Source organism: Enterobacter ludwigii, from assembly GCF_001750725.1.
GTDB classification, from domain to species: Bacteria; Pseudomonadota; Gammaproteobacteria; order Enterobacterales; family Enterobacteriaceae; genus Enterobacter; species Enterobacter ludwigii.
The window spans coordinates 4,589,739-4,647,409 of record NZ_CP017279.1 but is presented as its reverse complement, the minus strand read 5'-3'; the positions used below and the strand labels follow the sequence as shown (position 1 = coordinate 4,647,409).

Sequence of the window (57,671 nt, the reverse complement as noted above, 5' to 3'; positions counted from 1 at the left end):
GCCAGCCCCGCGGTTCCTTTATCATTTTTTGCCAGCCCGACGGCGACCCCGACAGCAAAAAGCACCGAGAGGTTGGCGAACACAATCGAACCGGCACTGCTCATAATGGTAAAGATGGCCTGCAGCCACGCAACATCTAAAAACGGGTAGGCCGTGAGGGTATTGGGATTTGATAACGCGCCTCCAATCCCCAGCAACAAACCCGCCGCGGGCAAGACGGCGATGGGCAACATAAATGATTTGCCAAAGCGCTGCGCTTTCTCAAACCATCCGCCAGAAGAAGCCCCACTGAACATTTGCATCATTTTTTCATCCCCTCGTGTATAGATGAAAATTTTTACCACATTAATTATTGATAGTGAAAATTATCATCAATAACCAGGAGGACGATCATACTTTTTCGAAATGACTGGCATCTTTCCCCCGCTTTCCGCCACACTAGTCGACAGAAGAATGCATTAAGGATCTCGCATGTCAGACCATGAAAACCTGCTGCTGAAGCTACGCCAGGAGGCTTCCGGGTACAGCCCAACGCAACGAAAACTGGGTGAGTTTGTCCTCAACGATCCTGCCCGGGTGCTTTACCTGACGATCACTGAGCTGGCGCGCGAAAGTCATACCAGTGAGGCCAGCGTGACGCGTCTTTGCCGCACACTGGGCTGTAAGGGGTACACGGAATTCAAAATGGCGCTTGCGCTGGACATTCAGCAGGGTCAGCCAGAGCGTCAGGCCGGCGATGAAATTGATAGCGTAGTGGAAGAGTCTGTACAGGCTCTGCAGGATACCGCCAGACTGCTCGACAGAGCACTGCTGGAAAAGGCGGCACAGGCGCTGCATCAGGCGCAGTCAGTCCAGATTTATGGGGTCGCTGCCAGTGCGATCCTCGGCGAGTATCTGCATTATAAGCTGTTGCGCCTGGGCAAACCTGTGCAGCTCTTCAGCGATATGCACCGTGCAGCCATGAATGCGACCACCCTCTCTAAAGCGTCGCTGGTGGTAGCCATCTCCAGTTCAGGCTCAACACGGGATTTACTTCACGTCGTAAAACTTGCGCGCAAACGTGGCGTCCCCGTGCTGGCGCTCAGCAATACGCCGCGTAGCCCGCTGGCGTCCCTTAGCGATATGCTACTGGTTGCAGCCAAACCCGAGGGGCCGCTTAGCGCAGGCGCACTCAATGCCAAAGTGGGTGTTATGCTGCTGGTCGAGTTGCTTACCCACTCCCTTATTGCAATAGACGGTCATTACGGCGAGGTCAGCCAACAAACCGCCAGCGCAACGCTTCCTCTGTTGCTGTAAAAAACCTTCGCAGGCTATATATCAATAGCCTGCGAGTTCGTTATTTTAAGTGTACTTAAGCATTCGTTAAATTATTTACCGCATCAATGAATGATGTTACAAAGTATTTTTATAATTACATTTTGACTTAATATCCCCACGACACAGGAAGCACGTTTATAATATACAAATCAGTAAGTTAAAATAAATATCTTGATAAATTGAATTTTCTTCCCTCCTGCAATGTCCAATCTCATCCCCTGAATTCCTTACCTTAAAATAAGCTTAAGAAACGGTAAGGCTGGCCATTTTTTTATTTAAACGCCGTTTACTTTCGCCCGCCTACAATCCGCCTCATCAATCATAATGAGACGGTATCAATGAAAACCTTACTGATTACAGGCGTGACCGGATTTCTGGGTGGTGCAGTACTTGAAAAAATCCTGACCGGCGAGAGCGCCGTAAATTTACTTCTGCTTGCGCGCGCCAGCGACCCGCAAGGTGGGCTGGCGCGAGTACAGGAGAATATGCGTAAGTTCAACGTGCCTGAGCATGCACTGGCCTCGCTGAGCGTGGAGAATATCCTCATTGGCGATCTCAGCCAGCCGGAAGCCTTCCTGAACGATCCGCGTCTTGAACAGGTGACGCATGTCGTTAACTGCGCGGCCGTCGCGTCATTTGGCAACAATCCGCTTATCTGGAAGGTGAACGTCGAGGGCACCCTGGCGCTGGCGCGCCGCATGGAACGGGTGTCGACCCTACAGCGCTTCCTGCACGTTGGCACGGCGATGTCCTGCACGCCGGAGCAGGATTCGCTGGTCGCCGAAAGTGCAGAATTCAGAGAGAACGCCGAGCATCTGGTGGAATATACCTATTCGAAATCCACCATTGAACAGCTGATGCGCCAGCACTGTCCTGGCCTGCCGCTGCTCATCGCCCGCCCGTCTATCGTCGTCGGCCATACCCGTCACGGCTGCACGCCTTCAAGCAGTATTTTCTGGGTCTTTAGCATGGGGTTAATGCTGCAAAAATTCATGTGTTCGATGGAAGACAAAATCGATGTCGTTCCGGTGGACTATTGTGCCGACGCGCTGTTAATGCTGCTTACCAGTGATGCACGTTCAGGGGAAGTGGTACATATTTCTGCCGGGGAAGAGAACAGCGTTCGCTTTGCTGATATTGATAAGGCAATGGCGCAGGCGTTGGAGAAAGCCCCTGTCGGAGATCGATACGCTCAGGTAAGTTACGAAACGCTGGTCAGAATGCGCCGCGAACTGAAGGATATTTTTGGGCCGTGCAACGAGCGCCTGATGCTGAAAGCAATGCGTTTATACGGTGCTTTTGCCACACTCAACGTGCGCTTCAGCAATGATAAGCTGCTTAGCATGGGCATGCCTAAGCCACCCCGCTTTACGGACTATATTGCCCGCTGCGTGCAAACCACTCAGGGGCTGACCATTCCGGAACAAATGGCGGTCGATTTTAAATAGCCAAAAAAAATGCCAGTCTTACGACTGGCATTTTCATTTTAAGGCTTAGCGATTATGCCTGGCCTTTGATCTCTTTACGACCGTTGTATGGTGCTTTTTCGCCCAGTGCTTCTTCGATACGAATCAGCTGGTTGTATTTAGCAACACGGTCAGAACGGCTCATAGAACCGGTCTTGATCTGGCCAGCCGCGGTACCAACAGCCAGGTCAGCGATGGTAGCGTCTTCAGTTTCGCCAGAACGGTGAGAGATAACAGCGGTGTAGCCAGCGTCTTTCGCCATTTTGATCGCAGCCAGCGTTTCGGTCAGAGAACCGATCTGGTTGAATTTGATCAGGATGGAGTTAACGATGCCTTTCTCGATGCCTTCTTTCAGGATCTTGGTGTTGGTTACGAACAGGTCGTCACCCACCAGCTGGATTTTGTCGCCCAGTACTTTAGTCTGGTATGCGAAGCCATCCCAGTCAGACTCGTCCAGACCGTCTTCGATAGAAACGATTGGGTACTGTTTGGTCAGGTCTTCCAGGAAGTGAGTGAACTCTTCAGAGGTGAACGCTTTGTTGCCTTCGCCAGCCAGAACGTATTTACCGTCTTTGTAGAATTCAGACGCTGCACAGTCCATCGCCAGAGTGATGTCTTTGCCCAGCTCGTAGCCTGCTGCTTTAACCGCTTCAGCGATAACAGCCAGTGCTTCTGCGTTAGAACCCAGGTTTGGCGCATAGCCACCTTCGTCACCAACAGCAGTGTTCATACCTTTAGCTTTCAGAACTTTAGCCAGGTTGTGGAACACTTCAGAACCCATACGTACTGCTTCTTTCAGGGATTTCGCGCCAACTGGCTGAATCATAAATTCCTGAATATCAACGTTGTTGTCTGCGTGCTCACCACCGTTGATGATGTTCATCATCGGTACAGGCATGGAGTATTTGCCTGGAGTGCCGTTCAGTTCAGCGATGTGTTCGAACAGTGGCATACCTTTAGCAGCCGCTGCAGCTTTGGCGTTCGCCAGGGAAACGGCCAGGATTGCGTTAGCACCGAAGTTAGATTTGTTTTCAGTACCGTCCAGATCGATCATGATCTTGTCGATGCCAGCCTGGTCTTTAGCGTCTTTGCCAATGATTGCCTGAGCAATAGGGCCGTTTACGGCGCCAACAGCTTTCAGTACGCCTTTGCCCATGAAACGGGATTTGTCGCCATCGCGCAGTTCCAGCGCTTCGCGGGAACCAGTAGAAGCACCTGACGGAGCAGCTGCCATACCGACGAAACCACCTTCCAGGTGAACTTCGGCTTCAACGGTCGGGTTACCACGGGAGTCGATGATTTCACGACCGATGACTTTAACGATTTTGGACATTAGATTTTCCTCAGTACAAGTTAAACTAAAACTCCAGACAAACAACGCGTACCAGGGGTACGCGTTGCCGTTCTAACTTTTTTTACTTCGCCTGACGCTTCTGGTAATCGCTGGCGGCTTTCACAAAGCCTGCAAACAGCGGATGCCCGTCACGTGGCGTTGAAGTAAATTCCGGGTGGAACTGGCAGGCGACAAACCACGGATGGTTTGGCACTTCGATGATCTCGACTAACTGATCATCCCCGGAGCGGCCCGCAACACGCAGACCCGCAGCTTCAATTTGTTTCAACAACATGTTGTTGACTTCATAGCGGTGACGATGACGTTCGGTGATAACCGGCTCGCCATACAGCTTGCGAACGACGCTATCGTCGGACAGCTGGCAGGCCTGTGCGCCAAGACGCATCGTGCCACCCAGGTCGCTCTTCTCGGTACGGACTTCGACGTTACCTTCTTCGTCGCGCCATTCAGTGATAAGCGCCACGACAGGGTACTTACAGTCTGGCACAAATTCCGTAGAGTTCGCGTTTTCCATTCCCGCTACGTTGCGCGCAAATTCGATCAGCGCAACCTGCATACCCAGGCAGATACCGAGGTATGGAATATTGTTTTCACGCGCATAGCGTGCGGTGGCGATCTTGCCTTCTACACCACGGTAGCCGAAGCCGCCAGGGATAAGGATCGCATCCAGATCTTTCAGAATTTCAACGCCACGCGTTTCAACATCCTGCGAATCAATCAGCTTGATGTTAACGGAGACGCGGTTCTTCAGACCACCGTGTTTCAGCGCTTCGATAACTGACTTATAGGCATCTGGCAGTTCAATGTACTTGCCAACCATGCCGATAGTCACTTCGCCAGCCGGATTCGCTTCTTCGTAAATAACCTGTTCCCATTCAGACAGGTTAGCTTCCGGACAGTTCAAGCTGAATCGTTTACAAATATAATCGTCCAGGCCCTGTGATTTCAACAGGCCCGGGATTTTATAAATGGAATCGACATCTTTCATTGAAATAACGGCTTTTTCCGGCACGTTACAGAACAATGCAATTTTCGCGCGTTCGTTCGCCGGAACCGCGCGATCGGAACGGCAAACCAGGATGTCTGGCTGAATACCGATGGAGAGCAACTCTTTAACGGAGTGCTGAGTAGGTTTGGTTTTCACTTCACCTGCGGCTGCCATATAAGGCACCAGCGTCAGGTGCATGAACAGCGCGTTTTCACGGCCAATATCAACCGCCAGCTGACGAATCGCTTCCAGGAATGGCAGGGATTCGATATCACCCACGGTACCGCCGATTTCAACCAGCACCACGTCGTGGCCTTCGCCGCCCGCAATAATGCGTTCTTTGATAGCGTTAGTGATGTGTGGGATAACCTGAACGGTAGCACCAAGATAATCACCACGGCGCTCTTTACGCAGAACGTCGGAGTAGATGCGGCCTGTCGTGAAGTTGTTACGACGGGTCATTTTAGTGCGGATGAAACGCTCGTAGTGGCCAAGATCCAGATCGGTTTCAGCGCCGTCTTCAGTAACGAACACTTCCCCGTGTTGGATTGGACTCATGGTGCCCGGATCGACGTTGATGTACGGATCCAGTTTCATCATGGTCACATTGAGGCCACGGGCTTCAAGAATGGCTGCGAGGGAGGCTGCGGCAATGCCTTTACCCAGAGAGGATACGACCCCGCCGGTCACAAAAATATAGTTCGTTGTCATGCTGAACCTGAGAAGTTAGGGTGAAACGATGGAATAACCAGGACGGGAAAGTAGTATACCCGAACACGGCGAGCGCCACAAACTTTCATTCTCCGTCTCCTGTCCAGCCAATGACAAACATAAGGAGTGAGAAAATAGCCCCTTTTGGGTAAATGTTTTTGACGCAAATCAAGCGCTTGTCATTTAAAAAATCACACAAATTGCGCTTGATCGCAAAATTTCGTTAGAGATCAGTTTCCTGGCGTTTTACTTCTTGCCAGACTTCTTCCATCGCATCGAGGTCAATTCCGCTCATTTCCAGGCCACGCGAGGCCACAATCCGCTCAACTTCGCGAAAGCGTCGTTCGAACTTAATGTTGGCTTTTTGCAGGGCGGTTTCCGCTTTTACACCCAGATGGCGAGAAAGGTTGACGGTCGCGAACAGCAAATCGCCCATCTCTTCTTCAAGCTTTGCTTCATCTACCACAGCCTGTTGCGCTTCGTGCATCACTTCGTCGATCTCTTCATGCACTTTTTCCAGCACCGGGCCAAGAGACGTCCAGTCAAAGCCAACCGCGGAGCAGCGTTTCTGAATTTTATGCGCGCGCATCAGCGCAGGCAGGTTCAGGGGAATGTCATCCAGTGCCGAGTGCTGGGATTTCTCCGCGCGCTCGGCGCTTTTAATCTGTTCCCAGCGCGCCAGCACTTCCGCGCTATCGCCTGCGGTGGCATCGCTAAAGATATGCGGATGACGGCGTTCCAGTTTGTCGCTGATGGCAGCGCAGATGTCGTCGAAGTTAAAACGCCCCTCTTCCTGCGCCATTTGCGCATAGAACACCACCTGGAACAGCAGGTCACCCAGTTCGCCACGCAGGTCGTCAAAATCCTCGCGTGAAATGGCGTCCAGCACTTCATAGGTCTCTTCGAGGGTGTACGGGGCGATGGTGGCGAAAGTCTGCTCTTTGTCCCACGGGCAGCCGTTTTCCGGATCGCGCAGGCGTTTCATGATGCCAAGCAGGCGGTCAATTTGGGTCATAATTCTGTCCTGATTAAAAATAAATGCCGGGTAAAGGCTACGCCTTACCCGGCTTACAGAAAGGTGGGCTTACCCGCCGTGCAGACGACGTGCGTCAATCACATCCGGGACCTGGTTCAGTTTGCCAAGCACGCGGCCCAGCACCTGCAGGTTGTAGATTTCGATGGTCATATCGATGGTGGCAAGCTGCTCGCGCGTATCGCTGCGGCTGGCCACGCCCAGCACGTTGACCTTTTCGTTCGCGAGAATGGTCGTAATATCACGCAGCAGGCCGCTACGGTCGTTTGCGGTGACGCGAACCACCAGCGAGTACCCCGCCGAGTAGCTCTCGCCCCAGACCGCTTCCACAATACGTTCCGGTGCATGCGACTGCAGCTCAGCAAGCTGGTCGCAGTCTGAACGGTGAATGGAAATCCCGCGTCCCTGAGTGATAAAGCCAACGATATCATCACCCGGGATTGGCTGGCAGCAGCGGGCAATGTGGTGCATCAGATTACCCACCCCTTCCACCACAACGCGGCCATTGTCTTTGCTGCGCTGTTGTGGCGCATAGGTTTTCTGCTGCAGCTGCTTCAGCGCCGCCGCATCCTGCTCCGCCGCGCTTGGCTTGTTGAACTGCGCCTGCAGGAAGTTCACCATCTGATTAAGACGGATATCACCGCCGCCAATCGCCGCCAGCAGCTCATCCAGCTCGTTGAAGTTGTAGCGCGGCAGCAGGAATTTCTCGGCCTCTTTCAGGCTTATGCCGATATGTTCCAGCTCGTCGTCGAGGATCTGGCGACCGGCAAGAATGTTCTTGTCACGATCCTGCTTACGGAACCAGGCGTGAATTTTTGAGCGCCCGCGGCTGGTGGTAACATAGCCCAGGTTCGGGTTAAGCCAGTCACGGCTCGGGTTAGGCTGCTTCTGCGTGATGATTTCAATCTGGTCGCCCATCTGCAGCTGATAGGTAAACGGTACGATACGCCCGCCGATTTTCGCCCCGATGCAGCGGTGCCCCACATCACTGTGGATGTGATAGGCAAAGTCCAGCGGCGTGGAGCCTGCTGGCAGGTCGACCACGTCACCTTTCGGCGTAAAGACGTAGACCCGGTCGTCAAAGACCTGGCTTCGCACTTCATCCAGCATTTCGCCGGAATCCGCCATCTCTTCCTGCCACGCAATCAGCTTACGCAGCCAGGCAATGCGGTCTTCATGACCAGAGCGCACGCCACCTGACGTCCCCTCTTTGTATTTCCAGTGCGCCGCGACGCCAAGCTCAGCGTCCTCGTGCATCTGTTTGGTACGAATTTGAATCTCGACCGTTTTGCCGCCAGGCCCCAGCACCACGGTATGAATAGACTGATAGCCGTTAGGTTTCGGGTTCGCGACATAGTCATCGAATTCATCCGGAAGATGGCGGAAGTGAGTATGTACTATCCCTAACGCGGCGTAGCAATCCTGCAGACGCTCCGCAACGATGCGCACGGCGCGCACGTCAAACAGCTCATCAAAGGCGAGATGTTTCTTCTGCATTTTGCGCCAGATGCTGTAGATGTGCTTGGGTCGACCATAGACTTCGGCCCGCACGTTCTCTTCTTTCATCGACTGGCGCAATCCGCTGACGAACTCCTCAATATAGTGCTCGCGGTCAATGCGGCGCTCGTGCAGGAGTTTTGCAATCCGCTTATATTCTGCCGGGTGCAGGTAACGGAAGCAGTAATCCTCCAGCTCCCATTTCAGTTGACCAATCCCTAAGCGGTTCGCCAGCGGTGCATAGATGTTCGTACACTCTTTCGCGGCCAGTACGCGCTCGTCTTCCGGCGCATCTTTTACTTCGCGCAGGTGGGCAACGCGTTCAGCGAGCTTGATGACCACGCAGCGGAAATCGTCCACCATGGCCAGCAGCATCCGGCGAACGTTATCAACTTGCTCCGAGGAGACGGAATCGGTATGTGCGGCTTTGAGCTGGCGGATTGCCGCCATATCCCGTACGCCGTGGATCAACGCCACGACGGATTGCCCGACGCTGTCGCGCAGCACGTCTTCAGTGACGACATCCGCATCGGCAAGAGGGAACAAAAGCGCGGCCTGCAGCGTTTCGATATCCATGTTCAGCATGGATAAGATTTCAACCATCTCCACGCCGCGCCACAATAACAGTTCGGCGTCAGGATGCCCCAGAGTGGTGCGCTGACAGTAGGCCCAGGTTTCGGTTAAGCGTTCACACGACTGCTGGCTGGAAATCCCCAGACTTGCTATCCATTTTTGTGGGTCAAACTCCCCAGCTTTATTAAGATGTGCACTTCTTACCGCAACCATTGTCCTCTCCTTTAGGGACCAGGGCCTGTCGAAGTCGACAAGCCAAACTAATTAGATGTGCTCAAACAACACCATCGATTCCAGATGCCCAGTGTGCGGGAACATGTCCAGCATTGCCAGACGCTGAATCTGGTAACCCGCACGGATTAATGCCTCACTGTCTCGGGCAAGCGTTGCCGGGTTACAGGAAACATAGACCACGCGCCTGGGCGCGAGTTTAATTATATGTTGCATTACACCCGGTGCACCTGCGCGCGCCGGGTCGAGAAGAATTTTGTCAAACCCCTGCGTCGCCCACGGCTGCTGCGTCACATCTTCCTCAAGATTTTGGTGAAAGAATGTCACATTTTGCAAGCCGTTCTGTCGTGCGTTCTCCTGCCCTTTAGCCACCAGCGCCTCAACGCCTTCGACACCCACAACGCTTGCCGCCTGCCGGGCCAAAGGCAGCGTGAAATTGCCCATTCCGCAAAACAGGTCAAGTACCCGATCGCTCTTCTGCACATCGAGCCACATCAGCGCTTTCTCAATCATTTGCTGATTGACGCCATCATTTACCTGAATGAAATCGCGCGGACTGAACGTTAAGCGTAGCCCGTTTGACGCATACCAGGGCGCTTCACCTGTCAGTTGCTCAAGTATCTCGCTTTGGGGGGCAAGGAAAAGCGCCAGCTCGTGGGAATGCGAAAAGCGTTCCAGTTTTTCGCGATCTTTTTTCGACAGCGGCGCGGTGTGGCGCAGCACCATCAGCGGGCCATTGTTGGCCATGACCAGTTCGACGTGCCCGAGGTGACGAACGCCGTCCAGTCCGCAGAGGCAGGCGTGCACGTCAGGAAGCAATGCCTCAAGATGGGGCACCAAAATGGGGCACTGCCTGATATCGACGATATCGCTGGAGCTGGCTTTGCGAAACCCCATCTCCAGCCGCTCAGTTTTTGGCTGATAGCTCAGGCTCAAACGCGCGCGACGACGATAGCCCCAGGGCTGGTCGGCGATGATCTCGTTGACGTCGTGCTTAAGCAGGCGGGCCAGGGCGCTGCTTTTACTTTTTTGCTGTAATTCTGTGCTGACATGCTGTTGCTGGCAGCCACCGCAGACGCCAAAATGCGGGCAGCGAGGCTTCACGCGGTCCGGGCTATCGTTATGACGCTGCTTAACCTGCCCGCGTGCAAACTGGCGTTTATCTTCCGTCAGCGTAATTTCTGCTCGTTCTGTTGGCAGTAAACCTGTTATAAACAGTGTCTTACCATTATGACGCGCAACCCCCTGGCCAAAGGGATCGAGGTCAGTGGCTTCAACAGTTATGATCTGACGCGTCGTCACGCGTCGCTTTGCAGAGTAGAATTGCGCCATCGCCGAGATTTTTCTCACATAAACATAATTATCCTAATTGTCCCATAACGGAACGCCATGACCAACTACAGCCTGCGCGCGCGCATGATGATTTTGATCCTCGCCCCCACCGTTCTCATCGGTTTGCTGCTGAGTATCTTTTTTGTGGTGCACCGCTATAACGATTTGCAGCGGCAACTGGAAGATGCCGGTGCCAGCATTATCGAACCGCTGGCCGTCTCCAGTGAGTATGGGATGAACCTGCAAAACCGCGAATCGATAGGTCAGTTAATCAGCGTGCTGCACCGCCGTCATTCGGATATCGTGCGTGCCATCTCCGTTTACGACGAGCATAACCGCCTCTTTGTCACCTCGAATTTTCATCTGGATCCAGCGGCCCTGAAAATTCCTGACGGTACGCCCTTCCCGCGCCACCTCACCGTGCTGCGACGCGGCGATATCATGATCCTGCGCACCCCGATTATTTCGGAAAGCTATTCACCCGATGAATCCGCCCAATCTGACGCCAAATCCAGCGACAATATGCTCGGATATGTGGCGCTGGAGCTGGATCTCAAGTCGGTGCGTCTGCAGCAGTACAAAGAAATTTTCATCTCCGGCGTTATGATGCTGTTCTGTATCGGGATTGCACTTATCTTCGGCTGGCGCCTGATGCGTGACGTGACGGGGCCCATTCGCAACATGGTTAACACCGTCGACCGCATTCGCCGGGGTCAGCTCGACAGCCGGGTGGAAGGGTTTATGCTGGGCGAGCTCGATATGCTCAAAAACGGCATTAACTCGATGGCGATGTCGCTGGCAGCGTATCACGAAGAGATGCAGCACAACGTCGACCAGGCGACCTCTGACCTGCGCGAAACCCTGGAGCAGATGGAGATTCAGAACGTTGAGCTGGATCTGGCGAAAAAACGCGCGCAGGAAGCCGCACGTATCAAATCCGAGTTCCTCGCGAATATGTCCCACGAGCTGCGTACGCCGCTCAATGGCGTGATTGGCTTTACCCGTCTGACGCTAAAAAGCGAGCTGAACCCAACCCAGCGCGATCATCTGCACACCATTGAGCGCTCGGCCAACAACCTGCTGGCGATCATCAACGACGTGCTGGACTTCTCCAAGCTGGAAGCCGGCAAGCTGATCCTGGAGAGCATCCCGTTCCCGCTGCGCAGCACGCTCGATGAAGTGGTGACGCTGCTCGCACACTCGTCGCACGATAAAGGCCTGGAGCTGACGCTCAACATTAAAAATGACGTGCCGGATAACGTCATTGGCGACCCGCTGCGCCTGCAGCAGGTGATTACAAACCTTGTCGGTAACGCCATCAAATTCACCGAAAGCGGCAACATTGATATTCTGGTGGAAAAGCGCTCCATCAGTAATAACAAGGTTCAGATTGAAGTTCAGATCCGCGATACCGGCATCGGTATTCCGGAGCGGGATCAGTCCCGTCTGTTCCAGGCGTTTCGTCAGGCCGATGCAAGTATTTCCAGACGTCATGGCGGCACGGGGCTGGGTCTGGTTATCACACAGAAACTGGTTAAGGAGATGGGGGGAGATATCTCTTTCCACAGCCAGCCAAACCGGGGCTCCACGTTCTGGTTCCATATCAATCTGGACCTTAACCCGAACGTGCTGACCGACGGTCCGGTAACCAATTGCCTGAAAGGAATGCGCCTTGCCTACGTTGAGCCGAACACCGCAGCGGCGCAGTGTACGCTTGATATCTTAAGCACCACGCCGCTGGAGGTGATCTACAGTCCTACCTTCTCAGCGCTTGCCGTGGAGCATTACGACATCCTGCTGTTGGGGGTCCCGGTCACCTTTACCGGCGAGCTCACTATGCAACAGGAACGGCTGGCGAAAGCCGCATCGATGACCGACTACCTGCTGCTGGCCCTGCCGTGTCATGCCCAGATCAATGCGGAAGAGTTAAAAAATGACGGGGCCGCCGCCTGCCTGCTTAAGCCACTTACCGCGACCCGCCTGCTGCCAGCACTGACGGAATACTGTCGTCTGAGCCAGCACGTCCTGCCGCTGATTGACGATGAACAAAAATTGCCGATGAGCGTTATGGCGGTGGATGATAATCCGGCCAACCTGAAGCTGATTGGCGTGTTGCTTGAAGATCAGGTTCAGCACGTAGAGCTGTGTACCAGCGGTGCGCAGGCGGTTGAGCATGCGAAACAGATGCAGTTCGATTTAATTCTGATGGATATTCAGATGCCCGGCATGGATGGCATTCGTGCCTGCGAGCTGATCCGTCAGCTCCCGCATCAGCAGCAAACGCCGGTGATTGCGGTCACCGCTCATGCGATGGCCGGCCAGAAAGAGAAGCTGCTGAGCGCCGGAATGAATGATTATCTGGCCAAACCTATTGACGAAGAGAAGCTGCATAGCCTGCTGTTACGCTATAAGCCGGGGCATATCGGCGGAACGTACACGGTATCGTCCGAACCGGTGGAAATCAGCGTCAATCAAAACGCCACCTTTGACTGGCAGCTTGCGCTGCGCCAGGCGGCGGGTAAGCCTGATTTGGCCCGCGATATGCTGCAAATGCTGGTCGCGTTTCTGCCGGAAATTCGTAATAAGGTCGAAGAGCAGCTGGTGGGTGAAAACCCGGAAGATCTGCTGGAAGCCATTCATAAGCTGCACGGTAGCTGCGGCTACAGCGGTGTGCCGCGGCTGAAGAATCTCTGCCAGCTGCTGGAGCAACAGCTTCGCGCGGGCACGCCGGAAACAGATCTTGAACCGGAATTTCTGGAGCTGCTGGATGAGATGGATAATGTGACGCGGGAAGCCATGAAGGTGTTAGGCAACTAGCGTTGCCCTCTCCCGCCGGGAGAGGGCAAACAGGATTGCCCGCCGTTCAGAGCCTGAACGCCTGCCCCACTTTCAGCACTGCAGCGATATTGCGTGCGGCCATCCGCACATTGTCGCTGGCATTTTCCAGCGCGTCCTCCAGCGAACAGATGGTATAAATCACGCTGAATACCGCGTCGATGCCGTGATTATGTACCACCCCGACATCCGCCGTCAGGCTACCCGCAATACCGATGACCGGTTTATTAAAGCGTTTAGCCACCTTCGCGACGCCCACCGGCACTTTCCCGTGGATCGTCTGGCTGTCAATGCGCCCTTCTCCCGTAATCACCAGATCGGCGTTAGCCACCTGCTCTGCCAGATGCAGCGCATCGGTGACAATCTCAATCCCCTGACGAAGCTGCGCACCGCAGAAAGCGTAGAGTGCCGCCCCCATTCCACCCGCCGCACCGCCGCCGGCAAGGTTGATGACGTCGATATCCAGATCCCGGGCAATGACCTGCGCGTAATGCGCCAGGGCGTTATCCAGGGTCACAATCATCTCCGGCGTGGCGCCTTTTTGCGGGCCAAAGACCGCGGATGCCCCTTCGTCTCCGGTGAGCGGATTAGTGACGTCACAGGCGACTTCAATCCGGCACTCCGCCAGACGCTTATCCAGCCCGCTCAGGTCGATACGGGCCAGTTTTGCCAGCTCGCCGCCCCCCTGTCCAAGGGGCTGCTCGTTGGTATCCAGCAGCTTTACCCCCAGCGCCTGCACCATGCCGGCACCGCCGTCATTGGTGGCGCTGCCGCCAATGCCAATAATAATATGCTTAACGCCCGCATCCAGCGCGTGCCGGATAAGCTCGCCGGTCCCCCAGGAGGTGGTAAGAAGGGGATTGCGTTGCGAAGGCGCGACCAGCTCCAGACCGCTTGCCGCCGCCATTTCAATAAACGCGCACTGTTCATCACCGGAGATGCCATAGAAACCGTCCACAGGCTCACCCAGCGGGCCTGAGACAGAGGCATGGACAATGCGCCCCTGCGTCGCCGCCACCATAGCTTCTACGGTACCTTCTCCACCATCGGCGACCGGCAATTTCACAAAGTCAGCCGCGGGGAAAATCTCGCGAAAGCCCTGCTCAATCGCGGTGGCTACCTCAAGGGCACTCAGGCTTTCCTTATACGAATCCGGTGCGATAACAATCTTCATAAGCCATCCTTACGCATAGTCATTACGTTAAGCATACCCACGTAAACGACCGCTCATGGGAGCGGTCCCAATGCGTTTATCGTACCATGCACGGGCGTTTATTGTCGAATTTCCAGTCAGGTATCAAATATTGCATGGCCATCGCATCATCGCGTGCCCCCAGGCCATGTTTTTGATACAGCTCGTGGGCTTTCATCACCTGATCCATATCCAGCTCAATGCCCAGACCCGGCGTGGTTGGCACCTGCACCATGCCTCCTTTGATCTCAAACGGCTCTCTGGTCAGACGCTGATTTCCTTCCTGCCAGATCCAGTGGGTATCGATAGCGGTGATCGTGCCCGGTGCAGCAGCGGCCACGTGGGTGAACATCGCCAGCGAGACATCAAAGTGGTTATTGGAGTGCGAGCCCCAGGTCAGGCCAAATTCATGACACATCTGTGCCACACGCACCGACCCCTGCATCGTCCAGAAGTGGGGGTCTGCCAGCGGAATATCGACAGACTGTAACGACAGGGTGTGCCCCATCTGACGCCAGTCGGTGGCAATCATATTGGTCGCAGTGGGTAAACCGGTGGCGCGACGGAATTCCGCCATCACTTCACGGCCCGAGAAGCCCTGCTCAGCCCCGCACGGATCTTCCGCGTACGCCAGCACGCCTTTCAGTTGTTTACCAATGCGGATAGCTTCATCCAGAGACCAGGCACCGTTCGGGTCGAGCGTGACGCGCGCCTGCGGGAAACGTTTTGCCAGCGCGGTAATGGCTTCCGCCTCCTGTTCACCCGCAAGCACGCCGCCCTTCAGTTTGAAATCGTTGAAGCCATATTTTTCGTACGCGGCTTCCGCCAGGCGCACCACCGCATCCGGGGTCATCGCGTCTTCGTGGCGGAGTCGGTACCAGTCACATTTTTCATCCGCCTGGTTCTGGTACGGCAGCGGCGTCAGCGTGCGGTCGCCAACGAAGAATAGATAGCCCAGCATTTCCACTTCACTGCGCTGCTGGCCTTCGCCCAGCAGCGACGCAACGTTAACGCCCAGGTGTTGGCCCAGCAGATCCAGCATCGCGGCTTCGATACCGGTGACCACGTGAATGGTGGTTCGCAGGTCGAAGGTTTGCAGACCACGACCACCGGCATCACGGTCAGCGAAGGTGCTTCGCACGGTATTGAGGATATTTTTATATTCGCCCAGCGTTTTTCCCACCACCAGCGGAGCGGCCTCTTCCAGCGTTTTGCGGATCTTCTCACCACCGGGGATTTCACCCACGCCGGTATGCCCGGAGTTATCGTTGATAATGACAATATTGCGGGTGAAAAACGGCGCATGCGCTCCGCTCAGGTTCATCAACATGCTGTCATGGCCGGCGACCGGAATGATCTGCATGGCAGTGACTACAGGGGTAGTAAAAGTACTCATCGTTCAATCCTTTTATCAGTGACGTCCAAAAACAGGGCGCTTACGATCAAATGTCCAGCCGGGGATCAGGTACTGCATCGGCCCCGCGTCGTTACGCGCGCCGCCTGGCAGTTTTTTATACGCCTCATGCGCGTGATGAACCTGATCCCAGTCAAGCTCAACGCCCAGCCCCGGTGCATCTGGTACGGCAATCTTGCCATTTTTGATTACCAGCGGTTCTTTTGTCAGGCGGGCTTCTCCCTCCTGCCAAATCCAGTGGGTATCAATGGCGGTCGGGTTGCCCGGAGCCGCCGCGCCAACGTGCGTAAACATCGCCAGCGAAATGTCGAAATGGTTGTTGGAGTGACAACCCCAGGTCAGTCCCCATTCGTCGCAGAGCTGTGCGACGCGAACGGCACCTGAGAGTGTCCAGAAATGCGGGTCCGCCAGCGGAATATCGACCGCGTTCAGCATCACCGCATGGCCCATTTCACGCCAGTTGGTGGCGATCATATTGGTGGCCACCGGTAAACCGGTGGCACGCCGGAATTCCGCCATCACTTCACGACCGGAGAAGCCCTGCTCGGCCCCGCACGGGTCCTCCGCGTAGGTCAACACGTCGTCCAGCCCTTTGCATAAGGCAATGGCCTCATCCAGCAGCCATGCACCGTTCGGATCCACCGTGATGCGCGCATCCGGGAAGCGTTTTTTGAGCGCGCGGGCAGTTTCAATCTCCTGCTCGCCGGGCAATACGCCGCCTTTCAGCTTGAAATCTTTAAATCCGTAGCGATCCTGCGCGGCTTCCGCCAGCCGAACCACCGCCTCACCGGAAAGTGCCTCCTGGTGACGCAGGTGATACCACTCATGGTCGCCAGGGGAATGCGCCAGATAAGGCAGGTCGGTTTTGTTGCGATCGCCAACATAAAACAGATAACCGAGCACCGTCACCGCGTCGCGCTGTTTTCCTGGCCCCAGCAGTTCGCAGACCGGGACCTTCAGCGCCTTACCCAGTAAATCAAGCAGCGCAGCCTCCAGCGCGGCGACAGCGTTGACGCGCAGTTCGAACGTCCAGGCGCCTTTGCCGAACGTGTCAAAGTCTGCCGACTGATTGCCCTTGTGCACCCGCTGCACCACGTTATTGAGGCGAGCTACCTCCTTCCCGACGACCAGCGGAATGGCGTCTACCAGCGTCTGGTGGATAACCTCGCCACCCGGCGCTTCCCCAACGCCGGTGTGGCCCGCGGAATCCGTCAGCACCACGATATTACGGGTAAACCAGGCGTTATGTGCGCCACCGATGTTGAGCAGCATACTGTCCTGTCCGGCCACCGGTATGACCTTCATGTCGGTAATCACCGGGCTTGATTGAGTCGTCATCAGCCGCGCTCCACTACAGGTTTAAGTTCCACGCGCTTGATATCACCCACCAGAACCAGGTAGCTCAGGACCGCCACCAGCGCGTGTACGCCAACGTAAATCAGCGCGCCGTTGAAGGAGCCGGTGGTTCCCACGATGTAGCCGATGGCAATGGGGGTCACAATCCCGGAGATGTTGCCAAACATGTTGAACAGTCCACCGCTCAGGCCGCTGATCTCTTTCGGTGCGGTATCCGCCATGACCGCCCAGCCGAGGGCACCGATCCCTTTACCGAAGAAGGCCATCGCCATAAAGCCAATAATCATCCACTCAGCGCTGACGTAGTTACAGAACACCATGGTCATGGAGAGCAGCATGCCGAGCACAATCGGCGTTTTACGCGCGATATTCAAAGAGCCTGTACGACGCATCAGCCAGTCGGAAATCACGCCCCCCAGCACGCCTCCTACAAAACCGCAGATAGCCGGGACTGACGCCACAAAGCCCGCTTTCAGGATCGACATCCCGCGCGCCTGCACCAGGTAAACCGGGAACCAGGTGATGAAGAAGTAGGTTAAGGCGTTAATGCAATACTGGCCCAGATAGATGCCGATCATCATGCGCGAGCCGACGAGCTGTTTGATCTGCGCCCATTTCTGACTGAACGGCACTTTTGCTTTTGCCGATTTCAGATCCATGTTGATCAGCGCCCCGCCTTCAGCAATGTACTCCAGCTCTTTTTTATTCACGCCGGGATGCTGGTTCGGTTCGTGGATCACTTTCAGCCAGACGAAGCTAATGATGATCCCAAGACCACCCATAAAGAAGAAGACATGTGACCAGCCCACTTCATGCGTCAGCCAGCCCATAATGGGGGCAAAGATCACCGTCGCAAAGTATTGCGCAGAGTTAAAAATTGCTACCGCCGTTCCCCTCTCCTGCGCCGGGAACCACGCCGCCACAATACGGCTGTTACCGGGGAAGGAAGGTGCTTCGGCTAAGCCCACCAGGAAGCGCAGGGTGAAGAGCGCAACAATGATGCCAAATCCGTTGAACACATCGACGAAGCCCTGCAACAGGGTAAATGCCGACCAGATGAAGATGGACCAGAAATAGACGCGTTTGGAGCCAAAACGATCAAGCAGCCAGCCGCCAGGAATTTGGCCGATAACGTAGGCCCATGAAAATGCGGAGAAAACGTAGCCCATGCCAACCGGATCAAGACCGATGTCTTTTGCCATTTCAGAACCGGCAATCGACAGCGTGGCACGGTCACCATAGTTAAAGGATGTGACGATAAACAGCATCACCACTATCCAGTAGCGCGCATTTGTGCGCTTCTCAGCGCTGCTCGCCGCGTGGCTTAATGTACTCATTGTTGCACTCCTGAATCCAGGCTCTCGCCAGTTCATTCTGTACAGCACCGGTAGGGTAACCAGAATGAGGGTTAGTATTTGGCAGTTTTGGTACGGCTTGATGCCGTTTTATAGTGCGCACTGCCTTTTTGATGACTGACCGGAAAAGTATAGGGAGAAGTGCCTCTGTCCCTCACCGTGCATGAACACAACATTGAGGGGTCAATGAGAAGTTGTTTGGGGCATAAGCCCAAAGCAGTGGAAGGTAGTTCACGGAATTCGCCGGAAGGCGGGAGAAAAGCAAAACGGTAACCGACGTTACCGTTTTGTGTTTGCGCTCGCGCCACGTGGGCGCGGGGGCCCGGGTATGCGAAGGGCTGCCCGGCCAGAGGGTTATTTAAGCAGCGTTGCCCAGTGTTCAACCCACGGGTTCGATTCACTCTCTGGCTCAGGGTGTTCACCGGCATCAATCAGCAGCATCTCACCGACGCGTTGCGCGCTCTGTTCCTGCAAAAGCGCATCGAACTGCTTACCACCGCCGCAGAAATTGGCGTAAGAACTGTCGCCCAGAGCAATGATGCCGTAGTGAACATCCGGCTGATAGCCAAGCTGATCCTTGATTGCCTGGAAAAGCGGCACGATGCTGTCCGGCAGATCGCCCTGCCCGGTAGTGGAGGTAACCACCAGAATGTATTTATCTTTGTACTTTTCCCAGTCTGCCAGTTCCGGGTCTTCATAGACCGTGGCTTTATGGCCCTGACCTGCGAGTATCGCCTCAGCCTCTTCTGCTACCAGCAGCGAGTTGCCGTACATTGTGCCGACAAAAATGCCCACTTCAGCCATGATGTATTTCCTTGATTATTGCGCGTGCTGTTCATCCTGAACGTTGCCCGATACAAACTCAACCCTTTCATTTTCGGGGAGTTGCCCCAGCCAGCCAAACTGTGACAGCGCCTGCATCCAGACGTTGTCCAGCCCCGCATGGAGAGTCAGCGGTTCGCCGGTAAACGGGTGCGTCAGGCTCAGTTCACTGGCATGCAGCATCAGGCGGTCGCAGCCAAAATGTTCGGCAGCACTGCGGTTCTGGCGCAAATCGCCGTGCTTGCTGTCACCGATAATCGGATGACGCAGGTGTTTCAGGTGACGGCGGAGCTGGTGTTTGCGCCCGGTTTTGGGCAACAGCTCAACCAGACTGTAGCGGGTGGTCGGAAACTTGCTGGTTGCCACCGGCATTTCCGTGGTCGCCATGCCGCGGTAATCCGTCACGGCAGGCTGCGGGCCTTTGTCATCGCGGGCAAATTTATCGGCAATCTTGTCCAGCTCTTCCACCAGCGGATAATCGAGCGTGGCGCTCTCCGTCAGCCAGCCACGAACGATCGCGTGGTAGCGTTTCTGGATCTGGTGCTGTTCAAACTGCTGCGACAGCAGGCGGCCCGCTTCGCTGGAAAGCCCCATCAGCAACACACCGGAGGTTGGCCTGTCGAGACGATGAGCCGTAAAGACGTGCTGACCAATCTGGTCGCGCACGGTTTGCATCACCACCACTTTTTCATCGCGGTCCAGCCAGCTTCGGTGCACCAGCCAGCCAGACGGTTTGTTTACCGCGACCAGCCACTCATCCTGATAGAGGATCTCAAGCGTCATGCATCTTCACCGGCAAACACAGCATCCAGCTTTTCCAGCTCAATCAGCATGACATCGCGCGCAGGGTGGGTCGCGTCCAGCGCCATTTCATAATAAGGCGCAACAGCGAACGCCTGCGGCAGCGGGTGGCCGCCGTCGAGCAGCGCGTGCATGCGCGGAATTAATACCCACTGGAGCCATTCGAACGGTGCCAGCGTATCCAGACAGAACGGCTGAGTGCTTGCGAAGGCTTCTGGCTGCGGCGCGGTCTCCTGCCACAGCTGATGTTGGCGCAATAATGCCTCGATGGCGTGCAACCGGGCACGAACGCTATCGTGTTGCGTCATAGTAACCTCAACTGAAAAAGTGAACGGCGCGAAGCATAGCATTGCAGGAGGCAGAAATAAAAAAAGGGAGCACTGTAAAAACAGTGCTCCCGGTTCGTTCCGCAGCAATCCAGCTACAATTCGTGCTCCCTGCTCATCCGTGACAACTTTTCCTGAAGCCCGAAGGCCTGGTCATCCTTCACCTTATGCATCCTGCTCACATCGTCCTGATGTGTTTGTTTCATCCTGAAACGTCCTGGCCATCCTGACCCACCGACCATCCTGACCGGCTCTCATTCTCCCTTCCTGGAGGTGTCCCTTACGCATCCTGCGCGATCCTTTTGCTTCATCCTGAAGCCTTCCTGCAGCGTCATCCTGACGTGTTCCTGGTGAGAAACGCCATCATCCTGATGTTCGTTTCTCGTGTCGGCATCCTGTCGACACAACTAGAATCCGCTATTCTGCTTCGTCTTACAACCCATGCTGGCAGCGCTGTAAGCCGTCCCGTGCCCCCCTGGACGCGGCGACACCTCATTAACATATTGAAAAATAGAGTAATGTTAATCTTAATTAAATAAGGCAATACTGAATGATCCAGCGATCTCTCACAACTCTGTAAGAGATCTCTCACACGTGCGATAGCATCGTGGATTACAGAAGTGGCTCAAGTCGGGTGAGGAATTCCGCAAGTGAGGGGGCGAGAGTCTCGCGATTGCGGGTACCGATGGTCTCTTTAACCACTTCACCAGACAGGTTGCAGACTGAGATAACGTCCAGTTCACTGTCCAGCGTGGCAATAAAGAGCGTCGGAGAAAGCTTAAGGCGTTTTTGCGTGACCAGATGACCAATCAGGTTTTCCTGAACACGCTGCAGATCGTCTTCACTCCAGGTCTGCAACAGCGTCAGCGTGATATCAGCAAATCGCGCAGGCATATCCCCTGCAAATTGCGTGGTATAAAACGCGTGAACCGCTGGTTGTACCACAATGTCCATTGCCCGTTCAACCGCATTTACATTTTGCTCACCCGTCGGGGATTGCGGTTGCCAGATAACGTAATCATCCGGAGAAGAGATAATACATGGCGAAGGTACACCATATAAGTCAGTGCTTTGCGGCCAAGTGCCGTGCGTTTCATGCCATGCATCGCAATAGCGGGTCGTGAAGGCAGTGAGGGCATTTGCAGTTTCGATGTCCACCGATTTCTCTCTTCTTGTAAGACAGGATAAACTCAGCCCATAAGTGTACCTGTAAAGTGGCTATGAAACATGTCTTACGAAAATCATCAGGCGTTAACGGGCTTAACGCTGGGTAAATCGACCGATTACCGCGACACCTACGATGCAAGCCTGCTGCAGGGCGTACCGCGCAGTCTGAATCGCGATCCTCTGGGCCTGCGCGCTGACGCGCTGCCGTTTGTTGGCGGTGATATCTGGACGCTCTACGAGCTTTCCTGGCTCAACGCCCGCGGTCTGCCGCAGGTTGCCGTGGGCCATGTTGAACTGGATTATGCCAGCCAGAACCTGGTGGAATCCAAGAGCTTTAAGCTCTATCTCAACAGCTTTAACCAGACCAAATTCGACAGTCAGGAAGAAGTTCAGCATACCCTGGAGCGGGATTTAAGCGCCTGCGCACAGGGCAAGGTGAGCGTGTCACTCTATCGTCTGAATGAGCTGGAAGGGCAGCCGGTTGCCCACTTCAACGGCACCTGCATCGACGATCAGGATATCGCAGTGGATAATTACGAATTCAGTACCGATTACCTCGAAAATGCGGCGAGCGGAAAGATCGTTGAAGAGACGCTGGTAAGTCATTTACTGAAATCCAACTGCCTGATCACCCATCAGCCGGACTGGGGCTCCGTGCAGATCCAGTATCGCGGTCCGAAGATTGACCGGGAAAAACTGCTGCGCTACCTGGTGTCGTTCCGCCATCACAACGAATTCCACGAGCAGTGCGTGGAGCGCATCTTTAATGATATTCAGCGTTTCTGTCATCCCGAAACGTTAAGCGTTTATGCGCGCTACACCCGCCGCGGTGGTCTGGATATCAATCCATGGCGCACCAACACAGACTTTGTGCCTGCCACCGGCCGTCTTGTACGCCAGTAACCTAAATATTTTCGCAATATGCGCGGTCTATTCCGCGCTTTAGGTTGTGAAACGTCGTAAGCCAGGGCTATTGTAATCAACAGGGAAAGACGATAATCGTCCCGTAAGGAGCTCACTTGATTACACATATTAGCCCTCTTGGCTCAATGGATATGTTGTCGCAGCTGGAAGTGGACATGCTTAAACGCACGGCCAGCAGCGATCTTTATCAATTGTTTCGTAACTGTTCACTTGCCGTACTGAACTCCGGAAGCCTGACCGACAACAGTAAAGAGCTGCTGTCCCGCTTCGAAAGCTTTGATATCAACGTGCTGCGCCGCGAGCGTGGCGTGAAACTTGAAGTGATCAACCCGCCGGAAGAGGCCTTTGTGGACGGGCGCATCATTCGCTCCCTTCAGGCCAACCTGTTTGCCGTGCTGCGTGACATCCTGTTTGTTAACGGGCAGATCCACAACGCAGGCCGCTTCCAGCATCTCGACCTGGAAAGCTCGGTACATATCACCAATCTGGTGTTCTCCATTTTACGTAACGCCCGCGCCCTGCACGTGGGCGAAGCCCCTAATATGGTCGTCTGCTGGGGTGGTCACTCGATTAACGAAACCGAATATCTCTATGCCCGTCGGGTAGGAAACCAGCTCGGCCTGCGTGAGCTGAATATCTGTACCGGCTGTGGTCCCGGGGCGATGGAAGCGCCAATGAAAGGCGCGGCAGTGGGACACGCTCAGCAGCGTTACAAAGAAGGGCGCTTTATCGGCATGACCGAGCCGTCGATCATCGCCGCTGAGCCACCTAACCCGCTGGTTAACGAACTGATTATTATGCCGGATATCGAGAAACGCCTTGAGGCGTTTGTCCGTATCGCCCACGGGATAATCATCTTCCCGGGTGGCGTGGGAACCGCAGAAGAACTGCTCTACCTGCTGGGTATTCTGATGAACCCGGCTAACAAAGATCAGGTTCTGCCGTTGATCCTGACCGGGCCGAAAGAGAGCGCTGACTACTTCCGCGTACTGGACGAGTTTATCGTGCATACGCTGGGGGAAACCGCGCGTCGTCACTATCGCATCATCATTGACGATGCGGCAGAAGTGGCGCGTCAGATGAAAAAAGCGATGCCGCTGGTTAAAGAGAACCGTCGCGACACCGGAGATGCCTACAGCTTTAACTGGTCAATCCGCATCGCGCCGGACCTGCAGATCCCGTTCGAACCCTCGCACGAAAACATGGCCAACCTGAAACTGTACCCGGACCAGCCGGTAGAAGTCCTTGCTGCCGACCTGCGACGCGCCTTCTCCGGCATCGTGGCGGGTAACGTGAAAGAGATGGGTATCCGTGCTATCGAGAAGTATGGTCCGTATAAGATCCATGGCGATCGCGAAATGATGCGCCGCATGGATGACATGCTGCAGGGCTTTGTTGCCCAGCACCGCATGAAGCTACCCGGGTCGGCGTACATTCCTTGCTACGAAATCTGCACGTAACATTTTCACTCTCCTGATAAAAGCCGGGCCACGATGCTGTGGGGCCCGGCTTTTTTATTACCGAAACAACTCATAGATATTGCTTATACCTTTTACAAACTCCGACGCCACGCAAACGATTACCTCGTTTTTACAACCGTAAATTATCAGCCTTAAACTAAATTACCTGCCAGAAAATCCTAAAAACCCATTTCTTTACAGCGTAAGACACCTATCTTCGCGGGTTCTCTTTTAGCTCACATGTTGTTGATGGTAGCCTTCGCGCCCGTAAATCCTATTCGATGTTTTTTTAATAGATAAATGGTCTAAAGATGCCCACATCAAAAGTGGATTATTGCAATTGGGATCGGGATCACTGATAGATTCATAACGAGAATGTATCTTTCCGCCCGCCAATAGTTACGGGCGAAAATTATTAAAAAACCGTCACTGAACGAATTTCATATTACCGTCAGGCACTTTTTCATCGGATTTGACTACAAACCTGACAATTTGCTTCCTCCAGGAGATACAGATGGAAACCACTCAAACCAGCACCGTTGCTTCGATTGAATCCCGAAGTGGTTGGCGCAAATCAGATACCATGTGGATGCTTGGCCTTTACGGCACAGCTATCGGCGCTGGTGTATTGTTCCTTCCTATTAACGCAGGCGTCGGCGGTCTGATTCCGCTGATCATCATGGCTATCATTGCCTTCCCGATGACCTACTTTGCGCACCGCGGCCTGACCCGCTTCGTGCTGTCCGGTAAAAATCCTGGCGAAGACATTACTGAAGTCGTTGAAGAACATTTCGGCGTGGGCGCAGGTAAACTGATTACCCTGCTCTACTTCTTCGCGATTTACCCTATTTTGCTGGTTTACAGCGTTGCAATCACTAACACCGTTGAAAGCTTCATGCTGCACCAGCTGCACATGACGCCACCACCGCGTGCCATTCTGTCTCTGATCCTGATTGTGGGCATGATGACCATTGTCCGTTTCGGTGAGCAGATGATCGTGAAAGCGATGAGCATCCTGGTGTTCCCGTTTGTGGCTGCACTGATGGTACTGGCGCTGTATCTGATTCCACAGTGGCACGGTGCCGCGCTGGAAACGCTCTCCCTGAGCAGCGCATCTGCAACCGGTAACGGCCTGCTGATGACCCTGTGGCTGGCGATCCCAGTGATGGTATTCTCCTTTAACCACTCACCGATCATCTCCTCCTTCGCAGTGGCGAAGCGTGAAGAGTACGGCGACGGCGCAGAGAAGAAGTGCTCCAGCATCCTGGCGCGTGCGCACATCATGATGGTGCTGACCGTTATGTTCTTCGTTTTCAGCTGTGTACTGAGCCTCTCCCCGGCGGATCTGGCGGCAGCGAAAGAGCAGAACATCACTATTCTGTCTTACCTGGCGAACCACTTTAACGCACCGGTCATCGCGTGGATGGCACCTATCATCGCGATCATCGCCATTACCAAATCCTTCCTCGGCCACTACCTGGGCGCACGTGAAGGCTTCAACGGTATGGTGATTAAATCTCTGCGCGGTAAAGGCAAGAGCATTGAAGTCAACAAACTGAACAAGATGACCGCGCTGTTCATGCTGGTCACCACCTGGGCAGTTGCCACGCTGAACCCAAGCATCCTGGGCATGATTGAAACCCTGGGCGGCCCGGTTATCGCGATGATTCTGTTCCTGATGCCGATGTACGCGATTCAGAAAGTACCTGCCATGCGCAAGTACAGCGGTCAGATTAGCAATATCTTCGTGGTTATCATGGGGCTTATCGCTATCTCCGCAATCTTCTACTCCCTGTACACCATGTTCTGATTATCACCCGCGCCGTCTCAGGACGGCGCACTCCTCCCCCTCTGACTGAAAGCAATGGACGCATCATGATTAGCGTATTCGATATTTTCAAAATCGGTATTGGTCCTTCCAGCTCTCACACCGTCGGACCAATGAAAGCCGGTAAGCAGTTCACGGATGACTTGATTGCGCGCGGCATTTTGCACGACGTAACCCGCGTGGTTGTCGATGTGTACGGCTCTCTCTCCCTGACAGGTAAGGGCCACCATACCGATATCGCCATTATCATGGGCCTGGCAGGAAACCTGCCGGATACCGTTGATATTGATGCGATCCCTGGTTTCATCCAGGACGTCAATACCCACGGTCGCCTGCTGCTGGCAAATGGCGAACATGAAGTGGAATTCCCGGTTGATCATTGCATGAATTTCCATGCTGACAACCTGTCACTGCACGAAAACGGAATGCGTATTACCGCACTGGCAGGCGACAAAGCGGTATACAGCCAGACTTACTACTCTATCGGCGGCGGGTTTATCGTCGACGAAGACCACTTTGGTGAAACCAGCACATCCTACGTTGACGTGCCTTATCCGTACAAAACTGCGGCGGATCTTCAGCGTCACTGCCAGGAAACGGGGCTTTCCCTTTCCGGCCTGATGATGAAAAACGAGCTGGCCTTGCACAGCAAAGCGGAACTGGAGCAGCACTTCACCAGCGTCTGGGAAGTCATGCGCGGCGGTATCGAACGCGGGATCACTACCGAAGGCGTTCTGCCCGGTAAGCTTCGCGTACCACGCCGTGCGGCAGCGCTGCGTCGTATGCTCGTGAGCACCGACAAAACGACCACGGACCCTATGGCGGTCGTTGACTGGATCAATATGTTCGCGCTGGCGGTAAACGAAGAGAACGCTGCGGGTGGCCGCGTGGTGACAGCACCGACTAACGGCGCCTGCGGTATCGTTCCGGCGGTACTGGCGTACTACGACAAGTTTATCCGCGAAGTGAACGCCAACTCGCTGGCACGCTACCTGCTGGTCGCCAGTGCGATTGGTTCACTTTACAAGATGAACGCCTCCATTTCCGGTGCAGAAGTAGGCTGTCAGGGTGAAGTTGGCGTCGCCTGCTCCATGGCTGCGGCGGGTCTGGCAGAACTGCTGGGCGCAAGCCCGACACAGGTCTGTATTGCGGCTGAAATCGGCATGGAACATAACCTGGGCTTGACCTGCGACCCGGTTGCCGGACAGGTACAGGTGCCTTGCATCGAGCGTAACGCCATCGCCTCCGTGAAGGCGGTCAACGCCGCACGTATGGCGCTGCGTCGTACCAGTGAACCGCGCGTTTGCCTCGATAAAGTTATCGAAACCATGTACGAAACAGGTAAAGATATGAACGCCAAATACCGCGAAACATCTCGCGGCGGCCTGGCGATGAAGATCGTGACCTGCGATTAAGCCTTTCAGGAAGCCTCGTTTTGCGAGGCTTCTTCCTGTTTTCCCCGCCGCACATAGTTTCCCACCGCTGACAATGTTACCCTTCCCCCATTAAACAGAAGGGAGATTATCTGTGGCTGTTCATTTGCTTATCGTCGATGCGCTCAACCTCATTCGCCGGATCCATGCGGTGCAAGGTACGCCCTGTAAGGACACGTGTCTGCACGCGCTGGAGCAACTTATCCGCCATAGCGAACCGACCCATGTGGTTGCCGTTTTTGATGACGAAGCGCGTAACAGCGGCTGGCGACACCAGCGCCTTCCCGACTACAAGGCCGGGCGCGCACCGATGCCTGACGATTTGCATGCCGAAATGCCGGCCATTCGCGCCGCCTTTGAACAGCGCGGCGTTCCCTGCTGGGGAGCCCATGGCAATGAAGCCGATGATCTGGCCGCCACGTTAGCCGTCAAGGTCGCGAACGCCGGGCATCAGGCCACCATCGTCTCAACCGATAAAGGCTACTGCCAGCTGCTTTCGCCCACCGTCCGCATCCGCGATTACTTCCAGAAGCGCTGGCTTGATGCCCCCTTTATCGCCAGTGAGTTTGGCGTCTCGCCGGAACAACTTCCTGACTACTGGGGGCTGGCCGGAATAAGCAGCTCGAAGGTTCCGGGAGTGGCAGGCATCGGGCCGAAGAGTGCCGCCCAGCTGCTGACGGATTTTCAGAGTCTGGAAGGGATTTACGCCAGGCTGGACGAGGTCCCGGAAAAATGGCGTAAGAAGCTGGAGGCGCATAAAGAGATGGCCTTTATCTGCCGGGATGTGGCGACGTTACAGACGGATTTACAGCTGGACGGGAACTTGCAGCAGTTGCGCTTAGAACGTTAAATCGTTTTCAGATGAATCGCCCGGCAAGCAAAACGCCACCGGGCAATGTAACGCGTATTATCGCTCGTCGCGACGTCCACCGACAGCAGCCCACCAGCGACGAATGTGCACCGTCACTTCTTCGCGGTCGTGATACAGCTGGCGCGCCTGAATCTCCACGTTAATGCCGTGCTCATCCATTTGCGCCTGGATATAGGCCAGGTTTTGCGAGACTTCCTCATAGCGCTTTTTCATCGGCAGCTTGAGGTTAAAGATAGTCTCACGGCACCAGCCGTTCACCAGCCAGGAGGCCATCAGCGCGGCCACTTTTGCCGGCTTCTCAACCATATCGCATACCATCCAGGAGATGTTGTTGCGGGTGGGACGATAGCGGAAACCATCTTCACGCAGCCAGGTGACCTGTCCGGTATCCATCAGGCTCTGGGCCATCGGGCCGTTATCAACCGAAGAGACCCACATGTTGCGTTTCACCAGTTGATAGGTCCAGCCGCCCGGACACGCGCCGAGATCGACCGCGTACATGCCGTTCGCCAGACGCTCATCCCACTCATCCGCCGGGATAAACACGTGGAACGCCTCTTCCAGCTTCAGGGTCGAACGGCTTGGCGCATCTGAAGGGAATTTCAGCCGCGGAATGCCCATGAAGAAGGGAGAGTTGTTGTTGGTGTAGGAGTAACCCGTATAGCAGCAGCCGGGGGCGATAAAGAATATATGCACCACCGGACGTTTTGGCGTTTCGTAGTTTGTCAGCACGCCTGCGTCACGCAGTGCAGCGCGCAGCGGTACGGTGAACTTACGGCAGAACTTCATCAGCTCTTTGCTTTCGTTGGTGTCCGCGACTTCAACACGCAGCTCGCCACCCTTTTCCACGACGCCCTGCAGCATACCCACAACCGGCGTGATGCGGTCTTCCGGCGGAAGATCTTTTAACAGTTCACCGGCGACAAACATCTGGCGAGCGAAGATCAGTGAGCTGAACGGCAGCTCACGCGCGAGTTTATCCGCATCCTCAGGCTGATAGCACTCGAATACGACGTAGCCGGCATTATCTTTAACGCGTGCAAAGCCAAAGACTTCGCGCTTCGCCGCTTTATCAGTAATTTCCGCGGCGCACTCTTTCTCAAACCCCGGGCGACAATATAAAACAACCTTATTCATGAACAACGCCCTTGCGTTTCAGACGGATGGCTCCGATAAACATTAATACCCAACCTGCCAGGAAGCTGACGCCGCCAACAGGTGTAACAAACGCCCACAGGCGTAAATGCGAAAGCGCCAGGCAGTACAGACTACCGCTGAACAACACGGTGCCTAACGCCAGGAATACGCTGCTCCAGTAAAACCAGATGCTGATGCGGCGCTGCATTGCCACCGCCAGCCCAAAAATCGCCAGCGTGTGGAATGCCTGGTATTCAAGGCCGGTCTGGATCCAGCCCATTTCTACCGCCCCCAACGACTTGCTTAATACATGTGCGCCAAAGGCGCCCAGTGCAACAAAAATAAAGCCACTCACCGCGGCAAAAATCAGCATGAATCGGCTGGTCATGTTTAAATCCTAAAGTGATGCGTGCCCGGCACACAAAAGTTACTGTTCATACCTGAAGCGGAATTTTTCTTGCTCACTCGCCGCTTTCGCCAGAATCCACTGTCGGAAAGCGGCTATTTTACCCAGTTCTGCCTGACTGTCATGACAAACCAGATAAAACGCGTTCTTGCTGACCAGCACATCATTAAATGGACAAACCAGACGGCCTGCCTCAATTTCGGACTGCGCCATGACGTTATTCGCCAACGCCACGCCTTGCCCGTGAATGGCAGCCTGTAACACCATTGCGCTGTGGCTAAAAATGGGGCCCTGCTGCACGTTTATATGACTAAGACCTAATTGACGGGTATAAGTTTGCCAGTCACGGCGAGAAGCATCATGTAAAAGCGTATGTCGCGCCAGGTCAGCGGGGGTCTTCAGCGCCTTTTCGCCCGTTAAGAGCAGCGGTGAACAGACCGGCAGCAGATATTCTGCGTATAATTTTTCGACACGCAAGCCTGGCCAGTTACCGCGGCCATAAAAAATGGCGACGTCCACATCATCGGCCAGCTTGTCTTCCTGACGGTCCACCGCCTGGATTCGAACGTCGATTCCCGGATAAGCTGAGTTAAAGCTTGTGAGTCTTGGCACCAGCCACTGAATGGCAAAACTGGGTAATAAACTTACCGTCAGCGCGCCTTTTGCACTGCGGGCCTGCAGCTTGCGCGTGGCTTCCGTGAGCTGGGAAAAAATCTCTTTAATATCCTGAAAATAGCTCTGCCCCTCTTCGGTCAACAGTAATGAACGGTTGCGCCGACGGAACAGCTTAAGGCCCAGGAAATCCTCCAGAGACTTGATTTGGTGACTTACTGCGGCCTGTGTCACAAAAAGCTCATCGGCTGCGCGCGTGAAACTCAGGTGACGTGCTGCTGCATCAAAAACACGTAATGCATTTAGGGGTGGCAATCGCTTCGACATGGTTATCTGGCTTAGATGTTAACGAGATTTAACAAACAGGAAACAATGTTTAACCTATTAGTTTTTTTTATCTGAGCCATTATAATTTGTCCGTTGAGGAACTACCAGCAAATACCTATAGTGGCGGCACTTCCTGAGCCGGAACGAAGAGCTTTTTTCGGAATGCGTGTTCTGAAGGGCTTTTGGCTTACGGTTGTGATGTTGTGTTGTTGTGTTTGCAATTGGTCTGCGATTCAGACCACGGTAGCAACGCTACCAATTTTTCACTTCCTGTACATTTACCCTGTCTGTCCATAGTGATTAATGTAGCACCGCCAATTTGCGGTGCTTTTTTTTCGCCTGCGATCGATTAATGCTCGATTTCTTTCATTTCCTTCACGTCAGTGCGATTAATCTGCTGCTTGTTCCCGTTCGCATCTTTATACGAAATCATACCGGTGTCGTTATCGGTTGTCGGTTTCCCTTCAGAGACGATAGAACGGCCATCGTTAGTATGCATTACGTAGTTGTTACCGGAACAGGCGCTCAGGGCAAAGGTCAACGCACAGGCAGAGATAATGGCGGCTGTCTTTTTCATGCTTATTCTCCTTTAGCAATTAATGCTATTCAAACATCGATTTATAACAGGCTTAAACATTCACCTAACCTTATTTAGCATAACCTGCTTTTTCAGAGTCGCCAGGATAAGTAAGGATTAGCAGACAAATCTGATAGATATCAACCTCCTTGCCCTGCCGATGAAATTGCGCGACGATCTCACTATTGAGATGAGGAATTCCATGAACGCTTTCAGTCCCGCGCAGTTTCGCGCACAGTTCCCGGCGCTGACCGATGCCGGTATTTACCTTGATAGCGCTGCCACCGCCCTTAAGCCTCAGGCAGTCATTGAGGCGACGCAGCAGTTCTACAGCCTGAGCGCCGGGAACGTGCACCGTAGCCAGTTTGCCGAAGCACAGCGATTAACCGCGCGCTATGAAGCCGCGCGCGATCAGGTCGCACGCCTGATCAACGCCGAAAGCGGGAAAAACATCGTCTGGACGCGAGGCACCACTGAAGCCATTAACATGGTGGCCCAGTGCTATGCGCGCCCGCGGCTAAAGCCCGGCGATGAAATTATTGTCAGCGAGGCAGAACACCACGCCAACCTGGTTCCGTGGCTGATGGTGGCTGAGCAAACGGGCGCGCGCATTGTGAAACTGCCGCTGGGTGCAGATCTTCTGCCAGACGTAGCGCGCTTATCTGAGTTCATTACCCCCCGCAGCCGCATTCTGGCTCTCGGACAAATGTCGAACGTCACAGGGGGTTGCCCGGATCTGGCTCTGGCCATCGACGTGGCCCACGCTAACGACATGGTGGTGATGGTCGACGGTGCCCAGGGCGTGGTGCATTTCCCCGCTGATGTACAAAAGCTGGATATTGATTTTTATGCCTTCTCAGGACATAAGCTGTACGGCCCAACCGGGATCGGTGTGCTGTACGGAAAACCGACCCTGCTGGCGCAAATGACGCCGTGGCTTGGGGGAGGCAAAATGATCACCGAGGTGACCTTTGAGGGCTTTAAAACTCAGGATGTCCCTTACCGTCTGGAAGCTGGAACGCCGAACGTCGCAGGCGTCATCGGCCTGAGTGCCGCGCTTGAATGGCTGGCTGAAACGGATATCGCTCAGGCAGAACGCTGGAGCCGGGGTCTGGCGACGCTTGCAGAAGAAGCGCTGCAGAAACGTCCGGGTTTTCGATCGTTCCGCGTGCAGGACTCAAGCCTGCTGGCCTTTGATTTTGCCGGCGTTCATCATAGCGATATGGTTACGCTGCTTGCCGGGTATGGCATTGCCCTGCGTGCCGGCCAGCACTGCGCGCAACCATTACTGGCCGCACTGGGTGTTAGCGGTACGCTGCGTGCGTCGTTTGCGCCGTATAATACGCAAAGCGATGTGGATGCGCTGGTTGATGCCGTTGACCGCGCCCTTGAAATACTGGTGGATTAATGACGAGTTCAGCGTTAGCCGAGCATCCGTTTGGCACGGTCATCACAGAAGAGACCTTAAAACAGACTTTCGCCCCGCTGTTGCAATGGGAAGATAAATATCGCCAGCTGATCCTGCTCGGCAAGCAGTTGCCGGCGCTGTCAGACGAATGCAAAGCGCAGGCGAAAGAGATTTCCGGCTGCGAGAACCGTGTCTGGCTGGGATGCACGGTATCCGGTGAAAAACTGCATTTCTTTGGCGACAGCGAAGGGCGTATCGTTCGCGGGCTGCTGGCGGTACTGTTAACCGCCGTGGAAGGGAAAAGCGCGGCGGAGCTGCTGACGCACTCGCCGCTGGCATTGTTCGATGAGCTGGGGCTACGGGCGCAGCTCAGCGCCTCGCGCGGTCAGGGCCTGGTCGCACTCAGTGAGGCGGTACAGGATGCCGCGCGTCAGGCTCAGGCCTGACGTTCCGCCTTCGCCATCATTTTCTTCAGGGCGTGAGAGACGGCTACAAAGCCGAAAGAGGCGGTCACCATGGTGGCCGCACCAAAGCCTGAGGCACAATCCATCCTTTTTGGCCCTTCCGCCGTGCTTTTCATCGCACACACCGAACCGTCAGCCTGCGGGTAGACCAGGGCTTCAGTGGAAAAGACACAGTCAACGCCCAGCTTGCCTTTGCTGTTTTTCACGACGTTAAAATCGCTTTTTAAGCGCTCGCGCAGCTTGGCCGCCAGCGGGTCCTGAATCGTCTTTGCCAAATCGGCCACCTGAATCTGCGTGGGATCGATTTGCCCGCCAGCCCCCCCGGTGGTAACCAGAGGAACCTTGTAACGCCGACAGTAGGCAATCAACGCCGCTTTTGGACGCACGCTGTCGATCGCGTCGATGACATAGCTGTAGCCTTTACTCATGTATTCGGCGACGTTATCTGCCGTCACAAAGTCATCGATCACCGTCACGCGGCATTCCGGGTTAATCAGGCGAATACGCTCCGCCATCACCTCAGATTTCGCCAGCCCGACGTTATCGCGCAGGGCATGGATTTGACGGTTGGTGTTGGTGACGCAAACGTCATCCATATCAATCAGCGTGATCGCGCCAATGCCGGTTCTCGCCAGCGCTTCCGCCGCCCAGGAGCCAACACCGCCAATCCCCACGACGCAGACATGCGCATCCGCAAACAGCTGCAGGGCTTTTTCACCATATAGACGTGCCGTGCCGCCAAAACGCTGACGCCAGGCATCGCTGATTACTACAGACATAAAACCTCAGATGTCAAAAGGGTGAGGTTATTCCTCACCCTTCTCTGTTAATTCAGTACGACTCAGAATACCACAATCAGCCGCTGAATACGTTACCGCTGCCAGGGGCTGCCTTGAGCACCCATACGCGCCCATAGTGGTTATACCAGCCTGCACGGTGCCCCGCATCCGGGCCAATGCCCTGATAAATATCGAAGTGCTGACCTTTAATCGCACCGCCGACATCCAGCGCGACCATCAGACGTAGCTCGTACTGACCGTTAAATTTGCCGTTGTTATCCAGCAGAGGCACTTCCGCCAGCAGCGTGGTGCCCGCAGGAATAATAGAACGATCCGAAGCTACCGAGGCGCGGCCAATCAGTGGAACGGCACTCGCCCCTTTCACTGGCGCAAAGTTTTGCGGTTTAAAGAAGACAAACGACGGGTTCTGTTCCAGCAGCTCACGCACTTCGGCTTCGCTGTGTTTTTCACCCCACTCGCGGATCGCCTGCATCGACATGTCTTCTTTTTTCACTTCGCCTCTGTCAATCAGCACTTTACCAATGCTGCGATAGGCATGACCGTTTTTACCGGAATAACTGAAGAAGTTCAGGGGGGAGCCATCGCCAAAGTCGATATAGCCGCTGCCCTGAACATCCATGATGAAGTTGTCCATCAGCGAGTTGCTGTAGGCCAGAACGTAGTTTTCGCTCAGCGCACCGGAGTAGATCTCAGCGCGGGACGGCAGACGACCGCGTTTAGGCGGCATTCGGTAAATGGGATACTGGAACTCGCCCTGACGCGTGTGTCGCGCCTGGATAACCGGGGTGTAGTAGCCGGTAAACTGGACGTTGCCATAGTTATCCGCCCCTTCCATCTGCCAGGCGTCGATACCAAACTGGCGCATATTGCGCGTATCACCGCCCGCGCGTAGCCAGTCCTGTACCGCGTTATAAACGCTGCTCTGTGAGCCATACAGACGTGGCGACGCGTTGCGGATCTGGTAAACCTGCTCGGAAAAGTCTCCGGCGTTGATCGGTGCGCCAACGGCATCAGGTTGATTAACTAAAGAGAAAGGCTGGGATAGCTTCCCGTCTTTATACTGTTGACCGCGATCGGTCGGTTTAGAAGAGCAGGCCGCAAGAATGGCTACCATTGCCCCTGTCATTAGATACTTCGCCCAACGTCCTTTCATTATATCTCGTCTTAAAGTTGCCCATTACCGCGTGATGAAGATAACAAACCCACTGTTCTAAAGAAACGGAATCACATGCCCTTTGGCAAATTCTGAGCAAAAAATAGTCCAAATATCGCAACGCCGTTCAATTTACATACAAAGTTAATGATTTATGTGAAAAAGGGGTTGCATCACAAACCTAACCGAGTATAGTGCGCTTCCACGGACGCGGGGTGGAGCAGCCTGGTAGCTCGTCGGGCTCATAACCCGAAGGTCGTCGGTTCAAATCCGGCCCCCGCAACCAATTAAAATTTGATGAAGTATCTTCTACGACAGTAGGAAGACGGACGCGGGGTGGAGCAGCCTGGTAGCTCGTCGGGCTCATAACCCGAAGGTCGTCGGTTCAAATCCGGCCCCCGCAACCAATCAAATTTGAAGAAGTAAGTTTCTACAAGAGTAGAAAGACGGACGCGGGGTGGAGCAGCCTGGTAGCTCGTCGGGCTCATAACCCGAAGGTCGTCGGTTCAAATCCGGCCCCCGCAACCAACACTTCTTAAAACAATAAACACCCTTCAGGGTGTTTTTTTGTATCTGCGGTGTGTGAAACTGCCGGGCGGTTACCCGGCGCACTCAACTACCCAAGCCTTGCCAGCGTCGCCCCATCTGAGAAATACGCCCGGATCCCTGCCAGAATCGACTCTGCCACTTCCTGCTGGAATTTTGCCGTCCTGAGCTTACGCTCTTCTTCCACGTTACTGATAAACGCGGTCTCGACCAGAATCGACGGAATATCCGGGGCCTTCAGCACCGCGAACCCGGCCTGTTCAACGCTGTTTTTGTGCAGCTTATTAACATTGCCTAGCTTGCCCAGCACCGCTTTACCAAATTTCAGGCTGTCGGTGATGGTCAACGACTGCACCATATCAAACATGGTGTGGTCGACATAGCGGTCGCCACTTTTGCTCACGCCGCCAATCAGGTCCGAGGCGTTCTGAGAGTCAGCCAGGAATCTTGCGGCGGTGCTGGTTGCCCCTTTAGTCGAGAGCGCAAACACCGACGAACCGCTCGGCTGGCGGCTGGTAAACGCATCGGCATGAATCGAGACGAACAAGTCTGCACGCTGCTTCTGGGCTTTCGCCACGCGGACTTTCAGTGGAATAAAGACATCTTCGTTTCGCGTCATATAGGCGCGCATATTGCCTTCTTTATCGATCAGCGCCTTCAGCCGGCGGGCGATTTGCAGCACCACATCTTTTTCCCGGGTACGATATTTCCCCACTGCGCCCGAGTCTTCGCCGCCATGGCCAGGATCAAGCATGATCACAATCGGGCGATCGCGCCCTGCTTTTCCGGGCTGCGGACCGCTCTGGGCCGGTGGCACCTGCTTCTCCAGGTTGCCCTGGTTGTAGTCTTCCAGTAATGCCAGCAGCGGATCCTGAATATCCGTCGCATTCGCCGGATAGAGATCCATGACCAGACGCTCTTTGAACGTCGCAACAGGTGCCAGGGCAAACAGCTGCGGTTTAACGTTTTGCTTCAGCTCAAACACCATGCGCACGGTTTGCGGATCAAACTGACCCACGCGCGCCGATTTGATAAACGGATCGTCGCCGCGGATCTGCGCCGCCATTCCCTTAAGCACAGAGTTGAGGTTAACACCTTCGAGATCCACCACCACACGCTCAGGATTGCTGAGGGCAAATTGCTTATATTTCAGCACCCGATTGGATTCTACCGTGACGCGTGTATAGGTCGACGACGGCCAGACGCGCACCGCCGCCACCTGACTGGTGGCGGCAAGACCCACCTGGCTGACGCTAAGCAACCACATCGCCCCTGCCCCTTTTAACAACCGGCGGCGGCTTATTGCTGAATTGGATCCCGACATGCTTCTCCCGAGCAAGAAAAGTGATTGATTTACAAAATCGCTAAATTGACCGAAAACTTTAACGAATGACGCATAAACTGTCATCTATAAAAGGGTAAACATTCATACGCTAACGCACGGATTACTTATCAATTTCTGTGGGTCGCAGAAAATTTAGGCTTGCACACACGGCCACAATCGAATAAAAATACAGAAATTACGAATAAACATTCATTAAGGGTTGTGTCATGGTGAAGGAACGTAGAACCGAACTGGTCCAGGGATTCCGCCATTCTGTTCCCTATATCAACGCCCATCGGGGAAAAACGTTTGTCATCATGCTCGGCGGCGAAGCCATTGAGCATGCGAACTTTTCCAGCATCGTCAATGACATTGGCCTGCTGCACAGCCTCGGGATCCGCCTGGTTGTGGTGTATGGCGCGCGCCCGCAGATTGATGCCAACCTGGCCGCGCATCACCACGAGCCGATTTACCATAAACATACCCGCGTCACGGATGCGAAAACCCTTGAGCTGGTGAAACAGGCGGCGGGTCTGCTGCAGCTGGATATCACCGCTCGCCTGTCGATGAGCCTTAACAACACACCGCTGCAGGGCGCGCACATCAACGTTGTGAGCGGCAATTTTATCATCGCTCAGCCTCTCGGCGTGGACGATGGCGTGGACTATTGCCATAGCGGACGTATTCGTCGTATCGATGAAGAGGCCATTCACCGCCAGCTGGACAGCGGTGCCATCGTGCTGATGGGGCCTGTGGCAGTGTCCGTGACCGGTGAAAGCTTTAACCTTACCTCAGAAGAGATTGCCACTCAGTTGGCCATCAAGCTGAAGGCGGAGAAAATGATTGGGTTTTGCTCTTCCCAGGGCGTCGTGAATGATGAAGGGGTGATTGTGCCAGAGCTCTTCCCGAATGAGGCCCAGGCTCGCGTAGAAGCGCTGGAAGCCGAAGGGGATTACCACTCGGGTACCGTGCGTTTTTTGCGCGGTGCCGTGAAGGCCTGCCGCAGCGGCGTGCGTCGTAGCCACCTGATCAGCTATCAGGAAGACGGTGCCCTGCTGCAGGAACTGTTCTCCCGCGATGGTATCGGAACCCAGATTGTGATGGAGAGCGCGGAGCAGATCCGTCGCGCCACCATCAATGATATCGGCGGAATTCTGGAGCTGATTCGCCCACTGGAACAGCAGGGCATTCTGGTTCGGCGCTCCCGCGAACAGCTGGAGATGGAGATCGACAAATTCACCATTATTCAGCGCGATAACCTGACCATTGCCTGCGCCGCCCTCTATCCCTTCCCGGAAGAGCAGATAGGAGAAATGGCCTGCGTGGCGGTGCATCCTGACTACCGGAGCTCTTCACGGGGTGAAATGCTGCTTGAGCGCGTGGCGGCTCAGGCGCGTCAGATGGGGCTGAACAAGCTGTTCGTGCTGACTACGCGCAGCATTCACTGGTTCCAGGAGCGCGGATTTACACCGGTGGACATTGAATCACTGCCGGAGAGTAAGAAAGAGATGTACAACTATCAGCGCCGGTCAAAAGTGCTGATGGCCGATCTGGGATAATACGAAGCCCTCACCACCCGGTGGGGGCTATCGCTTAAAGGGATTCAAATATCGCGCTCAGGCCGCTTCGACGTTCCGTGCGGGTGGCAATCGCCTGTAGCAGTACGCGCTCATCGGCATACAACGACAGGCGCTGACGCGCGCGCGTAATGGCGGTATAAATCAGTTCGCGGGTAATGACGGGCGAAAGCTGTGTCGGCAGGATCAGCGCCGCATGGTTGAACTCGGAGCCCTGAGACTTATGCACCGTCATTGCCCAGGCCGTTTCATGTTCAGGCAGACGGCTGGGCTGAACGGACTTCACGCTTCCATCCGGCATCTGGAACCAGACGCGCAGCCCCAGTCCACGATCGAGGGCAATCCCGATATCCCCGTTAAACAACCCCAGCGCGCTATCGTTGCGGGCGATCATCACCGGGCGTCCCTCATACCAGCGCGAGTGTAGGGTGCGGTTGATTTTGCGTTTCTGGCCCAGCAGCTGTTCGAACCTGTCGTTCAGACCGCTTACGCCAAATGGCCCTTCCCTCAGTGCACACAGTAGCTGATACTCGCCAAAGGCGGCGAGCGCCTGTGCCGGCGTGCATTGCTGTTGTACACCCGTCAGAAAATGCTGATACCCCTGCAGGGCGTCATCAAGCATCGCCTGATACTCTTCCCCGGTTTGCAGCGATTTTTTCTCGATATCGGTGAATTGACCGTCAAATACCGCACAGGTCGTGTGCCGGTCGCCTCTGTTCACAGCCGAAGCCAGCTGACCGATGCCCGAGTCGCTGCCGAAACGGTAGCTTTTTTGCAGCAGGCACAGGCTGTCGCGCAGCGCCCCCGCCAGGGAATGGTTTTCACTGGCGAGCGAACAGCCGGTCAGACGGGACAGCTCCTCAGCGCGTTCAGCGGTATATCCCAGGCTTGCATAAGTGCAGATATCTCCCAGTACCGCCCCGGCTTCCACCGAGGCAAGCTGGTCGCGATCGCCCAGGAAAATGACGCGGGCGTGCGCTGGCAGGGCGTCAATCAACCGCGCCATCATCGTCAGGTCGATCATTGACGCCTCATCCACCACCAGCACATCCAGATGCAACGGGTTACCGGCATGATAACGTAGACGCTGGCTTCCCGGCTGAGCGCCCAGCAGCCGGTGCAGCGTGCTGGCTTCGTTTGGGAAAAGGGCAAGCTGCTCCCCGGTGAGTGGCAACTTCTGCAGCGCACCACCTAACGACTCGGTCAGGCGCGCCGCCGCTTTGCCGGTAGGGGCCGCCAGACGAATACGGCACTTTTGCTCACCTGATAACTGAATCAGGGCGGCAAGCAGTTTGGCCACGGTGGTGGTTTTACCGGTTCCCGGGCCGCCAGAGATGACGGAGATCCGCCGTGTTAAGGCCACGGCTGCCGCCACTTTCTGCCAGTCTGTCGCCTCAACAGAGGTAAACAAAGTATCCAGCGTTTGCCGCAGTTGGGCTTCATCGCAGGGAAGAGGCGCATTGGTCTCGCTGAAAAAACGCGCGACCGCCAGTTCATTACGCCACAGTCGGTTGAGATACAAACGATCGCCCGTCAGGATCATGGGGGTCTGGCTATCGGCTGCGCTGACGGCAGGCGAACGGTGCAACACCGTCGGCCAGTCCACGGATTCTCCCAGCAGTGCAAAACAGGACTGCAGGGCCGCGGGCATTTTCTCATCCATCGCCAGACGCGAAAGCGGCAGGCAAACGTGCCCTTCCCCTGCGTCTTTACTCAGGATGGCAGCGGCGAGCATCACGGCAGGCTCATCACCTGACACCATCATGGCGAACTGTACGTCCAGGTGGCGCAGTAGTCGCTGTTCTACCGCTTCCAGCAACAATTCCTGCATCGTCATGCCACTTCCTCCGTGTTTGCTGCAAATAAGTTATCCATTTTCTCAATCAGTGCCGCATGCGGGCGTGTGCTAAAGATGCCTGAACGCGGGTCAGCCGCATCCACACCGCGCAGGAAAAGGTAAATCACCCCACCAAAGTGCTCTTCGTAACGGTAGTCAGCAATGCGGTGGCGCAGATAACGATGCAGCGCCAGAGTATAGAGCTGGTACTGCAGATCGTAGCGATGCATTTGCATGGCGGATGCCATCGCCTGCTGGGTGTAGGCTTCGCTGTTCTCACCCAGCCAGTTTGATTTGTAATCCAGCAGGTAGTAGCGCCCTTCGTGACGGAAAACCAGGTCGATAAAGCCTTTTAACATCCCCTGCACCTGGCGGAAGTTCAGCGGCGGGCAACCGGCAGACAACGGGTCATACTCGCGGATCACCGCATCAAGCGCGTCAGCCCGCAGCGGGCTGGCGATGGGAAGGTAAAACTCCATCTCCACCTGTTTATCTTTGGCGGTCAACTGGCTGAGAGAGAGGCCCTCTGCCGTGAGCGGGGCGTGCAGAATAGCGCGGATCCACTCGGTGAGGACCGGCTGCCATTGTGCATCATAGCCCCCACTCTGTAACATCTTCAGGACCCATTCGTCAGAGACAGGCTGGGTAAAATCAAGCTCTTCAAACAGGCTATGCAAAAAGGTTCCCGGTGACGCGCCGCGTGGAAATTGATGCGGCGTAAGCGCAGGCTCAACAGGTACGCTACCGGCTCCGGCGGCATCAATATCCAGCTTTGGCATCAGGTCCTGCGCAATGCTCTGCCCGTGCTGCTGTAACCCGGAGTAGCTGGTAACGCGCCAGTCGTCGGCAATGGTGCGCAGAACCTGCCGGGCTTCCAGTTCAGATTCCCGCCAGTCCGGCATCTGCCAGCGGCTGTTATCGGGCGGCGACGGAATGTGCAGGGCAACATGCTCGCCGCACAGCAACTCGATGCACTGGCGCAATCCGGCAGCATCTTTGGGCTCGCCGAGCTGAATGAGTCGCCCCAGCGCGCTCAGGTGGAAATCGCTCTCCCCCGACTTGTCGCCACGACGGCGGAACAGCGGCGCCACGCCCAGGCTGCAGTGCCAGACCGAACGGGTCAATGCCACGTAGAGCAGGCGTAAATCTTCCGCCAGACGTTCGGCCTCGGCCAGCTCAACGCTGGACTCCGCTTTACTGAGATCGAGCACCGCGTCGAACGACTCGCGATCGTGGTAAAAGGCCTGATCCTGCACGCGGTAATTGGCGATAAACGGCAGCCAGACCAGCGGATATTCCAGGCCTTTCGACTTGTGAATCGTGACGATCTGTACCAGATGTTTATCACTCTCAAGACGCATCTGCTGGCTGGAGGCGTTGCTGTTTGGGTCGGCAATCTGTTGCGCCAGCCAGCGCACCAGAGCATGTTCGCTTTCAAGCTGCGTGCCCGCCTCCTGCAACAGCTCACTGATATGTAAAATGTCGGTCAGACGGCGTTCACCGCCTGCTGTCGCGAGCATATTCTCCGCAAGGTGTCGCTTCGCCATGAGCTCGCGCACCATCGCCATCACACCGCGCTTCTGCCATCGCTCACGGTAGTGAACGAACTCTTCGACGACCGCATCCCATGCGGCTTCGTCATTATTGAGTGCATCAATGTCACGGGCGTTCAGACCGAGCATTGCGCTGGCTAGTGCGCTGCGAAGCGTACTTTCGCGCTCCGGGGACAGCACGGCCTGAAGCAGCCACAGCATCTCCTGTGCTTCCAGGGTTTCAAAAACGCTGTCACGGTTTGAGAGGTACACGGACGGGATGTTCAGCAGGGTAAGCGCATCGCGGATCAGCGACGCCTCCTGACGACTGCGCACCAGCACCGTGATATCAGACGCCTTCACGGGGGCTGACTCATTTTCCTTCCACAACAGCGCCTCGCCACGCGCACCAGCGCTGAGCCAGTCACGGATCTGCGCGGCACAATGCTGGGCCATGGCGTTTTGATAGTCCGCGACGCCACAGCCTTCACCGTCCAGCAGCCAGAAGTTCATAGCTGGCTGCGTCACCCTGTTGAATTCGAAACGCAGCGAGCGGTTTTTTGCGGCAAACTTTACCGGCTGAAAGGGGATCTCACGGAACATAAACGCCGTATCCATGCGGCTAAACAGCGCATTGACGCTTTGCACCATGCCCGGGGAAGAGCGCCAGTTGGTATCCAGCGTATAGTGCGCCTCTACCTCACTGCGGGCCTTCATGTAGGTGAAAATATCCGCACCGCGGAAGGCGTAAATGGCCTGTTTCGGATCGCCGATTAACAACAGCGCGGTGTCGGGCTGTTGTCGCCAGATGCGGCGGAAAATACGGTACTGCTGAGGGTCCGTATCCTGAAATTCGTCAATCATGGCTACCGGGAAGCGGGTGCGGATCGCGCAGGCAAGGGCTTCGCCGTTTTCACTGCACAGCGCCGCATCAAGGCGGCTCAGCATATCGTCAAAACCCAGTTCGCCACGGCGACGTTTCTCACGTGATACGGCTTCGCGAATTTCCGTCATGGCGCGGGTGATCATCAGGTCATTGAGCGTGAGTGGCTCAGCGAGCAGCGATTCAATCGCAACAAACAGAGGATGCTCAGGCACAATGCCGTCGGCTTTAGTCCGCTCAATCAAAAAACGCTGCGAGAATTTCTCCAGTGCGTCCGGAAGCTGATAACCGCGCGTCTCTTCCTGCGCCCAGGCGCTGATCTTCTCGATCCATTTACCCTGGTTGCCGCGGTTAAATTTACGTCTGTCGATCCCGGAGTTTTCGATGATCGCCTCAATCTCACCGACGGACGCATTCCATTTTTGCTTGAGCGCAGCAATTTTTCCGACAATCTTTTCATGACGTGAAGCCAGCGTTTCGTCTGCAGGTGGCGGAGATTTGATAACCGGCGCTTCGCCCTGAAGATAACGGTCGATAGCGCGAAGAAGCTCTTCGGGACCTTTCCACAACGCATGGACCGCTTCAGCGATATCGCGCGATAAAGGGTAACAGTGGCGACGCCAGAAATCCGCACAGGCCTGATAGCGAAGCACAGATTCATCTTCAATGAGCTGCTGTTCAAACAGCATTCCGGATTCAAACGCATTCAGGCTCAGCATGCGCTGACAAAAACCATGAATGGTAAAAACGGACGCTTCGTCCATCTGCCGTTCCGCCAACAGCAGCCACTGGGCGGCCTGTTGCTTATCTGCAATCTCTTCAAGAAGGCTGGCGTAGAGAGGGTTATCCGTGGTCTGGCGCAGGCAGGCGATGCGCAGCTCATGAATATTGGCACGAATACGACCGCGCAGCTCAGCGGTAGCGGCCTCGGTGAAGGTGACCACCAGCAGCTCTTCCACGCTTAACGGACGTGGAAAAGCGGCGTTACCACCAAGCCCTAACAGAAGACGTAGATAGAGCGCGGCGATGGTGAAGGTTTTTCCCGTTCCCGCTGAGGCTTCAATCAATCGTTCACCCTGTAGAGGTAAACGTAAGGGATTAAGGGGCTCAGCGGTATCGGTCATTCTTTCTTACTCCAGGGCATAGATTGCTGCAGCGCGCTGACGCTCTTCCAGATCGTCCAGCCTTTCGGGTTAACGTAGTCCGTTTTCCCGTTCTGACTACCGGAAACCTGCGACAGAATCGCCATTCCCTGCGGTTTAACCACCGCCTGGTGGAAGAAATCAGCAACCTTCTGCGGCGTCAGCTGTTTTATCTCGGCCACTACTTTATCACGCGAATCAAATTTCAGATTACCGCGATCAAAATCTTTGCTCAGTTGTGATGCTTCTTCACCCAGCGTCTGCGGCGGCTGCATCACCTGAGCGATGACGGCCTGCTGAATCTGAGCAAACTCCTCCGGCTTCATCGCCCGCAGCTTCGCTTCCGCCTGTGGGAAGAATGCCTGATAACGCTGCCAGAGATAAGCAGGCTGTTTATCACTGCTTTGCAGCAGGAAGCCCAGCCCCCACTGGCGACCCACGTTCATGGAGAAGGCAAAGACCGCGTAACCAAGCTGCTCTTCTGTACGCAGCTGGTTGTAGAACCACGGCTGAATAATCTGCCCCAGCACCGCACTCTGCGCGGTACTGGTGAATTCATCATAACCCGTGGGTACAAACACAGCGGCCAGTGCAGAATCCGTGCTGTTACCCGCCTTTTCAAAAATCACATTCTGTTTTTTCTCAACCAGTACGTCCTGGTTGCGGCACCACTCGTCGCCTTTTGAACCAAGCTGCGTACGGACATTTTCTGCCAGTGTTTTGGCCTGTACGTCACTCATATTCCCGACGATAAGGAACTCCGGACGCGTGTTCGTTTTCAGCGCATCACGATACGCCAGCACATCTTTTAAGGTGATAGAGGGCAGCAGCGCCCGGCGATCTTCGCGCTGGAAATAGGGAATTTGCGAAAGCATTTGCGTCGGCATGAGCGCCAGGTCATACGCTTTACCCTTCTCGGCAGAATCCATCATCTGCGCATACCAGGATTTGGCCTGCTCAAGTTGCTCTTCGGTCGGGGTATAACTGAAATAGCCTTCCAGTAACGCCTGGAACAGCTGCGGAAGACGCTGGGTGTAGCCGTTGGCATTGACCATCAGACCGTTATTGGCGTTGGTCGAGAAGCTTATCCCGCCTACGGCCGCCTGATTGCTAAGCTGATCGAGTGCGATACCGGCAAGATAGTCATTGAGCGCAAACATCACCTGATTTTTAGCGCTGTTCATTGCTTTTGGGTTACGCAGAACCACGCTCACATCGGCTTTCGGTTCACTCGCGAAATAGCGGCTAGGTGTATACACCACGCGCAGCGTCGGCTCATCAACGATAAGTTCCGGGTGCGGATAGGCTTTCGTGGTTTTAATCAGCGAGAAATCATCCGGAATGTAGGGGTTCAGCTCCGGCAATTTAAGCGCGATCTCACCGGCCTTTTTCTGCCAGTCGGCGAAGGTCTGGTCACTGATTTTATCCACCTGGTAAGGGGCATCGACAAAATAGGCCATTTTGTTATGCGGTTCGTTCGGGCTGATATACCAGACGCGGGCATTCTGCGGCGTCATCATCGCCAGGCGGGCTTTTACCGCGTCGGCGTCATACTGGTCGGCAATATTGACCGCGTCGAGGGTATGTTCCACCGGCACACGGATCATGGTATCCGCCAGCCACTCAACGTAATCCATGTCGCGGGTAATGGACGGATAACGGAAATCGAGATCCAGCACGTGCGCCAGTTCATCAAAGTAGCGTTTATCGACGCCTTTATCGCGCAGCAAAGAGAGATAGCTGAAGATAGCCGCCACGACGTCATCACGGTGAGCCAGACCTTTGTCAGTCAGGGTGGCGGAGATCGCCAGCACGCCGCTGTTGCCGTTCACAACCGGATCGGAGTCGGCACGGATACCTTCCACCAGCCCTTGTTTTTGCAGCCAGTCAGAAAGTGTTCCCGGGCTACGATTGCCAATCAGGTAGGTGACCAGTTCATCGGTTTTGCTGCGAAACTGCGCCGTATTGTTATCAATGCGGAACTCAACGCGTAACACTTTACGCGGCAGTGCAGGAACGTAGTGGATAACGATCCCTTTTTGCGCGTCCGTGACCACAGGAACGTTTATCTGCGGCAGGTCGATATTTTTATTCGGTACCCGGCCAAACGTCTGTGCCGCCATGCTTGCCAGCTCAGGCAACGGTTTGTTGCTGTAGATGACCGCTTTCATCAGATTGGCGGAGTAGTATTTATCGCGAAAAGCATGCAGGGCATCCAGCACCGGGCTGTTCGGTTTATCGCTCAGCGTCTCCAGGTTACCACCGGAAAAACGCGATCCCGGGTGCGCCGGGTTAATGGTTTCTGCACTCACCTGCGCCATGCGCATCCCGTCTCGCGTACGGGCAAGGGTCAGTTCAGCATTAACGGCATTGCGTTCGCGGTCAGCGTATTTTTTATCCAGCAGGGGAGCCGCGATAGAATCCGCCAGACGATCCACTGCACCTCCCAGCGCATCATTCTCAACTTCGAGATAGAAGGCTGTACGGTACGGCGCCGTGCTGGCGTTGTGGCTGCCGCCATGCATTTTGAGAAATTCGGACAGGCTATCTGGCTGTGGGTATTTTTTGGAACCCATAAGCGTCATATGTTCCAGATAGTGTGCAAGCCCAGGGTGGGCTTCCGGATCTTCCAGCGACCCAACCGGCACCACCAGTGCCGACAGGGATTTTACCGCCTGCGGATCGGAAACCAGCAGCACAGTTATCCCGTTATCAAGGCGAATAGCCTGATACTGACGGGTATCTTTTTCGCTCTTACGGATAGTTTCCTGAATGGGTTGCCAACCGGAGCCTGCCTGAGTGAAAGGTGCCCAAAGGGCGACAAACAAAACAAACGCTTTGAACAAGGTGCTGCCTGGCATTACGACCTCTTTATCACGGCTACATCATTAACAAACTGCGTGCTGGACTCACCAACATCTCTTTCTTTGGGTACATCAGTCCGTGATAAGAAGTGCATCATAAATGAACACCCCATGCTGCGCAATTTTTATACAGCACTCAGGACTGATTAAATTTGAACAACGGTAACAGGTAGCGTTGTGCTTCTTCCGTGATAGCCTCGAAGTATTCAGGCTCAAGCGTTCGCCATAAACGTTGATACCAGACATCCTCACCTTCGCCGCGCACCATCATGTTACCTTCATACGCCTGCATGAATTTACTCCGTGCTTTCTGCAGTGAAGCGTCATCCGTTAACATGGCATCATTCTGTGCGTCATAACAAGCTTTTATCCAGGCACCACCGCTCTCGGGCAGTAGCAGGAGCGGTTTATTCATTCCCCGCAGATAGCCTTCAACGTACAAGGATAAATAACGTAACGCCTGCTCTGCGTCCATCGGCGGAAAGCGCCATTCGCCCTCTTTGCGGACAAAAATACGGCTTTCGCCTTTATGGCCGCCAGCACTGTAGACAAGATGTTCGAGCCAGAGTTGCAAACCTTGTGAAACGCTAAGCATGGAAGGACGCCAGCGCAGGAGCCCATCCGGCTGTACCTGAGTTAGCCAGCCCGTGAGCTGCACACCCTGGCAGTTGAGATCGATTTCAAGACTGGTTCCGGGTTGCCGGCATTCCCTCACGCGTTCTGCCAGAGCTTCCATCTCCTGGCGCTGCGCCTCCCAGACAATTTCTCCGAACGCCCCGTAGGGTAACTGCCCCGCAGCACGGTAGCGGCGGTAAAGCTTGTCGGCATCTTCCTCTTCAACCAGCGCGTTCAGCAACTGCAGGTTTAACTGATACCGCTCTAGCCCTTCCAGCGTAAACGGCTCTGCATCAGGAATTTCACTCTCTTCAGAACGGAAATTGACCTGCAACCGTTGCTGGAAGAAAGCGCGTACCGGATGCCCCCAAAACCGCTGAAGCTGTTCAAAGGTCAGGGTGTCTATCGGGCGAGGATCAAGCTCCTGAATGAAATCGGTATGCGCTCTCCCCTCTTTTTTCGCCGCAGGCAGCCATTCGTGGGCATAGCTCTGATGATCGCTGACCACGTAGTTCACCGGGTCAAACGGCATGCGGCTATGTAAGCGGGTGATATGCGCCTTCACTCGCTGCGCACTTTCATCACAGTTACGGGCTTCATCCCCCGCCAGATAGTGGCTCTGCCCGATATAATCCACCAGTTCCTGCACCAGAACAGAAGGAAAGCGCTCGCTGTTGTCCTGGATAGAGCGGCCGATATAGCTGATATACAACTGACGTTGAGCCGAAATGAGCGCCTCAAGGAAGAGATAGCGGTCATCGTCACGACGGCTACGATCGCCCCGCTTTGGATTCGCACTCATCAGATCAAAACCCAGCGGCGCCAGGGCTCGTGGGTATATACCGTCATTCATTCCGAGCAAGCACACCACTTTGAACGGGATAGAACGCATTGGCATCAGGGTGCAAATATTGATTGGGCCTGCCAGGAAACGCTGGCTAATTCGCTCCTGATCGAGCCGTTGCGTCAGCTCATCGCGCAGCAATGACAACGGGATAGCCTCGTTATAGTGAGAACTCACGCCCTCTTCGACGATTGCCTGCCACTGCGTTTCAATGAGCGCCATAGCGGCTTCGGTATCACTGTCCGGCAGGAAGAAATCATTGAGCAACGCCCTGCATACCGGGAGCCACGCATCCAGCGGACGCGGCTGCATCAACTCGAGCCGCCAGCGGTTAAGTTGCATCAGCAGGGAAGCTAAATGACCGACCAGCTCAGCGATCAACCCGCTGGACTCATCGTAGGGCAGGACTTCATTCCACTCGCCCTGGCTGCTTTCCATCGCATAGCCCAGCAGCATACGCGTCAGGCCAAACCGCCAGGTGTGCTGGCCGGTAGGAGGAAGCTCGAACGCCTGAACGTTGTCATCATCAATGCCCCAGCGTACGCCGGACTCGCTAACCCACTGACGAAGGTAACGCAGCCCCTCTTCATTGATATTGAAACGTGCGGCCAGGACTGGGACATCCAGTAATGCCAGGACATCTTCGGAGATAAACCGGCTATCCGGTAATGAAAGCAAAGTAATAAAGGCCTGCAAGGCCGGATGAGACTGGCGGGCCCGTCGGTCAGAAATGGCGTACGGCAGGTAGCGTTCACCCGTCGCACTCCCAAAAACAGCCTGAATAAAGGGACTGTAACTGTCGATATCCGCCACCATCACCACAATGTCACGTGGCGTCAGCTCAGGATCGTCCTGCAGCATCGCCAGCAGTTGATCGTGAAGGACTTCAACCTCGCGCTGCGGGCTGTGGCAAACGTGGATCGTGACGCTGCGATCGTCGCCGTCCAGCTTGCGCTTACTGTCGCTGCGTTCAAATTCTTTCGCCGTAACGCCCATGACGGCGCGGTTTTCGAGATCCAGAATGTCGAGTTGGATATTATGCAGCAGGCTATCCGGAGCGATCTCGACGAAGGCATCCACATCCCCTTCGCCTGACGACGTGATGTCTGAGAGCATGTGAATGTAGTCACGGCCCAGCTTTCCCCAAGAAGCAAGCAGCGGGTTTGGCAGGTTTTGAATGCCGTGCTCGTCAAATAGCTGTGCGGCAGACGCGCTGTCTTTAAACAGTGGCACGGTACGCTCTTCAAACAGGCGTCGTCTCTGGCGAGACACCAGCCGCGAAAGCCAGCGTTCATCCTGAATGTCGCCCCAGTACTGGCGACACGGATTGGTAAAGAGGATATGTATGTCGATGTGTTTACCCAGCGCACTCAGCGCCTGCAAATACACCGGTGGCAGCGCCGAGATGCCGCAGATAAACACGCGAGAGGGCAGCCGGGCTGGTCGCTCAGCGCTGTTTTCCAGTATGGAGATAAACCGCTGGTAGAGGTTTGCACGGTGCCACTTCGGCTGGCCGAGTTTCTCAGTGTGTTCCACCAGCGCTTTCCAGAGCGGTGCCTGCCAGACTTGCGCCTCCGGTAACCCGTCGACCCGCTCGCCCGCTTCCCAGCGAGTCAGCCATTCCGGGCGATACACCAGATACTGGTCATAGAGATCGGCGGTGCGTGATGCCAGCTGGAACAGCTTGCGTTTATCGGTGTCGTCATTGAGGTAGTGGCGCAGCATGACGAATTCATCATGCTGCAGCATGTCCGGCAACAATGCCATCAGCTTCCAGCTCATGCTTTGCTTGTTGAAGGCACTCTGTTCCGGGATGTCCGGCAACACGCGGACAAACATCTCCCAGATAAAACTTGCGGGCAGCGGGAAATCGATATTTGCGGCAATGCCGAATTTACGCGAAAGCGACATCTGCAGCCACTGTGCCATACCGGTGCTCTGCACCAGCACCATTTCTGGCTCAAAAGGATCGTCAAGCCGCTCGCGCTCAACGATAAATTCCATCAGCGCTTCCAGCACATCCAGACGATTTGAGTGGTAGACCCTTAACATAGACGCTCCCGACTACTGGCTAACCGGGCAATGCAGACGCGTCATCTCGCCGCGCCGCCCCAGAGGAGAAATAAGTGTAACCGTGATGCTGACACATCCAGAGAGTGTTGTCTGCCCCCGACTGACCTGCCAGCCTGCCGGGAGAGCAATTGTTGAAAGCTGAGACTGATTCCAGGCATGGTGCCAGAGCTGACGATACTGATTAAACATGGAGAACCGCGTCGCCAGTGCCCGCTGATAACCCGACAGTGCCGTGACAATCATCACCAGCAGCATCATCGCCAGTAGTACCTCAACCATGCTAAAGCCTTTTTCTCTGCTCACGGCAGCTGGCATAACGCACTCTCCTTAAGCGGACAAAAATCACTCCAGCCGTGTGGCGAGAAATGGATCTTGCCGTCGATGATTTCGCCTCTGCGCCATAGCAGCAGGCCATCACTCCCGGCGATAAGCAGCACACGCGCTTCATTCAGTAGCCGCAGGCAAACTCGCCACGCCGATACCTTTTTGCACTGGATCTCAGGCTCAGATAACCAGCTCTGAACGCGTCCCCATTCAAGCGCTGACTGCACGGATGCCTGCTGTTGAACCGAGCGGCTCTCACCGCCCACCAGTGCGCTAAACGTGGTCAGCTGCTGATTGAGGCCGGAGAGGATCAGCGTGCCCAACACCAGTAAAAGTAATACCAGCGCCAGCGAGGACATCCCGCGCTGCCGGTTCACAGGTTGTACCCCGTGACGCCATAAAAAGCCTGACAGGGGGCCCCCTGCTCACCCTGACGAAGGGCGGTCATTTCAATATTCAACTGGGGGGCAAACCCCGCATGCTCAACTTGACTCACCACAAAGTGCTGGATGAGAAGCCTGTTGGGGTCAGTGAGTTTCTCCCATCCCTTACCCTCACACGAGGTCGCCCCATGCAGGGTCTCCAGTGCACCTGATTCCAGACGAAAACCTGTGCTGTCGTTTTCCGAAGACGAGCTATCCCAGTTACCGTTACTGTTTGCATCCCACCGTACAATGACACAGCGACCTTGCCTGCCGATCGTCAGTCCCTGCCCCGCACAGTTTCCGGCGCAATACCCCGCACGCTGAAGCTGTTTGCCGAGGGAAAAAAGGCGTTGCCACACCTCCTCCTCAAGCTCCCGCTGACCGGACTGCTGTAAAACAGCCCGCTGCAAGCCCGGTAAAAAGCGCGAGGCGCTTATCAGTAACAGACTGCTGATCGCCGTGGCAATCAGAACTTCCATCAGTGAGAAACCCTGCTGGTTTAGGGACATGAACCTTCTCCTGTGACATTGCACATCCTGATTCGCCCTCCATTCGAGACAATGACGAGCCATTCTCCTGCACGACTTTGCAGGCGTATTCGCCCTGCCCATGCCGTATCCCTGAGTCCATAGAAGCCAAATAACGGCGTTATTTCACTTACCGTGACCTCCGGCCACAGGGGAATAAATACAAACGGACTGCCCTTATCACAGCCCTGCACGAATGCGCTCATCAGACAGGTGACGCCCCTGTCGCGTCGCAGTGTGACCTGGTGGTCACGGTTGTGCCGGTTTGCGTCATTACGCAGAAAGACCAGGTAATCACGCACCTGCCCGGCGGTTTGCCAGAGCCGTTGCTGCCGTTGCCAGTTGTCCCAGCCATATAGCCCGGAGGCGCTGAGAATGACCACCAGCGAGATAGCCACCAGGGTTTCGATAAGCGTAAAACCGTTCTCTTTTTTCATGCCGGGAGTGTGGCGAAATGGCCTGGAATTGACGAGCTACGGATGACCGTTTTACGAGCCCTTATCAAGGAAAGTTAAGCGGTTGCAGTGCGTTGCATACGTTCTGGATAACGCGTCGGAAAGCGGGAAGAAGGCGAAAAAAAAACCGGCGCTAAACAGCACCGGTTATGTCACGATTGACGGCCTCAGATAGCGACGGGCGCTTTGATGCCTGGATGAGGGTCATAACCCTCAATCTCAAAATCGTCAAAGCGGTAATCAAAAATGGATTCCGGTTTGCGTTTGATAATCAGCTTAGGCAAGGCGCGCGGTTCGCGGGTCAACTGGAGATGCGTCTGTTCCATATGGTTGCTGTAGAGATGGGTATCCCCACCGGTCCAGACGAAATCGCCCACGTCCAGATCGCACTGCTGCGCCATCATATGCACTAACAGCGCATAGCTGGCAATGTTGAACGGCAGGCCGAGGAACACGTCGCAGGAGCGCTGATAGAGCTGGCAGGAGAGCTTGCCGTCTGCCACATAGAACTGGAAGAACGCATGGCACGGTGCCAGTGCCATTTTATCCAGCTCGCCGACGTTCCAGGCAGAAACGATAATACGGCGCGAGTCCGGATCGTTTTTCAGCTGGTTCATCACGGTGGTGATCTGGTCAATATGGCGGCCATCCGGCGTAGGCCATGCGCGCCACTGCTTACCGTACACCGGGCCCAGGTTGCCGTTTTCATCTGCCCATTCGTCCCAGATAGAGACGTTGTTATCATGCAGATACGCAACGTTGGTATCGCCTTGCAGGAACCAGAGCAGTTCATGAATGATCGAGCGCAGGTGGCAGCGCTTTGTCGTCACCAGCGGAAAACCTTCCTGCAGATTGAAGCGCATCTGGTGGCCAAAAATGGAGAGCGTGCCGGTACCGGTACGGTCATTTTTCGGCGTGCCCTCATCGAGCACTTTTTTCATCAGTTCAAGATACTGTTTCATGGTTCCTCAGGAAAGTTGTTGCTGTGGACGACGACGATACGCCCAAATCATCATAATGACACCCGCGACAATCATCGGAATGGAGAGGATCTGCCCCATGCTGATGTACTGTACCCATTCGCCGGTGAACTGTGCATCCGGCTGGCGGAAGAACTCGACGATGATACGGAATGCACCGTAGCCAATCAGGAACAGACCGGAGACAGAACCCATCGGACGCGGTTTACGGATAAACAGATTCAGGATGATAAACAGCACCACGCCTTCCAGCGCCAGCTCGTAAAGCTGAGACATATGGCGCGGCAGAACACCGTAAGTATCGAACAGGGATTGCCACTCAGGATGAGACGGCAGCAGCGCCATGTCCTCTGCACGCGAGCCCGGGAACAGCATGGTAAAGGAGACACTCGGGTCGACACGCCCCCAGAGCTCACCATTGATAAAGTTGCCCAGACGTCCTGCTCCCAGACCAAACGGGATCAGTGGCGCGATAAAATCTGACACCTGGAAGAAGTTGCGCTTGGTGCGTTTGGCAAAAATCACCATCACCAGGATCACACCAATCAGCCCGCCGTGGAAGGACATGCCGCCATCCCAGACGCGGAACAGGTAGAGTGGATCGTTCAGGAATACCGGGAGGTTATAGAACAGAACATACCCAATACGGCCGCCCAGGAACACGCCAAGGAAGCCTGCATACAGCAGGTTCTCGACTTCGTTTTTGGTCCAGCCACTGCCGGGACGACTGGCGCGACGGCCAGCAAGCCACATGGCAAAAATGAAGCCGACCAGGTACATCAGACCGTACCAGTGAAGCGAAACAGGTCCTATTGAGAAAATGACCGGATCAAATTCCGGAAAATGCAGATAACCACTGTTCATCTGTCACCACAAGATGTTGTTATTCCGCTGAAAGTGGACAGCGGTAGAAATGCGATTCTGCTGTTAGCAGAGGCTCCAAAGTTGCGAATCATAGCATAAGGCGGACGCGGAGGATGCGCCAGAGATGTAAAAGATGTGTATAGAGGAGTGTGTTATATCCTCACCTCCGCCCTGTCACAAAGGACGAGGACGGAGTGAGGGGAAAAGTACGTATTAGCGACCGCCGCGAATCAGGCCGCCCATACCGCGTCGTTCCATGAAAGCAGCCACCTGATGACGCACTTCAGCGGCCAGCTGCGCTTCAAGACTGCGTTCAGCCAGCTCGCGGGCATCCTCAATATCGATATGCCGCAGCAGGTACTTCACGCGGGCAACCGCACGGCCGTTCATGGAGAGGTGGCGGTACCCCAGCCCAATCAGGATTGCAACGCACATCGAATCCCCGGCCATTTCACCGCACAGGCGCAAATCAATATCATGCTGCTCTGCTTCTCGCGCGATCATCGCTAACGCCCGGATCATCGCAGGGTGCAGGCTGTCATAAATGCTGGCAACACGCGTGTTGTTACGGTCGACGGCCAGAATATACTGCGTCAGGTCATTGGTACCGACCGAGATAAAGTCGACACGGTTAGCCAGCTGCGGCAGCATAAAGACCATTGACGGCACTTCAAGCATCACCCCAATTCGTGGTTTAGGGATCGCATAGCCAATCATCTCTTCGACTTCACGACCGGCACGCTCAATCAGACGCCGCGCCTCGTCAATCTCATCAATGCTGGTGACCATCGGCAGTAAAATGCTGAGGTTACCCGTCGCCGCATTCGCGCGCAGCATGGCACGCACCTGGATCAGGAAGATCTCAGGCTGATCGAGCGTAATGCGTATCCCACGCCAGCCCAGGCACGGGTTTTCTTCACTAATCGGCATGTACGGCAGCTGTTTATCTGCCCCGACATCAAGGGTGCGCAGGGTGACCGGTTTGTCGTTAAACATCTGCAGCATGCCCTGATACTGCGCGACCTGCTCCTCTTCAGAGGGAAAGCCACTTTGCAGCATGAACGGGATTTCGGTGCGGTATAAGCCGATACCGTCGATGCGGCTGCCGAGCTTCTCTTCATGCTCGGGGCTTAAACCTGCGTTGAGCATGACTTTGATTCGCTCGCCGCTTTTGAGCTGTGCGGGCAGATTAACGTCATCCTCTGCCAGCTTGCTTAATTCATTCTCTTCGCTGATAAGGCGCTGGTATTCCTGAAGCAGAACCGGCTCAGGATCAACCAACAGCTCACCGCGATAACCGTCGACCACCAGGGTGCGTCGGTGCAGCACCGATGGCTGGATATCCGCCCCCATAACGGTGGGAATTCCCAGCGCGCGCACCATAATGGCCGCGTGCGAGTTCGCCGCGCCATCGCGTACCACCACGCCCGCCAGGCGGTCATGAGGCAGTTCAGCCAGCGTTGTCGCGGAGAGTTCATCGGCAACGAGCACAAAACGTTTTGGCCAGGCATTCGCGCCCTGAATAGTGTCATCAAGATGGAACAGTAAACGCTGCCCCAGGGCGCGTAAATCACCGGCCCGCTCTTTCAGGTAACCGTCGGTCAGTGCCGCAAACTGTTCGGCAAATTTTTCGATGACCTTTTTAACCGCCCACTCCGCAACCGCACCTTTGTCGACTTCGTCAAAAAGCTCGCGGCGCAGACGTGCATCGGAGAGAAGGTGCGAGTAAAGGTCAAAAATGGCCGCCGTCTCTTTTTGCGCCCCAGCGGCAAAGCGCTTGCTGTAACGACGAAACTCATTCGACGCCTCTTCCAGCGCGGCGGTGAGACGCTCACGCTCAAGCGCTTCATCAAGCGTTGAGGCTTCGTACACCTGCTCCATCAACGGCAGAGTGGCGTCCATCCAGCCTTCGGCGATAGCGACGCCCGGCGACGCCGGAAGCGCGCGAATACGCGTATGACGATACTGACCAAACAGTGCCGTCAACTGGGACTGGGAGAGGATCGCGGCCATCTGCGTGGCCAGCGTGACGAGGAAAGACTCTTCGCTTTCATCGTACTGACGCAACTCACGTTGCTGTACCACCAGCACACCAAGCAGCTGACGGCGCTGAATAATCGGCACGCCCAGGAAGGCGCGGAAACGATCTTCTTTTACGGAGGGGATATATTTAAAGCTGGGGTGTTTTTGCGCGTCGGCAAGGTTGATAGGTTCGGCGAGTCGCCCAACCAGACCAACGATACCTTCATCAAACGCGAGCGTTACGGTGCGTCCACGTGGCTTTTTCAAACCACGGGTCGCCATCAGGTAATAGCAACGCCGATCGTGGTCGGCCAGATACACCGAACAGACTTCGGTCTCCATCGCAAGACAGATGTCGGTAACCAGAATGTTCAGCGCCTCATTCAGACGCGGCGCACTGGCCACCTTCTCGACTATTTCTCGCAAGCGGGTGAGCATGATTTGCGTAGCTTAACCTCTTTTACGTCGCCAGGCAGGTGCGCTCTGCGGCTTAGGCGGGATCTCCTGAAGCTGCATGACAACACTTGCGAACTCTTTCATCACCCTACGGTAAACATCGCGTTTAAATGACACGACCTGACGAACAGGATACCAATAGCTCACCCAACGCCAGCCATCAAACTCCGGCGTACTGCTGGTTTGCATATTGATATCTGAATCGTTGCCCACCAACTGCAGTAGAAACCATTTTTGTTTCTGGCCGATACAAACCGGCTTTGTGTCCCAACGCACCAAACGTTTCGGTAACTTGTAACGCAACCAGTTGCGGGTCGAAGCCAGGATGCGAACATCTTTTCGGCTTAAACCAACCTCTTCAAACAGCTCCCGGTACATCGCTTGTTCTGGGGACTCTCCCGGGTTGATCCCGCCTTGCGGGAACTGCCAGGAGTGCTGACCATATCGACGGGCCCACATCACCTGGCCCTGACGATTACAAATTACTATTCCTACGTTCGGGCGGTAGCCATCGTCATCAATCACCGGACTACCCCAAACTAAACCTTATATATGAATGATTGTTTCACACTACAGGGAGGCGGTAAACCACTCTCTTACAGGGCTGCAACCTAATAACATTTGAATAACTCACAAATACAGGCAGAGTTATAAACAGATGAGCGGCTCAGAGGGGAATTTTATTCACCTTTTCTGTGGATATAGTTGTGAAGAAGTGTCTGATTACCGATGAACAACCTCAGCCGCCGTCAATCCCTCTCCATTACCGAAAGAAAATAAAATCATTATTTTCATAAAGTTAATCACCATAAAACCAACCCACACCGCTTAATCGTGACGATCATCACATCAGGGATCGTTGTGCTGATGAAAGATCGAACAGCGTCGGTTTTATCCACAGATTGTGCCAATAAGTTAGGCACAATTTGTTTGAAAATTGGATTTTCGTCGCACGTCAAGGCTGTAAATTGAAACAGTAGTCAGGGTTATGCCCAGTTATCCCACTTTTCTGTGGATAACATGGTGTAAGATCCTGTTCATTGTCAGTGACCAGAATTGAACAACCGAATTTTTGTCCCTCGCCATCCATTTTTAGCGTGCTAAAAAAACCTATAAATCATGCACATGGCATATTCGTACAGAAAAAGTTAAACTCTATCCACAGGGGACAATTTCTTAGTGTATTTTTTAATCAAAAGGTTACCTTCATG

At 54.9% G+C, this 57,671-nt stretch carries 45 protein-coding genes, 3 tRNA genes and 1 pseudogene (2 of these 49 cut by a window edge); 16 read left to right on the top strand and 33 right to left on the bottom strand.

What is annotated here, in order from left to right; translation table 11 throughout:
* On the bottom strand, positions 1-305 hold the beginning of the coding sequence (locus BH714_RS21850) for a maltose/glucose-specific PTS transporter subunit IIC (protein ID WP_040018905.1). It extends 1,255 nt beyond the left edge of the window; only the first 305 of its 1,560 coding nucleotides appear in the window; its start codon is at positions 303-305; its stop codon lies beyond the left edge, outside the window.
* A 166-nt stretch (positions 306-471) separates the two neighbouring features.
* On the opposite strand from BH714_RS21850, the gene BH714_RS21845 reads away from it, so the two are divergent.
* Together BH714_RS21845 and BH714_RS21840 are read left to right on the top strand one after the other, a co-directional pair.
* On the top strand, positions 472-1,296 hold the full coding sequence (locus BH714_RS21845) for a MurR/RpiR family transcriptional regulator (protein ID WP_020883807.1): 825 nt from the start codon (positions 472-474) through the stop codon (positions 1,294-1,296).
* A 359-nt stretch (positions 1,297-1,655) separates the two neighbouring features.
* Complete coding sequence (locus tag BH714_RS21840) at positions 1,656-2,765, top strand: SDR family oxidoreductase (RefSeq protein ID WP_040018904.1); 1,110 nt, start codon at positions 1,656-1,658, stop codon at positions 2,763-2,765.
* Between the two features lie 52 nt (positions 2,766-2,817).
* On the opposite strand, the gene eno is transcribed toward BH714_RS21840, so the two are convergent.
* The 5 genes from eno to rlmD form a co-directional block, all read right to left on the bottom strand.
* Complete coding sequence (gene eno, locus BH714_RS21835; protein ID WP_014885045.1) at positions 2,818-4,116, bottom strand: phosphopyruvate hydratase; 1,299 nt, start codon at positions 4,114-4,116, stop codon at positions 2,818-2,820.
* Positions 4,117-4,198: 82 nt separating this feature from the next.
* Positions 4,199-5,836: a glutamine hydrolyzing CTP synthase gene (pyrG, locus tag BH714_RS21830; protein WP_014171412.1), complete on the bottom strand. Its 1,638-nt coding sequence runs from the start codon at positions 5,834-5,836 to the stop codon at positions 4,199-4,201.
* A gap of 223 nt (positions 5,837-6,059) precedes the next feature.
* Positions 6,060-6,851, bottom strand: a complete 792-nt coding sequence (gene mazG, locus BH714_RS21825) for a nucleoside triphosphate pyrophosphohydrolase (RefSeq protein ID WP_032680388.1) — start codon at positions 6,849-6,851, stop codon at positions 6,060-6,062.
* 69 nt (positions 6,852-6,920) lie between these two features.
* Positions 6,921-9,152, bottom strand: a complete 2,232-nt coding sequence (relA, locus tag BH714_RS21820; protein WP_014171414.1) for a GTP diphosphokinase — start codon at positions 9,150-9,152, stop codon at positions 6,921-6,923.
* A gap of 51 nt (positions 9,153-9,203) precedes the next feature.
* On the bottom strand, positions 9,204-10,502 hold the full coding sequence (gene rlmD, locus BH714_RS21815) for a 23S rRNA (uracil(1939)-C(5))-methyltransferase RlmD (protein ID WP_040018903.1): 1,299 nt from the start codon (positions 10,500-10,502) through the stop codon (positions 9,204-9,206).
* 57 nt (positions 10,503-10,559) lie between these two features.
* Here rlmD and barA point away from each other — a divergent pair, with 57 nt between their 5' ends.
* Complete coding sequence (barA, locus tag BH714_RS21810; protein ID WP_040018902.1) at positions 10,560-13,319, top strand: two-component sensor histidine kinase BarA; 2,760 nt, start codon at positions 10,560-10,562, stop codon at positions 13,317-13,319.
* A gap of 46 nt (positions 13,320-13,365) precedes the next feature.
* Here barA and BH714_RS21805 read toward each other — a convergent pair whose 3' ends face one another.
* The 8 genes from BH714_RS21805 to syd form a co-directional block, all read right to left on the bottom strand.
* The gene (locus BH714_RS21805) at positions 13,366-14,511 is read right to left on the bottom strand and encodes a glycerate kinase (RefSeq protein ID WP_040018901.1); all 1,146 of its coding nucleotides are present in this window, start codon (positions 14,509-14,511) and stop codon (positions 13,366-13,368) included.
* Between the two features lie 76 nt (positions 14,512-14,587).
* Complete coding sequence (gene gudD, locus BH714_RS21800; RefSeq protein WP_040018900.1) at positions 14,588-15,925, bottom strand: glucarate dehydratase; 1,338 nt, start codon at positions 15,923-15,925, stop codon at positions 14,588-14,590.
* Between the two features lie 15 nt (positions 15,926-15,940).
* Complete coding sequence (locus BH714_RS21795) at positions 15,941-17,281, bottom strand: enolase C-terminal domain-like protein (RefSeq protein ID WP_032680384.1); 1,341 nt, start codon at positions 17,279-17,281, stop codon at positions 15,941-15,943.
* Positions 17,281-18,636 (bottom strand): MFS transporter, encoded by a 1,356-nt coding sequence (locus tag BH714_RS21790; protein WP_040018899.1) that lies wholly within the window; start codon positions 18,634-18,636, stop codon positions 17,281-17,283. Before BH714_RS21790 ends, BH714_RS21795 begins: the two co-directional genes overlap by 1 nt.
* Positions 18,637-19,008: 372 nt before the next feature.
* Positions 19,009-19,458 carry a flavodoxin gene (locus BH714_RS21785; protein ID WP_014171421.1) on the bottom strand — a complete coding sequence of 150 codons (450 nt, stop codon included), beginning with the start codon at positions 19,456-19,458 and terminating at the stop codon, positions 19,009-19,011.
* A 15-nt stretch (positions 19,459-19,473) separates the two neighbouring features.
* Complete coding sequence (truC, locus tag BH714_RS21780) at positions 19,474-20,259, bottom strand: tRNA pseudouridine(65) synthase TruC (RefSeq protein ID WP_040018898.1); 786 nt, start codon at positions 20,257-20,259, stop codon at positions 19,474-19,476.
* Complete coding sequence (locus BH714_RS21775) at positions 20,256-20,585, bottom strand: YqcC family protein (protein ID WP_032678877.1); 330 nt, start codon at positions 20,583-20,585, stop codon at positions 20,256-20,258. Before BH714_RS21775 ends, truC begins: the two co-directional genes overlap by 4 nt.
* 630 nt (positions 20,586-21,215) lie before the next feature.
* Entirely contained in the window at positions 21,216-21,761 is a 546-nt protein-coding gene (syd, locus tag BH714_RS21770; RefSeq protein WP_040018897.1) for a SecY-interacting protein, read from the bottom strand.
* Positions 21,762-21,830: 69 nt separating this feature from the next.
* Here syd and queF point away from each other — a divergent pair, with 69 nt between their 5' ends.
* The 5 genes from queF (at position 21,831) to xni (ending at position 28,265) form a co-directional block, all read left to right on the top strand.
* Positions 21,831-22,673 carry an NADPH-dependent 7-cyano-7-deazaguanine reductase QueF gene (queF, locus tag BH714_RS21765; protein WP_032680380.1) on the top strand — a complete coding sequence of 281 codons (843 nt, stop codon included), beginning with the start codon at positions 21,831-21,833 and terminating at the stop codon, positions 22,671-22,673.
* 116 nt (positions 22,674-22,789) lie between these two features.
* A complete protein-coding gene (ppnN, locus tag BH714_RS21760) occupies positions 22,790-24,154 on the top strand; it encodes a nucleotide 5'-monophosphate nucleosidase PpnN (protein ID WP_014171428.1) in 1,365 nt (454 codons plus the stop codon).
* A gap of 514 nt (positions 24,155-24,668) precedes the next feature.
* Positions 24,669-25,964: an HAAAP family serine/threonine permease gene (locus BH714_RS21755; protein ID WP_020883794.1), complete on the top strand. Its 1,296-nt coding sequence runs from the start codon at positions 24,669-24,671 to the stop codon at positions 25,962-25,964.
* 65 nt (positions 25,965-26,029) lie between these two features.
* Positions 26,030-27,397 carry an L-serine ammonia-lyase gene (locus BH714_RS21750; RefSeq protein WP_040018896.1) on the top strand — a complete coding sequence of 456 codons (1,368 nt, stop codon included), beginning with the start codon at positions 26,030-26,032 and terminating at the stop codon, positions 27,395-27,397.
* A 112-nt stretch (positions 27,398-27,509) separates the two neighbouring features.
* Positions 27,510-28,265 (top strand): flap endonuclease Xni, encoded by a 756-nt coding sequence (gene xni / locus BH714_RS21745; RefSeq protein WP_020883792.1) that lies wholly within the window; start codon positions 27,510-27,512, stop codon positions 28,263-28,265.
* 57 nt (positions 28,266-28,322) lie between these two features.
* Here xni and rlmM read toward each other — a convergent pair whose 3' ends face one another.
* The 4 genes from rlmM to BH714_RS21725 all read right to left on the bottom strand — a co-directional run bounded on the left by rlmM (position 28,323) and on the right by BH714_RS21725 (position 31,345).
* Positions 28,323-29,423: a 23S rRNA (cytidine(2498)-2'-O)-methyltransferase RlmM gene (gene rlmM, locus BH714_RS21740; RefSeq protein ID WP_025203351.1), complete on the bottom strand. Its 1,101-nt coding sequence runs from the start codon at positions 29,421-29,423 to the stop codon at positions 28,323-28,325.
* Entirely contained in the window at positions 29,416-29,811 is a 396-nt protein-coding gene (locus BH714_RS21735; protein ID WP_008499646.1) for a DUF423 domain-containing protein, read from the bottom strand. The genes rlmM and BH714_RS21735 overlap by 8 nt, the downstream gene beginning before the upstream one ends.
* Before the next feature lie 39 nt (positions 29,812-29,850).
* Positions 29,851-30,768 (bottom strand): glycine cleavage system transcriptional regulator GcvA, encoded by a 918-nt coding sequence (gene gcvA, locus BH714_RS21730; protein ID WP_040018895.1) that lies wholly within the window; start codon positions 30,766-30,768, stop codon positions 29,851-29,853.
* 349 nt (positions 30,769-31,117) lie between these two features.
* Positions 31,118-31,345: a YgdI/YgdR family lipoprotein gene (locus BH714_RS21725; protein ID WP_003862759.1), complete on the bottom strand. Its 228-nt coding sequence runs from the start codon at positions 31,343-31,345 to the stop codon at positions 31,118-31,120.
* A 202-nt stretch (positions 31,346-31,547) separates the two neighbouring features.
* Here BH714_RS21725 and csdA point away from each other — a divergent pair, with 202 nt between their 5' ends.
* A complete protein-coding gene (csdA, locus tag BH714_RS21720) occupies positions 31,548-32,753 on the top strand; it encodes a cysteine desulfurase CsdA (RefSeq protein ID WP_040018894.1) in 1,206 nt (401 codons plus the stop codon).
* Positions 32,753-33,199, top strand: a complete 447-nt coding sequence (gene csdE, locus BH714_RS21715; RefSeq protein WP_040018893.1) for a cysteine desulfurase sulfur acceptor subunit CsdE — start codon at positions 32,753-32,755, stop codon at positions 33,197-33,199. Before csdA ends, csdE begins: the two co-directional genes overlap by 1 nt.
* Here csdE and tcdA read toward each other — a convergent pair.
* Both tcdA and mltA read right to left on the bottom strand, forming a co-directional pair.
* Positions 33,190-33,996 carry a tRNA cyclic N6-threonylcarbamoyladenosine(37) synthase TcdA gene (tcdA, locus tag BH714_RS21710; protein ID WP_006811804.1) on the bottom strand — a complete coding sequence of 269 codons (807 nt, stop codon included), beginning with the start codon at positions 33,994-33,996 and terminating at the stop codon, positions 33,190-33,192. The genes csdE and tcdA overlap by 10 nt on opposite strands.
* A 76-nt stretch (positions 33,997-34,072) precedes the next feature.
* Positions 34,073-35,170: a murein transglycosylase A gene (gene mltA / locus BH714_RS21705; protein WP_025203349.1), complete on the bottom strand. Its 1,098-nt coding sequence runs from the start codon at positions 35,168-35,170 to the stop codon at positions 34,073-34,075.
* A gap of 209 nt (positions 35,171-35,379) precedes the next feature.
* Here mltA and BH714_RS21700 point away from each other — a divergent pair.
* From BH714_RS21700 to BH714_RS21690, 3 genes are all read left to right on the top strand, one after another.
* Positions 35,380-35,456: transfer RNA gene (locus BH714_RS21700), tRNA-Met, on the top strand.
* Between the two features lie 44 nt (positions 35,457-35,500).
* Positions 35,501-35,577 (top strand) — tRNA-Met (locus tag BH714_RS21695).
* A gap of 44 nt (positions 35,578-35,621) precedes the next feature.
* A tRNA-Met gene (locus tag BH714_RS21690) sits at positions 35,622-35,698 on the top strand.
* Positions 35,699-35,786: 88 nt separating this feature from the next.
* Here BH714_RS21690 and amiC read toward each other — a convergent pair.
* Positions 35,787-37,040, bottom strand: a complete 1,254-nt coding sequence (gene amiC, locus BH714_RS21685; RefSeq protein WP_040018892.1) for an N-acetylmuramoyl-L-alanine amidase AmiC — start codon at positions 37,038-37,040, stop codon at positions 35,787-35,789.
* 227 nt (positions 37,041-37,267) lie between these two features.
* Here amiC and argA point away from each other — a divergent pair, with 227 nt between their 5' ends.
* On the top strand, positions 37,268-38,599 hold the full coding sequence (argA, locus tag BH714_RS21680; protein ID WP_040018891.1) for an amino-acid N-acetyltransferase: 1,332 nt from the start codon (positions 37,268-37,270) through the stop codon (positions 38,597-38,599).
* Positions 38,600-38,633: 34 nt separating this feature from the next.
* Here argA and recD read toward each other — a convergent pair whose 3' ends face one another.
* The 12 genes from recD to rppH form a co-directional block, all read right to left on the bottom strand.
* Positions 38,634-40,454 (bottom strand): exodeoxyribonuclease V subunit alpha, encoded by a 1,821-nt coding sequence (recD, locus tag BH714_RS21675; RefSeq protein WP_040018890.1) that lies wholly within the window; start codon positions 40,452-40,454, stop codon positions 38,634-38,636.
* Positions 40,451-43,993, bottom strand: coding sequence for an exodeoxyribonuclease V subunit beta (recB, locus tag BH714_RS21670; protein ID WP_040018889.1), 3,543 nt, complete (start codon positions 43,991-43,993; stop codon positions 40,451-40,453). Before recB ends, recD begins: the two co-directional genes overlap by 4 nt.
* Complete coding sequence (gene ptrA / locus BH714_RS21665; protein ID WP_040018888.1) at positions 43,990-46,872, bottom strand: pitrilysin; 2,883 nt, start codon at positions 46,870-46,872, stop codon at positions 43,990-43,992. The genes recB and ptrA overlap by 4 nt, the downstream gene beginning before the upstream one ends.
* 139 nt (positions 46,873-47,011) lie before the next feature.
* Entirely contained in the window at positions 47,012-50,386 is a 3,375-nt protein-coding gene (recC, locus tag BH714_RS21660) for an exodeoxyribonuclease V subunit gamma (protein WP_040018887.1), read from the bottom strand.
* 12 nt (positions 50,387-50,398) lie between these two features.
* Complete coding sequence (locus BH714_RS21655) at positions 50,399-50,722, bottom strand: prepilin-type N-terminal cleavage/methylation domain-containing protein (protein WP_014171443.1); 324 nt, start codon at positions 50,720-50,722, stop codon at positions 50,399-50,401.
* Positions 50,707-51,108: a DUF2509 family protein gene (locus tag BH714_RS21650; RefSeq protein WP_040018886.1), complete on the bottom strand. Its 402-nt coding sequence runs from the start codon at positions 51,106-51,108 to the stop codon at positions 50,707-50,709. The genes BH714_RS21655 and BH714_RS21650 overlap by 16 nt, the downstream gene beginning before the upstream one ends.
* On the bottom strand, positions 51,105-51,665 hold the full coding sequence (locus tag BH714_RS21645; RefSeq protein WP_025203343.1) for a prepilin peptidase-dependent protein: 561 nt from the start codon (positions 51,663-51,665) through the stop codon (positions 51,105-51,107). The genes BH714_RS21650 and BH714_RS21645 overlap by 4 nt, the downstream gene beginning before the upstream one ends.
* Positions 51,656-52,120 (bottom strand): prepilin peptidase-dependent protein, encoded by a 465-nt coding sequence (locus tag BH714_RS21640; RefSeq protein ID WP_032680368.1) that lies wholly within the window; start codon positions 52,118-52,120, stop codon positions 51,656-51,658. Before BH714_RS21640 ends, BH714_RS21645 begins: the two co-directional genes overlap by 10 nt.
* Before the next feature lie 185 nt (positions 52,121-52,305).
* Positions 52,306-53,100, bottom strand: a complete 795-nt coding sequence (gene thyA / locus BH714_RS21635) for a thymidylate synthase (protein WP_040018885.1) — start codon at positions 53,098-53,100, stop codon at positions 52,306-52,308.
* Between the two features lie 6 nt (positions 53,101-53,106).
* Entirely contained in the window at positions 53,107-53,982 is an 876-nt protein-coding gene (gene lgt, locus BH714_RS21630) for a prolipoprotein diacylglyceryl transferase (RefSeq protein WP_014171449.1), read from the bottom strand.
* A gap of 213 nt (positions 53,983-54,195) precedes the next feature.
* Positions 54,196-56,442: a phosphoenolpyruvate--protein phosphotransferase gene (gene ptsP / locus BH714_RS21625; RefSeq protein WP_014171450.1), complete on the bottom strand. Its 2,247-nt coding sequence runs from the start codon at positions 56,440-56,442 to the stop codon at positions 54,196-54,198.
* 12 nt (positions 56,443-56,454) lie between these two features.
* On the bottom strand, positions 56,455-56,985 hold the full coding sequence (gene rppH / locus BH714_RS21620) for an RNA pyrophosphohydrolase (RefSeq protein ID WP_013098553.1): 531 nt from the start codon (positions 56,983-56,985) through the stop codon (positions 56,455-56,457).
* A gap of 463 nt (positions 56,986-57,448) precedes the next feature.
* Between rppH and BH714_RS24380 the strand changes: the two are divergent.
* A pseudogene (locus tag BH714_RS24380) lies at positions 57,449-57,514 on the top strand (hypothetical protein); the annotation flags it as partial.
* Positions 57,515-57,668: 154 nt separating this feature from the next.
* On the top strand, positions 57,669-57,671 hold the 5' end (the start) of the coding sequence (gene mutH, locus BH714_RS21615) for a DNA mismatch repair endonuclease MutH (RefSeq protein WP_032678891.1). Its footprint extends 690 nt past the window's final position; the window shows 3 of its 693 coding nt (coding positions 1-3); its start codon is at positions 57,669-57,671; the stop codon falls past the right edge of the window.

Coding starts and splice junctions, on each gene's coding strand:
- BH714_RS21785 (WP_014171421.1), bottom strand. CDS start 19,458: ATGGCTGAAGTGGGCATTTTTGTCGGCACAATGTACGGCAACTCGCTG.
- BH714_RS21845 (WP_020883807.1), top strand. CDS start 472: ATGTCAGACCATGAAAACCTGCTGCTGAAGCTACGCCAGGAGGCTTCC.
- BH714_RS21750 (WP_040018896.1), top strand. CDS start 26,030: ATGATTAGCGTATTCGATATTTTCAAAATCGGTATTGGTCCTTCCAGC.
- BH714_RS21805 (WP_040018901.1), bottom strand. CDS start 14,511: ATGAAGATTGTTATCGCACCGGATTCGTATAAGGAAAGCCTGAGTGCC.
- relA (WP_014171414.1), bottom strand. CDS start 9,152: ATGGTTGCGGTAAGAAGTGCACATCTTAATAAAGCTGGGGAGTTTGAC.
- BH714_RS21790 (WP_040018899.1), bottom strand. CDS start 18,636: ATGAGTACATTAAGCCACGCGGCGAGCAGCGCTGAGAAGCGCACAAAT.
- mltA (WP_025203349.1), bottom strand. CDS start 35,170: ATGAAAGGACGTTGGGCGAAGTATCTAATGACAGGGGCAATGGTAGCC.
- tcdA (WP_006811804.1), bottom strand. CDS start 33,996: ATGTCTGTAGTAATCAGCGATGCCTGGCGTCAGCGTTTTGGCGGCACG.
- BH714_RS21655 (WP_014171443.1), bottom strand. CDS start 50,722: ATGCCAGCTGCCGTGAGCAGAGAAAAAGGCTTTAGCATGGTTGAGGTA.
- BH714_RS21640 (WP_032680368.1), bottom strand. CDS start 52,120: ATGAAAAAAGAGAACGGTTTTACGCTTATCGAAACCCTGGTGGCTATC.
- lgt (WP_014171449.1), bottom strand. CDS start 53,982: ATGAACAGTGGTTATCTGCATTTTCCGGAATTTGATCCGGTCATTTTC.
- recC (WP_040018887.1), bottom strand. CDS start 50,386: ATGTTAAGGGTCTACCACTCAAATCGTCTGGATGTGCTGGAAGCGCTG.
- thyA (WP_040018885.1), bottom strand. CDS start 53,100: ATGAAACAGTATCTTGAACTGATGAAAAAAGTGCTCGATGAGGGCACG.
- BH714_RS21775 (WP_032678877.1), bottom strand. CDS start 20,585: ATGACGCAACACGATAGCGTTCGTGCCCGGTTGCACGCCATCGAGGCA.
- argA (WP_040018891.1), top strand. CDS start 37,268: ATGGTGAAGGAACGTAGAACCGAACTGGTCCAGGGATTCCGCCATTCT.
- csdA (WP_040018894.1), top strand. CDS start 31,548: ATGAACGCTTTCAGTCCCGCGCAGTTTCGCGCACAGTTCCCGGCGCTG.
- pyrG (WP_014171412.1), bottom strand. CDS start 5,836: ATGACAACGAACTATATTTTTGTGACCGGCGGGGTCGTATCCTCTCTG.
- BH714_RS21755 (WP_020883794.1), top strand. CDS start 24,669: ATGGAAACCACTCAAACCAGCACCGTTGCTTCGATTGAATCCCGAAGT.
- BH714_RS21795 (WP_032680384.1), bottom strand. CDS start 17,281: ATGACGACTCAATCAAGCCCGGTGATTACCGACATGAAGGTCATACCG.
- ptrA (WP_040018888.1), bottom strand. CDS start 46,872: ATGCCAGGCAGCACCTTGTTCAAAGCGTTTGTTTTGTTTGTCGCCCTT.
- queF (WP_032680380.1), top strand. CDS start 21,831: ATGTCTTACGAAAATCATCAGGCGTTAACGGGCTTAACGCTGGGTAAA.
- BH714_RS21645 (WP_025203343.1), bottom strand. CDS start 51,665: ATGTCCCTAAACCAGCAGGGTTTCTCACTGATGGAAGTTCTGATTGCC.
- rlmM (WP_025203351.1), bottom strand. CDS start 29,423: ATGAATAAGGTTGTTTTATATTGTCGCCCGGGGTTTGAGAAAGAGTGC.
- ptsP (WP_014171450.1), bottom strand. CDS start 56,442: ATGCTCACCCGCTTGCGAGAAATAGTCGAGAAGGTGGCCAGTGCGCCG.
- BH714_RS21725 (WP_003862759.1), bottom strand. CDS start 31,345: ATGAAAAAGACAGCCGCCATTATCTCTGCCTGTGCGTTGACCTTTGCC.
- gcvA (WP_040018895.1), bottom strand. CDS start 30,768: ATGTCGAAGCGATTGCCACCCCTAAATGCATTACGTGTTTTTGATGCA.
- mazG (WP_032680388.1), bottom strand. CDS start 6,851: ATGACCCAAATTGACCGCCTGCTTGGCATCATGAAACGCCTGCGCGAT.
- barA (WP_040018902.1), top strand. CDS start 10,560: ATGACCAACTACAGCCTGCGCGCGCGCATGATGATTTTGATCCTCGCC.
- truC (WP_040018898.1), bottom strand. CDS start 20,259: ATGACGCTTGAGATCCTCTATCAGGATGAGTGGCTGGTCGCGGTAAAC.
- eno (WP_014885045.1), bottom strand. CDS start 4,116: ATGTCCAAAATCGTTAAAGTCATCGGTCGTGAAATCATCGACTCCCGT.
- amiC (WP_040018892.1), bottom strand. CDS start 37,040: ATGTCGGGATCCAATTCAGCAATAAGCCGCCGCCGGTTGTTAAAAGGG.
- BH714_RS21735 (WP_008499646.1), bottom strand. CDS start 29,811: ATGACCAGCCGATTCATGCTGATTTTTGCCGCGGTGAGTGGCTTTATT.
- gudD (WP_040018900.1), bottom strand. CDS start 15,925: ATGAGTACTTTTACTACCCCTGTAGTCACTGCCATGCAGATCATTCCG.
- recD (WP_040018890.1), bottom strand. CDS start 40,454: ATGACGATGCAGGAATTGTTGCTGGAAGCGGTAGAACAGCGACTACTG.
- recB (WP_040018889.1), bottom strand. CDS start 43,993: ATGACCGATACCGCTGAGCCCCTTAATCCCTTACGTTTACCTCTACAG.
- rlmD (WP_040018903.1), bottom strand. CDS start 10,502: ATGGCGCAATTCTACTCTGCAAAGCGACGCGTGACGACGCGTCAGATC.
- BH714_RS21840 (WP_040018904.1), top strand. CDS start 1,656: ATGAAAACCTTACTGATTACAGGCGTGACCGGATTTCTGGGTGGTGCA.
- csdE (WP_040018893.1), top strand. CDS start 32,753: ATGACGAGTTCAGCGTTAGCCGAGCATCCGTTTGGCACGGTCATCACA.